The organism is Aliiglaciecola sp. 3_MG-2023, assembly GCF_030548205.1.
GTDB lineage: Bacteria > Pseudomonadota > Gammaproteobacteria > Enterobacterales > Alteromonadaceae > Aliiglaciecola.
Map to the genome: position 1 here is coordinate 57,672 of NZ_JAUORV010000005.1, position 57,671 is coordinate 115,342.

The 57,671-nt window shown below is 40.9% G+C and carries 47 protein-coding genes (2 of these 47 cut by a window edge); 31 read left to right on the forward strand and 16 right to left on the reverse strand.

What is annotated here, in order from left to right; translation table 11 throughout:
• Nucleotides 1–840, forward strand: partial view of a DNA helicase Rep gene (gene rep, locus Q4574_RS07005; protein ID WP_303472956.1) — the 3' portion only. The gene continues 1,179 nt to the left of window position 1, outside the view; the window shows 840 of its 2,019 coding nt (coding positions 1,180–2,019); its start codon lies beyond the left edge, outside the window; the stop codon is at nucleotides 838–840.
• Here the strand turns inward: rep and Q4574_RS07010 are convergent.
• Entirely contained in the window at nucleotides 823–3,444 is a 2,622-nt protein-coding gene (locus Q4574_RS07010) for an EAL domain-containing protein (RefSeq protein ID WP_303472958.1), read from the reverse strand. The two genes, rep and Q4574_RS07010, sit on opposite strands and share 18 nt — an antisense overlap.
• Nucleotides 3,445–3,505: 61 nt before the next feature.
• On the reverse strand, nucleotides 3,506–3,904 hold the full coding sequence (locus tag Q4574_RS07015) for a cytochrome c5 family protein (protein ID WP_303472961.1): 399 nt from the start codon (nucleotides 3,902–3,904) through the stop codon (nucleotides 3,506–3,508).
• 436 nt (nucleotides 3,905–4,340) lie between these two features.
• On the opposite strand from Q4574_RS07015, the gene htpX reads away from it, so the two are divergent.
• Nucleotides 4,341–5,213, forward strand: a complete 873-nt coding sequence (htpX, locus tag Q4574_RS07020; protein WP_303472963.1) for a protease HtpX — start codon at nucleotides 4,341–4,343, stop codon at nucleotides 5,211–5,213.
• A gap of 76 nt (nucleotides 5,214–5,289) precedes the next feature.
• Here the strand turns inward: htpX and Q4574_RS07025 are convergent, their stop codons facing one another.
• Both Q4574_RS07025 and Q4574_RS07030 read right to left on the reverse strand, forming a co-directional pair.
• Nucleotides 5,290–5,508 (reverse strand): hypothetical protein, encoded by a 219-nt coding sequence (locus tag Q4574_RS07025; RefSeq protein ID WP_303472964.1) that lies wholly within the window; start codon nucleotides 5,506–5,508, stop codon nucleotides 5,290–5,292.
• 99 nt (nucleotides 5,509–5,607) lie between these two features.
• Entirely contained in the window at nucleotides 5,608–5,859 is a 252-nt protein-coding gene (locus Q4574_RS07030; RefSeq protein ID WP_303472966.1) for a hypothetical protein, read from the reverse strand.
• Nucleotides 5,860–6,439: 580 nt separating this feature from the next.
• On the opposite strand from Q4574_RS07030, the gene Q4574_RS07035 reads away from it, so the two are divergent.
• The 7 genes from Q4574_RS07035 (at nucleotide 6,440) to Q4574_RS07065 (ending at nucleotide 17,224) form a co-directional block, all read left to right on the forward strand.
• Complete coding sequence (locus tag Q4574_RS07035; protein WP_303472967.1) at nucleotides 6,440–9,469, forward strand: TonB-dependent receptor; 3,030 nt, start codon at nucleotides 6,440–6,442, stop codon at nucleotides 9,467–9,469.
• Between the two features lie 197 nt (nucleotides 9,470–9,666).
• Nucleotides 9,667–10,395: a SapC family protein gene (locus tag Q4574_RS07040; protein WP_303472969.1), complete on the forward strand. Its 729-nt coding sequence runs from the start codon at nucleotides 9,667–9,669 to the stop codon at nucleotides 10,393–10,395.
• Nucleotides 10,396–10,436: 41 nt separating this feature from the next.
• Entirely contained in the window at nucleotides 10,437–11,471 is a 1,035-nt protein-coding gene (locus tag Q4574_RS07045; protein ID WP_303472971.1) for a cupin-like domain-containing protein, read from the forward strand.
• A 13-nt stretch (nucleotides 11,472–11,484) separates the two neighbouring features.
• On the forward strand, nucleotides 11,485–12,975 hold the full coding sequence (locus tag Q4574_RS07050; RefSeq protein WP_303472974.1) for a tryptophan halogenase family protein: 1,491 nt from the start codon (nucleotides 11,485–11,487) through the stop codon (nucleotides 12,973–12,975).
• A 222-nt stretch (nucleotides 12,976–13,197) separates the two neighbouring features.
• Nucleotides 13,198–14,532, forward strand: a complete 1,335-nt coding sequence (locus tag Q4574_RS07055; RefSeq protein ID WP_303472976.1) for a GH1 family beta-glucosidase — start codon at nucleotides 13,198–13,200, stop codon at nucleotides 14,530–14,532.
• A 3-nt stretch (nucleotides 14,533–14,535) separates the two neighbouring features.
• Nucleotides 14,536–16,074, forward strand: coding sequence for an MFS transporter (locus tag Q4574_RS07060; protein ID WP_303472977.1), 1,539 nt, complete (start codon nucleotides 14,536–14,538; stop codon nucleotides 16,072–16,074).
• A gap of 148 nt (nucleotides 16,075–16,222) precedes the next feature.
• On the forward strand, nucleotides 16,223–17,224 hold the full coding sequence (locus tag Q4574_RS07065; protein WP_303472980.1) for a LacI family DNA-binding transcriptional regulator: 1,002 nt from the start codon (nucleotides 16,223–16,225) through the stop codon (nucleotides 17,222–17,224).
• Between the two features lie 154 nt (nucleotides 17,225–17,378).
• Here the strand turns inward: Q4574_RS07065 and pckA are convergent, their stop codons facing one another.
• Nucleotides 17,379–18,989, reverse strand: a complete 1,611-nt coding sequence (gene pckA / locus Q4574_RS07070) for a phosphoenolpyruvate carboxykinase (ATP) (RefSeq protein WP_303472982.1) — start codon at nucleotides 18,987–18,989, stop codon at nucleotides 17,379–17,381.
• Nucleotides 18,990–19,265: 276 nt separating this feature from the next.
• On the opposite strand from pckA, the gene Q4574_RS07075 reads away from it, so the two are divergent.
• The 8 genes from Q4574_RS07075 (at nucleotide 19,266) to leuD (ending at nucleotide 27,351) form a co-directional block, all read left to right on the forward strand.
• Nucleotides 19,266–20,381 (forward strand): NAD(P)/FAD-dependent oxidoreductase, encoded by a 1,116-nt coding sequence (locus tag Q4574_RS07075; RefSeq protein ID WP_303472983.1) that lies wholly within the window; start codon nucleotides 19,266–19,268, stop codon nucleotides 20,379–20,381.
• A 356-nt stretch (nucleotides 20,382–20,737) separates the two neighbouring features.
• A complete protein-coding gene (locus tag Q4574_RS07080) occupies nucleotides 20,738–21,049 on the forward strand; it encodes a cytochrome c (RefSeq protein ID WP_303472985.1) in 312 nt (103 codons plus the stop codon).
• Nucleotides 21,050–21,256: 207 nt separating this feature from the next.
• Nucleotides 21,257–22,450 (forward strand): CaiB/BaiF CoA-transferase family protein, encoded by a 1,194-nt coding sequence (locus tag Q4574_RS07085; protein WP_303472987.1) that lies wholly within the window; start codon nucleotides 21,257–21,259, stop codon nucleotides 22,448–22,450.
• A 269-nt stretch (nucleotides 22,451–22,719) separates the two neighbouring features.
• Nucleotides 22,720–23,382: an isochorismatase family protein gene (locus tag Q4574_RS07090; RefSeq protein WP_303472989.1), complete on the forward strand. Its 663-nt coding sequence runs from the start codon at nucleotides 22,720–22,722 to the stop codon at nucleotides 23,380–23,382.
• 13 nt (nucleotides 23,383–23,395) lie between these two features.
• Nucleotides 23,396–24,337 carry a polysaccharide deacetylase family protein gene (locus tag Q4574_RS07095; protein WP_303472991.1) on the forward strand — a complete coding sequence of 314 codons (942 nt, stop codon included), beginning with the start codon at nucleotides 23,396–23,398 and terminating at the stop codon, nucleotides 24,335–24,337.
• A gap of 2 nt (nucleotides 24,338–24,339) precedes the next feature.
• Nucleotides 24,340–25,263 (forward strand): polysaccharide deacetylase family protein, encoded by a 924-nt coding sequence (locus Q4574_RS07100; protein WP_303472994.1) that lies wholly within the window; start codon nucleotides 24,340–24,342, stop codon nucleotides 25,261–25,263.
• A gap of 49 nt (nucleotides 25,264–25,312) precedes the next feature.
• Nucleotides 25,313–26,725: a 3-isopropylmalate dehydratase large subunit gene (leuC, locus tag Q4574_RS07105; RefSeq protein WP_303472996.1), complete on the forward strand. Its 1,413-nt coding sequence runs from the start codon at nucleotides 25,313–25,315 to the stop codon at nucleotides 26,723–26,725.
• Nucleotides 26,725–27,351, forward strand: a complete 627-nt coding sequence (leuD, locus tag Q4574_RS07110; protein WP_303472998.1) for a 3-isopropylmalate dehydratase small subunit — start codon at nucleotides 26,725–26,727, stop codon at nucleotides 27,349–27,351. Before leuC ends, leuD begins: the two co-directional genes overlap by 1 nt.
• Before the next feature lie 85 nt (nucleotides 27,352–27,436).
• Here leuD and Q4574_RS07115 read toward each other — a convergent pair whose 3' ends face one another.
• The 3 genes from Q4574_RS07115 to Q4574_RS07125 all read right to left on the reverse strand — a co-directional run bounded on the left by Q4574_RS07115 (nucleotide 27,437) and on the right by Q4574_RS07125 (nucleotide 30,180).
• The gene (locus Q4574_RS07115; RefSeq protein ID WP_303473000.1) at nucleotides 27,437–28,072 is read right to left on the reverse strand and encodes an isochorismatase family protein; all 636 of its coding nucleotides are present in this window, start codon (nucleotides 28,070–28,072) and stop codon (nucleotides 27,437–27,439) included.
• A 23-nt stretch (nucleotides 28,073–28,095) separates the two neighbouring features.
• Nucleotides 28,096–28,956 (reverse strand): oxaloacetate decarboxylase, encoded by an 861-nt coding sequence (locus Q4574_RS07120; RefSeq protein WP_303473002.1) that lies wholly within the window; start codon nucleotides 28,954–28,956, stop codon nucleotides 28,096–28,098.
• 69 nt (nucleotides 28,957–29,025) lie between these two features.
• Nucleotides 29,026–30,180 (reverse strand): iron-containing alcohol dehydrogenase, encoded by a 1,155-nt coding sequence (locus Q4574_RS07125; RefSeq protein WP_303473003.1) that lies wholly within the window; start codon nucleotides 30,178–30,180, stop codon nucleotides 29,026–29,028.
• A gap of 744 nt (nucleotides 30,181–30,924) precedes the next feature.
• Here Q4574_RS07125 and Q4574_RS07130 point away from each other — a divergent pair.
• From Q4574_RS07130 to Q4574_RS07160, 7 genes are all read left to right on the forward strand, one after another.
• On the forward strand, nucleotides 30,925–31,632 hold the full coding sequence (locus Q4574_RS07130) for a Crp/Fnr family transcriptional regulator (RefSeq protein WP_303473005.1): 708 nt from the start codon (nucleotides 30,925–30,927) through the stop codon (nucleotides 31,630–31,632).
• A gap of 207 nt (nucleotides 31,633–31,839) precedes the next feature.
• The gene (locus tag Q4574_RS07135) at nucleotides 31,840–33,267 is read left to right on the forward strand and encodes an NAD(P)/FAD-dependent oxidoreductase (RefSeq protein WP_303473008.1); all 1,428 of its coding nucleotides are present in this window, start codon (nucleotides 31,840–31,842) and stop codon (nucleotides 33,265–33,267) included.
• A 56-nt stretch (nucleotides 33,268–33,323) separates the two neighbouring features.
• On the forward strand, nucleotides 33,324–33,635 hold the full coding sequence (locus tag Q4574_RS07140; RefSeq protein WP_303473010.1) for a cytochrome c: 312 nt from the start codon (nucleotides 33,324–33,326) through the stop codon (nucleotides 33,633–33,635).
• An 88-nt stretch (nucleotides 33,636–33,723) separates the two neighbouring features.
• Entirely contained in the window at nucleotides 33,724–34,944 is a 1,221-nt protein-coding gene (locus Q4574_RS07145) for a class I SAM-dependent methyltransferase (protein WP_303473011.1), read from the forward strand.
• Nucleotides 34,945–34,991: 47 nt separating this feature from the next.
• Complete coding sequence (locus Q4574_RS07150) at nucleotides 34,992–35,342, forward strand: hypothetical protein (RefSeq protein ID WP_303473013.1); 351 nt, start codon at nucleotides 34,992–34,994, stop codon at nucleotides 35,340–35,342.
• A gap of 138 nt (nucleotides 35,343–35,480) precedes the next feature.
• Nucleotides 35,481–36,725, forward strand: coding sequence for a Xaa-Pro peptidase family protein (locus Q4574_RS07155; protein ID WP_303473016.1), 1,245 nt, complete (start codon nucleotides 35,481–35,483; stop codon nucleotides 36,723–36,725).
• A gap of 124 nt (nucleotides 36,726–36,849) precedes the next feature.
• Entirely contained in the window at nucleotides 36,850–37,887 is a 1,038-nt protein-coding gene (locus Q4574_RS07160) for a DUF1838 family protein (RefSeq protein ID WP_303473019.1), read from the forward strand.
• Between the two features lie 67 nt (nucleotides 37,888–37,954).
• On the opposite strand, the gene Q4574_RS07165 is transcribed toward Q4574_RS07160, so the two are convergent.
• Nucleotides 37,955–38,755, reverse strand: coding sequence for a GntR family transcriptional regulator (locus Q4574_RS07165; RefSeq protein ID WP_303473021.1), 801 nt, complete (start codon nucleotides 38,753–38,755; stop codon nucleotides 37,955–37,957).
• 556 nt (nucleotides 38,756–39,311) lie between these two features.
• Between Q4574_RS07165 and Q4574_RS07170 the strand changes: the two genes are divergently transcribed.
• Nucleotides 39,312–40,340 (forward strand): NADP-dependent oxidoreductase, encoded by a 1,029-nt coding sequence (locus Q4574_RS07170; protein ID WP_303473023.1) that lies wholly within the window; start codon nucleotides 39,312–39,314, stop codon nucleotides 40,338–40,340.
• A 150-nt stretch (nucleotides 40,341–40,490) separates the two neighbouring features.
• Nucleotides 40,491–41,384: a DUF4437 domain-containing protein gene (locus Q4574_RS07175; RefSeq protein WP_303473024.1), complete on the forward strand. Its 894-nt coding sequence runs from the start codon at nucleotides 40,491–40,493 to the stop codon at nucleotides 41,382–41,384.
• Between the two features lie 211 nt (nucleotides 41,385–41,595).
• On the opposite strand, the gene Q4574_RS07180 is transcribed toward Q4574_RS07175, so the two are convergent.
• Nucleotides 41,596–42,405, reverse strand: a complete 810-nt coding sequence (locus Q4574_RS07180) for an alpha/beta fold hydrolase (RefSeq protein WP_303473026.1) — start codon at nucleotides 42,403–42,405, stop codon at nucleotides 41,596–41,598.
• A gap of 10 nt (nucleotides 42,406–42,415) precedes the next feature.
• A complete protein-coding gene (locus Q4574_RS07185; protein WP_303473027.1) occupies nucleotides 42,416–43,411 on the reverse strand; it encodes an NADP-dependent oxidoreductase in 996 nt (331 codons plus the stop codon).
• A 289-nt stretch (nucleotides 43,412–43,700) separates the two neighbouring features.
• Here Q4574_RS07185 and Q4574_RS07190 point away from each other — a divergent pair, with 289 nt between their 5' ends.
• The gene (locus Q4574_RS07190) at nucleotides 43,701–44,381 is read left to right on the forward strand and encodes a hypothetical protein (RefSeq protein WP_303473030.1); all 681 of its coding nucleotides are present in this window, start codon (nucleotides 43,701–43,703) and stop codon (nucleotides 44,379–44,381) included.
• Nucleotides 44,382–44,452: 71 nt separating this feature from the next.
• On the opposite strand, the gene Q4574_RS07195 is transcribed toward Q4574_RS07190, so the two are convergent.
• The 5 genes from Q4574_RS07195 to Q4574_RS07215 form a co-directional block, all read right to left on the reverse strand.
• The gene (locus Q4574_RS07195; RefSeq protein ID WP_303473032.1) at nucleotides 44,453–45,205 is read right to left on the reverse strand and encodes a hypothetical protein; all 753 of its coding nucleotides are present in this window, start codon (nucleotides 45,203–45,205) and stop codon (nucleotides 44,453–44,455) included.
• Nucleotides 45,206–45,284: 79 nt separating this feature from the next.
• Nucleotides 45,285–47,753, reverse strand: a complete 2,469-nt coding sequence (locus tag Q4574_RS07200) for a TonB-dependent receptor (protein ID WP_303473033.1) — start codon at nucleotides 47,751–47,753, stop codon at nucleotides 45,285–45,287.
• 414 nt (nucleotides 47,754–48,167) lie between these two features.
• A complete protein-coding gene (locus Q4574_RS07205; protein ID WP_303473035.1) occupies nucleotides 48,168–49,388 on the reverse strand; it encodes an MFS transporter in 1,221 nt (406 codons plus the stop codon).
• 44 nt (nucleotides 49,389–49,432) lie between these two features.
• Nucleotides 49,433–50,251, reverse strand: a complete 819-nt coding sequence (locus Q4574_RS07210; RefSeq protein WP_303473038.1) for an aldo/keto reductase — start codon at nucleotides 50,249–50,251, stop codon at nucleotides 49,433–49,435.
• A gap of 56 nt (nucleotides 50,252–50,307) precedes the next feature.
• Nucleotides 50,308–51,888, reverse strand: coding sequence for an FAD-binding oxidoreductase (locus Q4574_RS07215; RefSeq protein ID WP_303473041.1), 1,581 nt, complete (start codon nucleotides 51,886–51,888; stop codon nucleotides 50,308–50,310).
• 308 nt (nucleotides 51,889–52,196) lie between these two features.
• Here Q4574_RS07215 and Q4574_RS07220 point away from each other — a divergent pair, with 308 nt between their 5' ends.
• From Q4574_RS07220 to Q4574_RS07235, 4 genes are all read left to right on the forward strand, one after another.
• Complete coding sequence (locus Q4574_RS07220) at nucleotides 52,197–53,141, forward strand: hydroxymethylglutaryl-CoA lyase (RefSeq protein ID WP_303473043.1); 945 nt, start codon at nucleotides 52,197–52,199, stop codon at nucleotides 53,139–53,141.
• Nucleotides 53,142–53,180: 39 nt separating this feature from the next.
• Entirely contained in the window at nucleotides 53,181–54,194 is a 1,014-nt protein-coding gene (locus Q4574_RS07225; RefSeq protein ID WP_303473045.1) for a 2Fe-2S iron-sulfur cluster-binding protein, read from the forward strand.
• Nucleotides 54,195–54,516: 322 nt separating this feature from the next.
• Nucleotides 54,517–56,670, forward strand: a complete 2,154-nt coding sequence (locus Q4574_RS07230) for a TonB-dependent receptor (RefSeq protein WP_303473046.1) — start codon at nucleotides 54,517–54,519, stop codon at nucleotides 56,668–56,670.
• 226 nt (nucleotides 56,671–56,896) lie between these two features.
• Nucleotides 56,897–57,671 carry the 5' portion of an NAD(P)/FAD-dependent oxidoreductase gene (locus tag Q4574_RS07235; RefSeq protein WP_303473048.1) on the forward strand. Its footprint extends 419 nt past the window's final position, so only the first 775 of its 1,194 coding nucleotides appear in the window; it begins with the start codon at nucleotides 56,897–56,899; the stop codon falls past the right edge of the window.

The window sequence follows — 57,671 nt, forward strand, 5'->3', positions numbered from 1 at the left end:
GTCAACCAGGATGATGACAACGCGCTACTACGGGTTATCAATACACCAACTCGTGGCATTGGACGTGTTAGCTTAGAAAAGTTGGGGAGTTTCGCGAATCAGTTGGGGTGCTCTATTTTTGAAGCGGCTTGCCACCCACAGTTGCACAGTGTTTTAAGTGGAAAAGCTCAGCAAAATATAGAGGCATTTAGTCGCTGGATTGTTGAGGCTTCAGACAATGCTATTCGTGGCGACGGTATTGCCGCGATTCGTGGCATGATCAAGGCCATGCAGTATGAAGAGTGGCTATATGAGTCGAGCACCAGTCCTAAAGCTGCTGAAATGGCAATGGCGAATATCAGTACTCTTTTTGGCTGGATAAGCGATATGCTCGAAGGAAACGAGTTAGATCCGCCAATGACTTTGTCTGAGGTTGTGAATCGACTAATATTGCGAGATATGATGGAGCGTAATGAAGATGCCGAAGAATCAGATCAAGTGCAACTGATGACATTACATGCATCCAAAGGGCTCGAGTTTCCTTATGTTTTCATGGTTGGTATGGAAGAGGGCTTATTGCCACATCAAAGTAGTATTGATGAAAATAATATCGAAGAGGAACGTCGGCTAACTTATGTCGGTATTACCCGAGCACAAAAGGAGCTATTTTTTACCTTGAGTAAAGAACGTCGGCAATTCGGAGAGGTGATTCAGCCTGAGCCAAGTCGTTTCCTATATGAGCTACCTCAAGATGATATTATTTGGGAACATAAAAAGGTCAAAGATAGTGCTGAAGTTCGCCAACAGAAAGGTCAGACTGGTATCGCGAATTTACGAAATATTTTAGCTAGCGGGAAGTGAATTTTGTTGTAAAACTGACGTCATGCTAACGGGAGACTCGATAAAGTGGCCCTGACCTAAAGTGCATCCTGCATCCACTAACGCGTTATATTGTTCTTCATTTTCAATCCCTTCAGCAATAAGCTTAAAGGATAACTGGCTGGATATGGCTAGTACTGAGCGAATTAAATTGTAATTCCGCTTTGAGCGAGTGATTGATTTGACGAATTTATGATCAATCTTAACGTAATCAAATGGATAGCTATATAAGTAGCTTAAAGAAGCAAGGCCGCTCCCGAAGTTATCTAACACCAGAGTAACACCTGAACGTTTCAGTTTTTTAATCGCTGGAAGCATAAAAGTTGAGCGAAGATTAAGTTCATTTTCATCAAACTCAAAAACTAAATTAGAAGGGTCAATATTAGTTGATTTTACTCTTTCAATTATTTGATTCACTAATCGAGTTTGGGATAAATGATTTATTGATAAATTAATGGCGATTTTGCGGTGTGTTTCGTTATCGCCGACTTTCTTCCAGTGCTGTAGAATCTTAACCGCTTGGTCTAACATAAAGTTATCGATCTCTACCGTTAATCCGCTACCTTGGGCAACTTTCCAGAACTTCTCGCGTTTAATTTTACCCATTGTTGGATGGATCCAGCGCACGAAAAATTCGTGATACAACACTGAATTCGTTTGAAAATTTACAATGGGTTGAATTTGAGAATCGAAGTTCTCTTCATTCAGGGTTTTCCTGAATTCGTTCTCTAACTCCAGTTCTTCCAGTAATTTTTGACGCATGCTCGTATCGAATATCACATAACGCCCTCTACCAAGTGCTTTAGCCTGGTACATAGCCGCGTCCGCATCCCGGAGCAATTCATCAGCGGTTTCATAACCCTTTTCAATATTTGCTATTCCAATACTGGCACCAGAGAACATTTCTTTATTATCAAAGGTGAAAGGAATAGACAGAGTTTGAATGATACGACTGGCGACTTCCTCAACATCACTAAAGTCGTCAAAACTATCTAACAGAATAACAAACTCATCACCGCCTAATCTCGCTAATAGGTCGTGAGCGCGGATGCATTTAGAGATACGTTTAGATACTTCAATTAAGAACTGATCGCCAGTATGGTGACCTAAGCTATCATTGATTTGTTTGAATCTATCTAAATCTATGAATAAAACCGCAAATTGATGTTCAGGATATCTGTTTTTATTCGCAACAGCTAACTCCAGTCGACTGTTAAACATGACTCTATTTGGGAGGCCAGTGAGTGCATCATGATGTGCATCATGAATAAGTTTTAATTCGATTTCTTTACGCTCTTCAATTTGCTTCTTTAGATACAAATTAGTTTGGTGTAATTCGTCTGTGCGTTCACGGACTTTGCGACTGAGTTGTACGTTGTACTTTTGAATGGCTTCTGCCGTTTGTTTACGCTCGATAGCAACAGCAATATGGTGAGAAACGAATTTTAATAACTCTAGATCTCTAAGGGTGTACTTCGAATCTTTACTGTAGGTTTGAACCGCGATAACCCCAGAGATAACCCCATCCACATAAAGAGGAGAGCCTATCCATGAGTTGTTATGTTTAATCATGTTATTGACTGTGGTGTGATCTAGTTGGTTTTCAACCGCTAAATCAGTGACTCGTTCGGCGTCTATTAATTCTGCTTTACCCGAACGCAAGACAAACTCAGTGAGGCCATTACTCATTGGTCTTGACTTGATAAAATCATTTAATTCATCGCTGTAATAGGGAAACTCTAAGGTGTTATTTTTTTCGTTAATTATCGCCACATAACAGTTCGGAGCGCTCAGTAGTCTGGCTAGAATATCGTGTAAACTAGCATAGAAATCAGACATTTCCCCCTCCACCGAAGCGGCGATTTCGGAAATTTCGAAAAGGGCTTGTTGCAAAGATTCAACTTTTTGTCGTTCTAAAATCTCATCTTGAAGTTCATCGTTAATTTCACGAAGTTGTTTAGTTCTTTCGCGAATTGTTTGCTCTGTTAATTCCCTGCTTTTGACTCTATCTAGAGCATTTACAATATGCTGCGATACAAATAACAGCAAATCTAGTTCGTCTTTTACATATCGAACCGCTTTGTCGTAACTTTGAACCACCATTGCGCCAATGACTTTATTGCCACGTTTTAGGGGGACACCAATCAGATCTACGGGGGTTTTCCCAATGGTTTTGAAGTTACGTTTTTTTGATTCTGCTTCGAAGTTTTCTTCGCTTAAAAATAAATGCTGGCCAGTTTTTAGGATATAACCTGCAATACCACCGAGTAAATCTTTAGCTGGAATTTGCTTAATGACACTTTCATCGAATTGGTCAACAAAGTATGGGAATTCTACAAATTCATCATCTTTTTCGTAGAGTGCAACAAAAAAGTTTTGGGCATTCATGAATTGACCGATGATTTCGTGAATAGCCGCATATAGGCTTGAAAGTTCGCTGATAGAACCCGCTAATTCAGATATGTCAAAAAGCGCTCTTTGAATGTGCTCAGAGCGCTTATATTTTTCTGTTAACTGCTGAAGTTGTGGGATTATTTCCCGCAGTTCCTCAACAGTTAATTGGTCTGTATCAAAGTCTTTAGACAATACATTTAATCCGATAAAAGATTAACTTCAAAGAACCCTGCACTAATACAACCAACTAAAGTTAGACACCTTCAATCATGTATTCAATTGCTGCTTTAATATCATCATCTGAGCAATCGCCACAGGTTCCTCTTGGAGGCATAGAACCGAGTCCGTTTAATGCGTTATGCAAAACTTCATCTAACCCTTTTTCTAAACGCGGTGACCAATCTGCAGCATCGTGAAGTTTGGGAGCGTTTAGCACGCCAGATGCATGACAAGCGAAACAAGCGGTATTATAAATGTCTTCACCGGAGCGAGGGCCTGAAGCAGCTGCTGAGTCGGCTTTCGCACCTGCAACATGAACTGAACCTACAGGTTCGATGCGGGATTTGATATCTTCCTCAGACATGTTTTGCGCTTGTACGGCAAACATCAACAAACTTCCTACTAACACGCTCAACAACGCTTTTAATTTCACAATAATCTCCAACGATCTAAATTTAAATTCTAACGCTCAATAAAGAATAACAAATTATAGCGAGTTATTGATACTGAACAACAATTTACTTTGTAATTGTTATTTATCTTCGCTGTAATCTGACTTATTTAGAGAGTTTAACTCTTTTTAGTCTGTTCTAACTAACAATAAGTGACAATTCTAGGTCAAATAATAACAAATTTCCCATATTTGTAGATACGCTAGTTTGTATGAATTGAAGCAAAACTAATATTTCGTCTAAGTTTACATGAATAAGCATCTAAAAATTTTAAAAAATAGTATTAATATATATTGCACAACTTAGTTAAAGACCCATATTAAGAGCAATCGGTGGATTTGTTTCTTAACTTTTCTAACCGTGACTACTGGTAACTAAATTCAGTTGGGAATTCCCTCTGTATTAAAGGAGTACTGAATGTTAAGAATATTTCTATTTCTAGGCACAAATATAGCCATTATTGCATTATTAAGTCTGACATTTAGCCTTTTTGGTTTCCAAGGCTTACTAGCAGAAAATGGGGTTGATTTAGATCTAACTGCGTTAATGATCTATTCAGGTGTTATCGGTTTTAGCGGCGCGTTCATTTCTTTGTTCTTATCTAAGTTTATGGCTAAGCGGTCTATGGGCGTTCATGTTATTGAACAGCCGTCCGATACTACCCAGCGTTGGCTAGTCGATACCGTGCGTAGACAAGCTGAAATGGCTGGAATAGGCATGCCTGAGGTTGGTCTTTTCAATAGCCCATCGCCTAATGCTTTTGCTACTGGCTGGAATCGAAATAATGCGTTAGTCGCAGTTAGTACCGGACTCCTTGCGCAGATGAGTAAAAATGAAGTGGAAGCGGTATTGGCTCACGAAGTTAGCCACGTAGCAAACGGTGATATGGTAACCATGACGTTAATTCAAGGGGTTGTGAACACCTTTGTGGTTTTCTTATCTCGGGTTATAGGACACATTGTTGATCGAGTCGTATTCAAAGTAGAGAGAGGTCATGGACCGGCTTTTTGGATTGTCTCTATTATTGCTGAAATTATTCTTGGCTTTTTAGCGATGACCCTAGTGATGTGGTTTTCTCGGTACAGAGAGTTCAGAGCCGATGAAGGTGGTGCAAAACTCGCAGGAAAGGCAAATATGATTGCTGCTTTAGGGAAGTTGAAGAGCTTCCAAGGAACCCCTGATATGCCTGATGAAATGGCCGCTTTTGCCATTAACGCGGGGAAAATACAAAAACTATTTGCAAGCCATCCACCGCTGGAAAAGCGTATTGAAAATCTAAGAGCTGGGTAATCCAGCTCTATTTAGCATTTATACTTTTTAAGTAATCTTATACACCAAGTCTACAAAGCCAACCTAAAAGCCCAATTTAAAAAGCGAAGCTAGTCTGCACTCTGCGCCCTGTATTGGTGTTTTTATTTTTTGATTTCGCCAACATTCGTAGATTATCTAAGCGATTGATAAAGCTCTCGAATTGTTTGTCGCGTGTCGCTTTATCTTGGTTTTTTTGACTGACTCTTTGTTGTTGTATTTGACAACGAGCGGACTCACATATTGAATCGTGCAGGTTAACTAATTCATTTGTCATAACATCCTCTCTATTTTAACTGTATACATATACAGTATATAATCGAATGAAAATTAGTCAATAGATAGACACATAAATTCTTTTAAAATGTCATTGTGTTTAACCTTTGCTATTCAAAATACGGTTTACCCCTTCTGATTCCCGTTTAACCAATATAAATGTAATGATCATTTTAGTCGGAAGTGACATAACCATCCCCACTGCAACGCAGGCTGCACTAATTATAATTCCTTGTATTCCCATTTCTTCAATGGTTTGACTAAAAAGGTGTAAATAAACCCCAAGCATAATTAACCCCAACCCCGTGAACATGACCATTTTAAGCAATGTCATTACCTTGGTGTTAGTCATGAAGGTTGCCTCTTATTGTTCAAAACCCTTTTGCGATATTTAATCAGGTATTGAAAAAGCCACATTGATCCAGGTCAGTTGAATAGTATATTTTGACTTTGTGAGTAAATTTTAATTCCTTCCCAGCTTGAATTTATAGCATTAGCTATCAAACATTGGCATACAAATAGTTAACAAACGAATCTATAAAAAAGAAATACTAAATATCAAAGAAACAGGGATTGATGTTAACTATTAGTTAAAATTATTGCTTTTTTCGATTTGGTAAATTTAATTTTTACAGACGGGCGAGTAAATAATAAATGCTTAATTACAATCTTTAGTTGATGTTTCTAATGGGTTTTTTGGTTTTCAAGCATTGTTGCTATATCGATTTAGTTGTAAACGGTTAGTTAATAATTTTTCAGAATTGGATGATTATGAGTTGACGGTCTCTTTTTCGTACTCTATCCTAATGAAAGCGCTTACATTTGCTTGTTATTACAATAATTTTACAACCTTTGGGTGGCAAGAGCAGGAAGTGCGCGGGTAAAAGTGTAGTAATGAGTACTATCAAGTTAGTTTTTTGGGAGAAAACAACATGACTAAAATAAGGTTTGCAAAAACCCATCTAGCAAAGAGTCTGTCGCTCGTTTTAGGAGCTTCAATGTGTGCACCACTTGTTGCGCAAGAAGCTGAAGACTTAGAGGTAATACAAGTAACGGGATTACGCGGTAGTTTACAAGAGGCTGCTGCAATAAAACGCTCATCAGCGGGGGTTGTTGACGCTATTTCTGCTGAAGATATCGGTAAATTCCCAGATACAAACCTAGCAGAATCGTTACAACGTATTACGGGGGTCTCCATCAGTCGCACCAATGGTGAAGGGTCTGAAGTGACGGTTCGTGGTTTTGGTGGCGGAAACAACATGATCACCTTGAATGGTCGAACTATGCCGGCGGCGATAACCTATGGAGCAGGCACAGGGGCTGACGGAACCACCAAAGGTGGAAACACTCGTTCATTTGATTTTGCAAACCTTGCCTCAGAGAGTATTAGGGCCGTTGAAGTATACAAAACGGGGAAAGCCAATATCGCTACTGGTGGAATAGGTGCAACCATTAATATCATCACCGCTAAACCTATGGACCAAGAAGGTTTTGTTGCCACTGTAGGTGCAAAAGCCGTGCATGATACAACTAATCGAACCGGCGATGATTTAACCCCGGAGCTTTCAGCCATTATGAGTTACGCCAATGACGACAAAACCTTTGGTGTTAGTTTGTCGGCTGTTCATCAAGAACGTGACTCAGGTTATACAGGGGCAACAGTAAATAATTGGAATATTGACTATTGGGATGACATTGCAGACCCAGATAGAATGTGGAACAACGCTGACGCCAATTATGTTAATGCTCCAGAACAAGGGCAGTTGTATGCTCGCCCTAATGATATCCGCTATGCTTTTTCAAATACTCAAAGAACTCGCGACAATATGCAACTCACTTTGCAGTTCGCCCCCACCGATGATTTTAAGGCATCAGTTGATTACACCTTTGCCGAAAATGAAATTGTCGAACAGCGCGGAGAAATTGGTAACTGGCTACAAATTGGAACCAATACGGGCACCGTTGAGTTCGATAACTCTGCCGTAAAAACGCCTATTTATATTTCCGAGAGTTATGCCGGAGGCGTTGATGAAGGCTATGAGCAGCAATGGCGTGAACAAACCAATACTCTTGATTCGGTTGGGGTCAATTTCGAATACAACGTGAATGATGATTTCAAAATAGTTTTTGATGCTCACGATTCAACCATGCACAGTCGCGGCACCGGACCTAGAGGATCTGGCGAGTTAGCCGTGGGTTTAGGCGCGCCAACCGTCGTCTCTAGAGAATGGTTTTGGGATGCTGATTTACCCACTTATAGCAATGTTTATGATGACAGTATTCGCGGCGCTAACAATAACGGTCAGGTGGATGCAGGAGACGTCGGATCGTCAATTGCCCGTATTAGAAACGCCAGCCAAAAGTCGAGTATTACTCAATATAAACTTGATGCTACTTACTTCCTCGACAGTGGTCATTTCGATTTCGGTTTAGAAGCTCGCGAGATGGAGTCTCGTTCATTCCAAACCGCAGGTAACAATATTGCCTTGGGGAATTGGGGGGTGGCGAATCCGGGTGAGTTCGGTGATTTGATCCAACCTTTTGATTTGCCTGGTGAGTTTGATGACTTTACCACTCGATCTGGTGGATACGGATTTATTGCCAATGCCGCTGATTTATATACGGCAGCTGAAGCCCTCTATCCAGGGATCCCAAGCGGTGTAGAAGATGCGTTGTCATTCGATGATACGATTCAAGAAGATACATTAGCTGCGTACGTGCAGGTATCCTTGGAAGGTGAAATTGGCAAAATGCCCTTTAGCATCCTTACCGGTATTCGTTATGAAACTACGGATGTTACTTCCACATCATTGATTAGTCGTAACTATTTCCAATGGGAAGACAATAATGACGTAGTTGCCTATGTTGATGGTTCGGAAACAAGTTATGTTTCAGCGGATAGCGATTATGACTTTTTATTACCTAGTTTAGATTTAAGATTGGAAATCCAGGATGACTTAATTGGTCGTTTCTCTTATAGCAAAACGATTGCTCGAGCAGGTTTTGGTAGTTTAGGGGTCTCTGCTTCAAACTTTGCTGGTGGTGGCGGTTCAACACTATTGGGCGCGCAACCTACGGCGGATGCGTCAAATCCTGCTTTATTACCACTGGAATCATCTAACGTCGATTTATCCTTAGAGTGGTACTACGATGAAACGAGTTATGTGTCAGCTGGATTGTTCCAAAAAGATGTGGTTAATTTCTTAGGTAGCCGCCAAGTTGACCAACCGTTATTGGGTATTCGTGATGTCACCGGTGGACCCCGTGCCGAAGCGGCAGCGCAAGCGTTAGCTGATCGTAATATCGCACTAGATGATACTTCTCTTTACGCGATGATGGTGTTACTCAGTCAACCGGAAGCGTTTCCTGGCGGTGCGGATGATTACACGGGTACACCAGAGCAAATTCAACAACTAGCTGAAACAGATGGTTGGGACTTGCTTGCCAATGAAGATGACCCAGAAGTCATTTTCCGCACCAACACCCCCGATAATAATCGCGCAGCAAAAATCTATGGGGCTGAATTCGCGGTACAACATTTCTTTGGTGATAGTGGATTTGGTGTGCAGGCAAATTATACGGTGGTACGTGGAGATGTGGGCTTTGATAATGAAGCTGATCCAAATCAATCGCAATTTGCTTTAGTGGGGTTAAGTGATACTGCTAACCTTGTGGCGATGTATGAAAAAGACGGCTTCCAAGCTCGCCTTGCCCTTAATTGGCGAGATAAATATTTGGCTGAGGTGAACAAAGGTAGTTCCAATAACCCTCGTTATGTAGAGTCTTATACGCAACTCGATGTCAACGTCAGCTATGATATTAACGATCAATTCACGGTATTTTTTGAAGGTTTAAATATTACTGAAGAAGACATACGTGAACACGCTCGTAACGAAACCCAGCTATGGTATGCAACAGATTTAGGTGCACGCTATCAATTGGGAGCTCGCTACAAGTTCTAACTATGCGCGAAATAGGCAACAACACATCAAGTGTTGTTGCCTTTGTCGAAGAGCGCAACCACGCGACTATATTTGAATAGAATTTGAAGATGTTGCACACTGGTTTTGCACACTTAGCTTTATTAAATATGAATAATTTCATTTTTAAATTGTTGGTTTGAGTTAACAAATGAGTAATTGTAGGTCGAGGGAAGACAATGGCGAAACACGTGCTTTTAAATAATGTGCATCATAAAAATGTGAGGGTGCTAGCCCATTACGCTAAAGAGTTTGCCGATGATGTAGCCAGTGTATTGGTTTTCCCACCCGAATTTGTGGAGTTGCAAAAAGAGTATCCGATATTCTTTCAATTAGACAAACAAACTATTAAATATCAATGTGTTGCAATACTGGGTTTGCAAAAAGACGAAAACCTTTTCTTAAACAATCTGAGCCCTTTAGGTTGGCATGCTGATTACATACCCGCGATGATGGAGCGTGGGCCTTTTCTTATTGGCTTTCAGCAACAGGATCCCCTTTCAGATCCCTCACCGGTTATTCATATTGATATGCAGCATCCCAAAGTGTCCAATGAAAAAGGACAGCCCTTGTTTCTCGAACATGGTGGCAACAGTCCCTATTTGAATCATGTGGCCACACGCCTACAGGCCATTCATGAAGGCATGGCAATCCAAGATAAGATGTTTGACTGCTTCCAAGCATGCGATTTGATAGAGCCGGTTAATATCGAATTTGATTTAATCAACGGAGAGAAGTGCAAATTAACTGGTAATTTCACTATTAATGAAGAGAAATTAAGAGCCTTGTCAGCCGAACAGCTTTTTGAACTCAATCAATTGGGTTACCTGCAGTTTGCATACGCAGCAATCGCTTCTGTTACTAATATTAGAAAGTTGGTAGAGCGCAAAAATGCCCTGCTAACTTAATCAGTGCATTATTCGTCTTACCAGTCGAGTTCAGAATAAACATGTTAAGTATAAAACAACAAACTGAAATCATAACCGATTGCCAACCAGGGAAAATACCTACGGATATCCATCAGTATTCCCATCCTGTTGTGCTTAAAGGTTTGGTTAAGCACTGGGAATTAGTTGAAATTGGCTTGGAATCCGCGCAAAAAAGCGTTGATTATTTAAAATCATTCTATAATGGAAAACCCGTATTCGCGTATTTTGGTGCGCCCGAAATAGAAGGCAAATACGCGTACAACGAAAATGCGACTAAGCTAAATTATGAGTCTAAAAAGGCAAAAGTTGATGAGGTTCTTGAACTCATAATCCAGCACCTTTATGAGCCGCAACCACCTAGTTATTACATCGCATCAAATGTTATCGATACAAACTTTCCTGGATTGACTCAGGAAAACAACTTACACATACCAGTGGCTAAAAAACAGGTTGCTACCGAACCACCAGTGGCGAGTATCTGGATAGGTAATAAGTCTATTGCCAGATGTCATTATGATGCCTCCGATAACATTGCGTGCGTAGTTTCAGGAAAGCGCCGTTTTATCACTTTTCCACCAGATCAAATTGCTAATTTATATCCTGGTCCGCTAGCGCCTACACCAGGAGGTCCAGTTATTACCATGGTGGACTTGCACAATCCTGATTTTGAAAAATATCCAAAAATCAAAGAAGCCTTAGCCCACGGACAAGTAGCGGAATTAGAACCTGGCGATGCTATTTATATTCCAAGTATGTGGTGGCACCAAGTTGAAGCATTAAGCCCATATAATATCTTAGTGAATTATTGGTGGAGTGATGCTGAAAAATACATGGGGGCCGCAATGAATGTACTGTATCACGCCATGTTAAGTCTTCGCGATAAACCGGCTCATGAGAAAGCCGGTTGGAAGCACGTATTTGATTACTATATTTTTGGTGAAGGTGAACAGCCTACTGAGCACTTACCCCCCGAAGCACAAGGGTTCCTAGGGCCAATGAATGAAATAATGTCTCGCCAGCTTCGCAGCATGTTAATTAACAAACTAAACAGATAAATGGACCTTAAACGTGAATAGAAAAATCAATAATGTCGTCATCGCGGGAGGTGGCACAGCTGGATGGATAGCGGCAGCTGCATTGGCTAAACAGATGTCCTCGGTGATAAATGTGACCTTGGTGGAGTCGGATGAAATTGGTACCGTCGGTGTCGGAGAAGCCACCATTCCACCCATGCGCGTGTTTAATAAACTCTTGGGCATAGATGAATCTCAGTTTATGCGGGAAACGTCAGCTACCTTTAAACTAGGTATACAGTTTGATAATTGGGGTAAGCAAGGCGATAGCTACATCCATTCCTTTGGAATGACAGGTAAAGAGAGTTTTATCGCGCCGTTTCATCACTTCTGGCTGTATGGGAAAGAGCAGGGGGTGGCTAAAGACTTTGGTAAGTATTGCTTTGAATTGGAAGCCGCCAGGGCTAACAAATTTGCGTTATCAGACAACTTATCAATCAATTATGCATACCATTTAGATTCAAGTAAATATGCGGCCTTTTTACGTAAGTTTAGTGAATCTCGAGGGGTTAAGCGGCTTGAAGGGAAAATTGCAGAAGTAAATAAAAACCCGAAAAACGGTTTTATTTCTAGTTTAAAGCTGGATTCTGGACAGCTAATTGAAGGTGATTTGTTCATTGACTGTACAGGTTTTCGAGGCCTACTAATTGAGCAAGCATTGCATACTGGATATGAAGATTGGTCTCATTGGTTGCCTTGTGACAGTGCTATTGCAGTACAAACTGAATCAATGGGGGAAATCTCTCCTATTACTCGATCAATTGCCCATCAAAGTGGCTGGCAATGGCGGATCCCCTTACAGCACAGGGTGGGGAATGGAATAGTTTATTGCAGTAAGTTTATGAGTGACGAACAGGCAAAAAATCATCTTTTGGCAAATATCCAAGGGGAAGCGATTACGCAACCAAGAGTGATCAAATATCGAACTGGTCGACGACGTAAACATTGGAACAAAAATTGTGTGGCTCTTGGTTTAGCGAGTGGTTTTGTTGAGCCCCTTGAATCAACAAGCATCCATTTAATAATGATGGGAATTATTCGCTTACTGAGGCTTTTCCCCTGTGGTGAAATATCCGACTCAGTAATCAATGAATATAATCAACAAGCCACTGATGAAATCGAAAAAATCCGCGACTTTATTGTGTTGCATTATCATGTTACCCAACGCCAAGACAGTGAGTTTTGGCGACATTGCAAAAACATGGAAGTACCTGATAGTTTAGCCCATAGAATCAGGCTGTTCGCTGATCACGCCCATGCATTTCAAGCCGATGGTGAATTATTTAGAGTGGATTCTTGGACCCAAGTTATGCTTGGCCAGGGAATTCAACCTAAACAATATCACCCTAGTGTTCAGGGAATGCCTGTGAACGAGTTAGAAAAGTTCCTATCTTCATTGGAACAATCAATAGCCAAAGGCGTATCCCATTTACCGACTCATCAAGACTTTATTCAAGAGTATTGTCGACAACCGAAACCATCATGACGACTAGGCAATAATACTAGCTAAATTAGAAGTTTAGGACTTTTTGAAGCAGGCATTTACATTTTTTTAACCTTAATCATTGCTTTTTGATACTGTTCCAACTAACCTCTAAATGAAAGCGCTTTCATTTTATGGGTTTTAATGATATTTTTCGCGATTTAGCAGTATCAAAACGCCAAAAAGAAACCGATTAACCATTAACCGAATTAGTAATTATCAATCATGAACAACCTATCTTTACCATCTTCATCAAAATTATTGAACCGAGACTTCGTGTTCGGTGTTGCTACATCTTCATTCCAAATTGAAGGGGATGCGGATAACCGATTAGCGTCTATTTGGGACACTTTTTGTGCCACACCAGGGAAAATTTCCGATGGTTCAAATGGGCTGGTGGCCTGTGAGCATGTTAAGTTTTGGCGAGAAGATGTAGAGTTGATTGACTCTTTAGGCGTGGATGCCTATCGATTTTCTATCTCTTGGCCACGGGTGATCAAGAAAGATGGGACATTAAACCAAAAAGGTATACAGTTTTACATTGACTTGGTAGACGAGTTGCTTAAGCGAAATATTAAACCCTTTGTCACTTTATATCATTGGGATTTACCCCAGCACCTAGAAGAACTCGGGGGCTGGTTAAATCGTGAAACCGCTTTCCATTTTGAAAATTATGTGAATTTAGTCTCAAAAGCTTTGGGTGATCGAGTTTATGCTTACGCTACCTTAAATGAACCGTTTTGCTCAGCTTATTTAGGTTACGAAAGCGGCGAGCATGCACCGGGTAAAACGGGCCAAGGCAACGGCCGAAAATCCGCACATCACCTGTTGTTAGCCCATGGTCTAGGAATACGTACTTTACGTAGAAATTGTCCTCAGGCTTTGGCCGGTATTGTACTTAATTTTACTCCTTGTTATCCCGAGACTCAGGCTGATAAGGATATAAAAGCCACTAAAATAGCCGATGACTATATTAACCAGTGGTACATGCGTCCTGTAATGGAAGGTTTATATCCAGATGTGGTTGAACTCATTGAACCACAAAATCGCCCCGATATTTTACCGGGTGATATGGACTTAATTAGTCAAAGGTTAGACTTTTTAGGAGTTAACTTTTATACCCGTTTAAAATACCGTTGTGATGGCAAAGGTTGGTTTCAAGAGTTGCAACCCAACAATGTTTTAACTACTGATATGGGATGGGAAATCTATCCCGAAGCACTATCTGATTTATTACTATCACTCCATCAGCGTTATACACTGCCACCTATTTACATCACTGAAAATGGAGCAGCTATGCAAGATGAAATTAAACAAGGCAAGGTGCATGATCAAGATAGAATCGATTATTTTCAGTCCCACCTTAATGCTGTTGATTATGCTGCCCAGCAAGGAGTTGATATTGCCGGCTATTTTGCCTGGAGTTTAATGGATAACTTCGAATGGGCGAAAGGTTACGAAAAGCGCTTCGGTATTGTTTATGTAGACTATCTCACTCAGAATCGCATTATTAAAGATAGTGGACGGGCATACAAGCAACTCATCACCAGTAGGTCGTAAATTATGCAAAGCCAAGTAAGCAGGTTGCCGATAATCGAGAAAGTTGGTTATGCCATGGGGGATGCGGCAGCCAATTTAGTATGGCGAGGAGCCCTTGCGTATTTGGCAGTATTTTATACCGATACATTTGGATTGACCGCTGCTGCGGCAGCTCTGTTGTTCCTAGTGGTAAGATTGTCCGATGGTGTAACCGATATCATCATGGGCATGATTGCTGATCGAACAGATACCCGATGGGGCAAGTTCAGACCATGGATTTTATTCTCTACGCCCTTACTGGGTCTGTTTATGGTGCTATGTTTCACCACTCCAGAATGGTCCGCGAGTAACAAATTAATTTATGCTTATGTGACCTATATCGGGTTAACTCTGTGCTATACCCTCAATAATGTACCTTACTCAGCGTTAATGGGGGTAATGACCGAATGCGATGTTGAACGCACCAGTTTATCTGCCTATCGATTCGCCGGGGCATTTCTAGGTGGTTTGTTAGTGATGGGCTTTCTACCCTATTTTGTTGACTTATTTGGTCAGGGTAATGATGTACAAGGCTACCAATCGACTATGTATCTGTTTGCCGGATTATTAGTTGCCCTTATGGTCTTTACTTTCTTATCGACTAAAGAACGTGTGAAACCGGTTATGAATACCCGTTCTGGATTGAAAGCTGAATTATCGGATCTAACCAAAAATCTGCCGTTTATTTTAGTACCCCTAATGAGTATGACGTTATTTTTCTATTATCGAAATTTAACCACAGGGATCATATTTATTGTTGTCATAGGAGGGACTTGGCTTTTAATCAACCGCTTCTTGGCTAAACCGAGATCGCAAATAAGCTCGACTCAACAGGATATGATCGATCTAATAACCAACAAACCCTGGCTAATTCTATTGGGCATGGGTTTCTTAACTATGATGTTCAACGGCATTAAATATGGCGTGATTGCCTATTACTTTAAGTATGTTATTGGTGATGAATTAATGACTGGCCAGTTTTTTGTGGCCTTGCTGGTGGTCTCTATTTTTGGTGCGCTAAGTACGTCTTACTTAACTCGGGTTTTTGGTCGCAGACTACTGTTTATTGGTTCCTTGTTGTTTGGTAGCGGTTTTACTGCCTGCTTTTATTGGATTCCAGAGGGGAATGTTACCTTAGTCTTTGTGTTGGGCTGCGCAGCGGAGTTTTTTGCGGCCATTTTTCCCACACTATTCTTTTCAATGTTAGGGGATTCCGCCGATTATTCTGAATGGAAAAATGGACGAAGAGCGACAGGTTTAGTCTATTCCGCTGGCACTTTTGTGCAAAAAACCGGGGGAGGTTTTGCTGGTGCATTAGTATTGGTTGTGTTGTCTAGCTATGGGTACGACGGTATGGATCCCAGCACTGTTGCAGATACCTTACCTGGCATTAAATTATTGATGAGTTGGATACCTGCTATTTTTGGCGTCGCTGCAGCAATTTTGATGTTGTTTTATCCTATTAGCGACAAACAACAGCAACAAATCACCTTAGAACTTAAGGGACAAAGAGCTGTGGCTTAGGGCGAGAGGTAAGGCGCTATCCCTTTTATATTTACCTTTGCAATACACATCGGATGTTTTGACATGCCAAGCAAATAACCATTACAAGGTGACGATTGTATAGTAGGCTAGCTATCCTCTAGTTTTTGGGCAAAAAATAGCAAAATTTATGGCAACGATTTACGAAGTGGCGAAACATGCAGGCGTGTCTCTGGCAACAGTTTCTAGAGTCATGAATGGTAATGTAAAAGTTCGGCAAAGCACGAGCGATAAAGTCATGAATGCAATGAAAGAGCTCGGTTATGTGCCCAATAACTTTGCACGTTCCCTCGCGACTAACAAAGCAAATAGCATTGGTCTTTTAGTGTCTAACCTGCATAGCTCTTTTTTTGGGCAAATGATGAGTGGTGTTGAAACTGAGTTGAGAGCGGCGGGCAAGCACGTCATCATTTCAGCTGGACATGACGAAGAAGCCGAAGAGAAAGACGGAATAGATTTTTTAATTAGTCGCCAATGTGACGCATTAATCGTTCACTCAGAAGCCATTTCTGATGAATATTTAATAGCGTTAAATAACAACAAACTTCCCATTCTGGTAATGAATCGCGTGGTCGATAGCATGCAACAGCAGTGTTTCATCGTGAATAACCAAGCGGGCGGTTATATGGCGGCTAAGACGTTATTGGAACATGGTCATAGAGACATCGCATATATAAGCGGGCCTACCTATAAAGATGATACTAATCAGCGCTTAATCGGTCATAAACGCGCGTTGCAAGAGTATGGTGTTGCCTTTAATGAAAAGCTTCATTATGTGGGTGACTATTTAGAAACTGGTGGTATCGCTGGCATGAATTATCTACTTAATTCAGGTGAAAATTTTAGCGCGTTAGCCTGCTCTAATGATGAAATGGCGTCGGGGGCGATGAGTTGTGCCAGAGAGCATGGCTTAACTTTACCGGAAGATTTGTCGGTAATTGGTTTTGACGATGTGTTATTTGCAAAGCATATGTTTCCCAAGTTAACTACCATTGATAACCCTGTATTAGAAATGGGCCGAATGGCGGCACAATGGGTACTCAAATACGTTTATAAAGAGTCTGATAACGATATTCAAAGAGTATTCGAGCCTAAGCTTATTGAGCGTCTGTCGGTGATTAATAAGCTATAAACTTCGCCTTTCATTATTCTGCGAGCGTCACCTAATCCAGTTAAAACAAAGCAGCAACTTGATCCACTCAAGTTACTGCTTTTGTTAGCAATGCTCGCTTTGTTCATTTCAGCATCGGCAGTTCAACTTAAACTGCCGGAGTAAAATTAATAGGCTATAACTTAGGTCCAGAGTTTGAAATTTCTTTGCCTTCGTCATTGTCAGTGAACTTCACGAAATTCTGAGTGAATAAAGTGGCTAGATTAGTGGCTTTTTCAGTCCATTGTTCGGCTTGTTCATATGTATCACGAGGATCTAATATGTTGTCTTCAACATCATGTAAATGTTTAGGTATCGACAAGTTGAAAATAGGCAATTGGTCCATTTCCGCCTGATTAATCGAACCGTCTAAGATGGCATCAATAATTGCACGTGTGGCTTTAATCGAAATACGTTTGCCTGTGCCATTCCAACCTGTATTTACCAAGTAAGCTTCTGCACCAACGGCATGCATGCGTTTACGCAGTACGGCTGCATACTTAGTTGGGTGTAAGCTTAGAAATGCAGCCCCGAAACAACTTGAAAACGTTGGCGTGGGTTCGGTAATTCCTCGCTCGGTGCCCGCCAATTTGGCCGTAAATCCAGATAAGAAATAATACTCAGCTTGCTGTGGTGTTAATTTAGCAACGGGAGGAAGCACACCGAATGCATCTGCAGTTAAGAAAATTACTTTGGTCGCATGTCCGGCTTTGGAGATGGGCTGAACAATGTTTTCTATATGATCGATTGGATAAGATACACGGGTGTTTTCGGTTTTTGAATTATCGTCAAAATCAATTTTGCCACTAGCGTCTACAGTCACATTTTCTAATAAAGCATTGCGACGAATTGCAGCATAGATCTCAGGCTCTTGTTCTTTGCTTAGGTTGATGGTTTTTGCGTAGCAACCACCTTCAAAGTTGAAGATACCGTTGTCATCCCAGCCATGCTCATCATCGCCAATGAGTTTTCTGTGTGGATCGGTAGAAAGCGTGGTTTTTCCCGTTCCAGATAAACCGAAGAAAATTGCCACATCGTCATCTTTACCGACATTGGCGCTGCAATGCATGGAAGCGATTCCTTTTAGGGGCAAAAAGTAGTTCATCATTGAGAACATCCCTTTTTTCATTTCGCCGCCGTACCAGGTACCACCGATGACTTGGATTTTTTCAGTAAGATTGAAGGCCACAAAATTTTCTGAATTTAAGCCGTGTTCCTGCCACTTTTTATTGACGGTTTTAGAACCGTTCAAAACAAGAAAGTCAGGCTCAAAATCTTCGAGTTCTTGTTCAGTTGGACGGATAAACATATTTTTCACAAAGTGTGCTTGCCAAGCTACTTCGGTGACAAACCGCACTTTCAAACGAGTATCTGCATTTGCACCGCAAAAAGTATCAACAACAAATAGACGTTTACTACTTAATTGTTGAGTAACTGTTTGTTTTAAATCGCTCCACACATCAGAACTAATAGGTTTGTTGTCGTTTGTACCTTGATCAGACCACCATACCGTGTCTTTGGTGGTGTCATCACGAACAATGTATTTATCCTTGGGCGAGCGACCGGTAAATATTCCCGTGTCTACTGACACTGCACCGAGTTCTGTTTCAATACCTTTTTCATAACCAACTAAATCGCTTTTCGTCTCTTCTTCAAACAGAAACTCATAGGATGGATTATGAATGATTTCCGTGGCATCAAGAATGCCGTTTTTGTCTAAATATTTGGTTAATTTTTCAGTATTCATGAACTTTTTTTCCGTAGGGTTTTATATTTTTATTATTATTTTTTGTTTTTAAGCTAACTTTGTTATTAAAGTTAGACTTACTAACACTAAAGGGTCTCAAGAGGAAAAACTAGATTTACTTGCTACTCATTTGAAAAAAAACGCGATAAGTTATAACGATTCATGCAGTTTAAGGTTTGAAAGCGTTTTCATCTGGTGTTTTAAGGCGGTAGCAGATGAAACGCTCTAAGATTTATACTCTATGCTGTCTTTTCTTAACGATATAGGAATAATTAATTGATTGAGTCTGTTGAGTGCATTGTTGTTGGCGCTGGCGTGGTTGGTTTAGCGGTTGCGCGCCAAATGGCTCAAAAAGGTGTAGAAACGATTGTCATAGAAAGCCAATCTCAGATTGGTACAGGCATTAGCTCCCGAAATAGTGAAGTGATTCACGGCGGTATTTATTATCCGCCTAATTCTCTTAAAGCTCGCCTTTGTGTGCAAGGTAATAAAATGCTCTATGCTTATTGTGATGAGCGTAATATTAACCATAAGCGATGCGGAAAACTGATTGTCGCTACTTCCGAATCCCAGCTGCAAAAGTTAACCGAAATTAAAAATAACGCAGTCGCCAATAGCGTATTAGATCTCGAATTTTACAGCAAACAAAAAGTCTTAACATTGGAACCAGAACTTGCTTGCTACGGTGCTTTGTTTTCGCCCTCTACGGGCATTATAGACAGTCATGGGTTAATGCTAAATTTACAAGGTGATTTGGAAAGTGCTGGCGGCGCAGTAGCGCTTGGTGCTGAATTGCGCTCAGTCGATTGTACTAAAAGTGCATTTCTACTGGATATCGGTGGCACCCAAAACATAAAAGTTAACACTAAGTATCTAATCAATTGCGCAGGATTACACGCCCAGCACATTGCTAAACGTTTTCACGGCCTGCCTCAAAACAGCGTACCTCAAATTCATTATGCAAAAGGTAACTATTACGCGCTGTCTGGTAAAGCGCCATTTAGCCATCTAATTTATCCTATTCCTGAAAGTGCCGGGTTGGGGGTGCATTCCACATTAGATTTAGGTAACTCAGTCCGTTTCGGTCCTGATGTTGAATGGGTCAATGAATTGGATTACTCAGTGGATCCTTCCCGAGCAGATGCGTTTTATCATCAGATTAGAAAATATTGGCCCAATCTTAAAGACGATTCGTTAGAACCTTCTTACGCAGGAATTCGTCCTAAGCTCCATGCAAAAGGAGAAGAAGCTAAAGATTTTATGATTCAAACTGAATCTGAACATGGTATTGCGGGTCTAATTAATCTCTACGGTATAGAGTCTCCTGGATTGACCGCTTCGATGGCGATTGGTGCAATGGTAGTAGAGAAATTACTAGCCAAAAAGCGATAAATCAGCGCTGCAAATGCAGCAATCTTGCGTGCACTTAGAATTTTCTGTCATGACAAAACCAAAATATCGCATTTTGTCAAAATCCATTCAAATTGCTGCATCATAAAAATTTTGTATGCTTCCCGCAGACAATACCCCAATCAATTCACGTGTCACTTTTCAGCAAATAAAGTGCCTTACTGAGTTTTGACTTTAGTCAATGTATCACCTCGTTATAAAACGTATATTTAAATCACGCTCTGAGGTTATTTTGTTGTTACATCCTTCACTTTACCTCATGAATAAATAGGGTTATCCATTGTTCAAACACGAATTGATAACGACTTCCTGATTTTTTGATATAGGTAAATGTGAAAATGGTCAAAATACGTAACGTTTTGATTGCGATATCCAGCATGGTTTTTGTCACGCAGACTTTAGCCGATGACAAGTTAATTTCGGTGGGTAAAACGAAATCTATGATATGCGCCAGTTGTCATGGCAGCGCTGGCATAAGTCTTAGCCCTATCTGGCCTAATTTGGCCGGACAAAAATCAGCTTATCTAGAAAAGCAGCTTAAAGCATTTCGCAATGGTGATCGTAAAGAACCGACGATGGCAGCAATGGCTAAGCCGTTGAGTGACAATGATATCAAAGCGCTTGCAGCTTATTACGCCTCTTTAAAATAACACAATAATTGGCTTCATAGTTTTCATATTGTTTTTACTTCAATAAGAAAATCACCTTTAAAATATTGAGATTTTTAACTCTTAACTCATTAGCACTCTTCATTATTTTTATGTAGAGGTTAGAAACGCTTGATATAAAAGGTATAAAGCTATAACATATGCTCAATAGCTCATTTTGTCTGCCCCTTTTTTATAGGATTAATATTTATGTCATCAGGAAGTTCATATCCACTTGCAGATCTCAAAGTTGTTGAGTTTACACATATGGTTATGGGGCCGACTACTGGTGTTGTTCTCGCTGATTTAGGTGCTGTGGTGACAAAAATAGAACCTTTAGAAGGTGATAAAACTCGTCGACTTAAAGGTTCTGGTGCCGGTTATTTTCCAATGTATAACCGCAATAAACGTAGCGTGTGTATCGATTTGAAATCAGCCGAAGGTAAAGAAGTTGCGTTGAACTTAATACGTGAAGCTGATGTGTTGATTGAAAATTTTAGGCCAGGAGCAATGGAAAAGCTTGGTTTCGGATATGAAGCTATGAGCCAGCTAAACCCAGGACTTATTTATTGTTCTTTAAAAGGGTTTTTAACCGGCCCTTATGAAAATCGTACTGCCTTAGATGAAGTGACGCAAATGATGGGAGGGTTAGCATACATGACCGGTCTTCCTGATCGTCCTATGCGTGCTGGCTCATCTGTTATTGATATTACTGGTGGAATGTTTGGCGTGATAGGTATTTTGTCTGCTTTACACGAACGTCAAATAACTGCAAAAGGTCGTCATGTTACAAGTTCATTATTTGAAACTACAGCCTATCTCGTTGGCCAGCATATGGCCCAAGAGGTTGTATTAGGTGAAGCACCTCCGCCAATGTCAGTGCGTCGAAGTGCATGGTCTGTTTATCAGATTTTTAATTGCAAAAATGATGAGCGTGTTTTTGTAGGAGTTGTTAGCGATACTTTATGGAAACACTTCTGCAAAGAGTTCGAGTTAAACGAATTTTTAGCTGATAGCAGCTTAGACAAAAATAATGATAGGGTCACTCAACGAGACAGAATCATCCCAGTCATAGAAGCCATTTTTAGTGAGTTAGACAAGCAAACTATGATGGACCGATTAGAGCGAGCGGGCATACCTTTTGCGCCAATAAACACTCCATCTGATTTGTTTGAAGATCCGCAGCTTAACAGTGGTGGTCTATTACCTGTTACGACGCCGCAGGGGATCGCCAATTTACCATCTTTACCCATCGAGTTAGATGGTAAACGAACTACTTTGCATCATGATTTACCAAAGGAAGGTGAAGATACTATACGTGTTCTGCAGGAAGCGGGTTATAACGATAAACAAATCGCTGAATTGATTAGTCTAAATATTGTGAAAGCAATTCCAGCTAACTAATTTAGACTGTATAAGTTTTCAACCTACTCCGAAATATGGTTGTTTTGAAGGGCGTTTTCGCCCTTTTTTTTCCTGTTTGATTTCTAAAAGAAATAACAGTCGACTAAATTAAAACCGCAAAAAACTTGTAAATTATATACTTAGCGGTGGATTAAAAGTATTGATGGTCATGTATAAAAGATATGCTAATATATCTTTTGAAGGGGTCTAAAAAGTAATGTAAGTAGCCCGATTGTAAATATTGTTTTGTGTTGCATATAGGAGTGACAATGGAATTATCTGATAAAACAGCCCGACAGATTTTCGCTGAAGTTCAGGCAAATCCTGCCCGTAAACGTTTTGGCTTCGGTAAAAAAGCTATTTTGGTCAATATTGATTTGCAAAAAGCATATACAAGAACTGACTTATTTAAAACTGCCTATGAAACTGACCCGCGACAGCTCGAGTATGTTAATACTCTAGCTGAAAAATTTAGAGCTCTAGATTGGCCAGTCGTCTGGACGAACGTGGCGTATATGGACTCTGGAGAAGATGCTGGAATCTGGGGAACGCGCACAGATACGCCTGATAGTTTACAAAATATCAAATTTGATAGTGAGCGTTCAGAGCTTGATGACCGTTTGCAACTAGACCGCAAAAAAGATGTGTTTTATTGCAAAAAAATGCCCTCTCCATTTTTTGAAACTCAATTACAGAGTTTATGTGTTTGGCATCAAGTCGACACCGTCATACTGACTGGTGGTTCGACTTCTGGCTGTATTAGGGCCGCTGCAGTTGATAGTTTGTCCCGTGGCTACCGCACTATTGTGCCGATTGAATGTGTTGCTGATAAACACGAAAGTTACCACTTTGCCAACCTGACCGATCTGTCATTGAAATATGCTGATGTGCTGGCCGTACAAGAAGTGTTTGATTGGTTAGGAAAAGAGTAAAAGGAGATTTTTAATGTTAACAGATCCTGGATACTATGATTATTGGCCATATGACAAACGCCCAAAAATAACTTGGCCCAACGGTGCTAAAGTCGCGTTTTGGGTCGCACCGAATATTGAGTTCTATGAGCTAGATGCCCCAGCTAATCCATCCCGGAAAGCTTGGCCACAACCTTACCCTGCCATTGCGGGCTATGGTATTCGCGATTACGGTAATCGCGTGGGCCATATGCGTCAAATGCAACTTCTCGACAAATACGGTATTCGTGGTTCAATTTCACTTTCTACCGCTTTGTGTGATCACCATCCAGAAATTATTAGTTTATGTAAGGAGCGTGATTGGGAGTTTTTCAGCCATGGTATTTATAACACTCGTTATACCTACGGAATGAGCGTTGATCAGGAAAGAGAAATGATCCGTGACTCCATTGAAACGATTTATAAGCATACCGGACAGAAATGCGCTGGATATTTAGCGCCTGCACTATCTCACAGTGATCACACTATTGATTTGTTCGCAGAAGTTGGCACCGAGCTATTTGGTGACGAGGCTGGTTTTTATACTTGTGACTTGTTCCACGATGATCAACCCACACCGATTCATACTCGTTCTGGTAAAAAGTTTGTTTCCATTCCCTATTCGTTAGAAATGAATGACACCATTGCTTATGTCACTAATAAAGTGACCCCTCGCCAATACGGTAAAATGTTAAAAGCGAATTTTGATCGTTTGTATCAAGAAGGCGAAGAGAGCGGGACTATCATGTGCATTCCAACTCATAATTATCAGGTGAGTTGTCCACACCGGTTAAAAGCCTACGAAGAAGCATTGGAATACATCACTGGACATAGTGATGTTTGGGTGGCGACTGGACGAGAAATAGCCAGCTACTACATGCAACATTGCTACGACGATAGTGTTGCCGACATAGCTGCCAAGCAAGGAGGAAAATAATCGTGAGTTTAGATGATTCTTATCTTCAATATCCCAAACGCCAATACGGAATGGACCATGATCTATATGACTGGTCAATGCTATCTGATCGCAACCCTATTGTTTGGCCAAATAATAAAAAGCTAGCGCTATGGGTAAATGTGAATGTGCAGTTTTTCCCTTTAAATCAGCGTACAAATCCTGTTCCTGTGCCCGGTGGCATGAAAATGCCTTACCCTGATTTGCGCCACTTTAGTTTGCGTGATTACGGCAATCGGGTTGGCATATTCAGACTTTTTAAAGCATTAGATAAATTCAATATTCAACCAACTATCGCGATTAATGGAGCCATGGTTGAACGTGCACCTTATTTAATGGATGTCATCAAAGACAGAGGTAACGAAGTGATTGCCCACGGTTGGCAAATGGACATGTTACATCATGGAGAAGTGTCCGCAGAGGATGAAGCAAGGTGGATTGCCAATAGTGTACAAATTTTGAGTGAACGTTTCGAGCAACCGATTAAAGGTTGGTTGAGTCCTGGCCGTCTGCAATCCGCAAATACCCCGAAGCTATTACAGCAACAAGGTATCGAATATATGTGCGATTGGGTTAATGATGATTTGCCTTATTCCTTTAAAACCGATTCCGGCCTTATCACCAGTATGCCTTTATCCAACGAACTGGATGATTTTTTTATTCTACAAAATAATTTGCACAGTGAAGATAGCTACGCAGAGCAAATTGAAGATGCTTGTGACCTCTTATTGAGTGAAGCGGAAACGCAAGGCGGTCGCATGTTAGCTTTGAACATTCATCCTTGGATGCTTGGTCAGCCCCATCGAATTGCCTGTTTCGAAAAAGTTCTTGAATACATAAGCAGTCAAGAAGGGGTTTGGAGTGCCAGCGCCTCCGAAATTTATCAAAGCTGGCAATCACAACAATAAATAGAAAGGGTCAAGCAGACCCTCCTTATCCTTGAAACAAGAGTTAAGCATGTCCAAGACACTTTTCCAGAAGATATGGGATGCGCATCAAGTAAAATCTTTACCCGATGGCACCTACTTAATTTATATAGATCGGGTTTTTTTACACGAGAGAACGGGCTCTATTGCTTTACAAAGTCTGGCAGAAGCTGGGCGTAAGGTTCGTCATCCTGAACAAGTATTTTGTACCATGGATCATATCGTCGATACCTTTCCTGGTCGTGGTGATGATACCGTAATGCCCTCAGGGAAAGACTTCATTCAAGCTACCCGCAAAGAAGCCAAAGCTGCAGGCATTACTCTGTTTGATATTGGTGACGAGCAACAAGGTATCGCCCATGTCATTAGTCCTGAACTTGGTATTGTGCAACCTGGACTAACGTTAGTTTGTCCTGATAGTCATACTTGTACACAAGGCGCTTTAGGCGCTGCTGCGTGGGGGATCGGGTCTTCTGAAGCCGAACATGCCATGGCTACTCAAACGTTACGTATTAATAAACCTAAATTGATGCGAGTGTGGTTTGAGGGAGAGCTAAATTCCTGCGTGACTGCTAAAGATATGATTTTGCACTTAATCAGTAAGTTTGGTGCTCACGGGGGCGCTGGACATGCTATCGAATTTGCTGGGCCGACAGTTGAAGCCTTGTCAATTGAAGCGCGTATGACCCTATGTAATATGGCGGTAGAGTTTGCTGCGTTTACAGGCTTAGTCGCGCCCGATCAAAAAACTATCGAATATCTTGAAGGTCGTCCTTACGTTCCCAAAGGTGAACAATGGCACCAAGCAGTTGAGTATTGGCACAGCTTAGTCACCGATGATGATGCTTTGTTTGACACTGAAATTAAGATTGATGTGGCTGAGATTGAACCCACTATCACTTGGGGAACTAGCCCTCAACACGCTTGTGGAATTAGCCAAACTGTTCCTGAATTGGAATCATTGGCTTCAGAAGATGCCCGCACTGCCGCCACACGGGCCTTAGCTTATCAAGCCTTGCAGCCAGGCGATAAACTACTTGATCTAAAGATAGACTGTGCATTTATCGGTTCCTGTACTAATTCTAGAATCGAAGATTTACGCAAAGCCGCAGCTATTCTTAAGGGGCGAAAAGTGGCTTCTCATGTAAAAGCAATTTGTGTCCCTGGTTCTCAACAAGTCAAAGCGGCGGCAGAGCGTGAAGGTTTGCATCAGGTTTTCTTGGATGCGGGTTTTGAATGGCGAGAAAGTGGATGTTCAATGTGTTTTTACGCTGGTGGAGAGCACTTTGGTAAGCAACAAAGAGTATTGTCCACAAGTAACCGTAATTTTGAATCTCGCCAAGGCCCAGAGACTCGTACTCATTTAGCCAGCCCAGAAACCGTAGCTGCCAGTGCTTTAAATGGTTGTATTACTGACCCCCGCACTATGATGAGGACTAATTAATGAAAGCTTTTACTACCCATTGTGGTATTGCAGCCCCGTTGTTGCGAATCAATATCGACACTGATGCGATTATTCCCAGCCGAGAAATGCGGCGTGTGTCTAAAAAAGGCCTAGGTGAAGGGTTATTCGCTTCTTCTCGTTATGTCATGTCTGACTCTCGTGAACTTAATCCTGATTTCATATTAAATAAAGCGGAATACGCCAATACTACTATTTTACTGACAGGAAACAATTTTGGCTGTGGCTCATCACGAGAGCATGCCGTTTGGGCATTGGCCGAATATGGTATTCGCGCCATAATAGCACCAAGTTTTGGTGCTATTTTTTATCAGAACTGTATGCGAAACGGCATTCTTCCGGTAGTACTTAGTAATGAAGCAGTGATGCAACTATCTGATGAAATAATGCAAGATCCTCAAAAGTTGAAAATTGAAATAGACCTACAGGAACAGAAAGTGAGCAGCAAGAAGGGGCTTCACTTTGAGTTTGATATAGAAACTGGTAGCAAAGAAATGTTGCTTAACGGTTTAGACAGTATTGGTTTAACACTGCAGTATGAAGCGGATATTAAGGCTTTTGAACAGCAAACACAGAAGCAACATAGTTGGTTATATTTACAAAATTAGATGGGATTATCGATCGCTGATATGACGCTCTAAATAGAAAAAGTCAATCAACTGTTGTTGATTGACTTTTTTATTGGCAATGGGTTTAGGCATTCAATGATTGCAAGTAAGTTATGACATCCGCTTCAGTAACAACGTCACCATATTTGGCATTCATGTCGAATAAGTTTGCTTTATGTGGAGCTTCATGACGATCGCCACAAGCTTCTTCTACAATAATTGGGATAAAACCATTAGAGCAGGCATCAACGCAACTTGCGCGAACACAACCACTGGTTGTCAAGCCGGTTAATATCACACTATCAACGCCATAGGCTGTTAACGTAGAGCTCAAAGATGTGCCAAAAAATGCACTTGGATATTGTTTAGATATCACTAATTCGTCTTCGCTGGGTTTTAATGTTCCAGCCCAAGCACCCATTGGCGAACCTTCCGTTAAATAGCGTAAAGGTTTCGCCTTCTTGAAGAATGTGCCACCGTTGACACCTGAAGGGTGATACACCACATTGGTATAAATCACTAGAATCCCCGCTTTTCTTGCAGCTTCCAGTACACGCTGAGCAGATGCTAGCGCATCTTCAACATCTGCATATAACTCACAGGATTTATCATAATAGGCTTCAACAAAGTCTATCAGTACTAACGCTGGTTTCTTGCCGTAGCCAACTTTATTGTTATAAACGTTTGCATAATTTTGATCGATATTTTCGCTAATAGTCATGTGATTACTCTTTCTTTAAATTATTATTTTGCCCACTTCTTTTCGAAAGCCCAAACATCTTCAAAGCCGATCAATGAACAGAACTCACCAAAGTCATTAATAGGTACGCCCTCTGGTTGCGGACTACCTTGCTGTTTCATTGCAATAAGTGCTTTTTCTGCAGCGTTAGCGGCCGCTAAACTCGTCAACGAAGGCGCAATTGCGATGGCATAACCTATTTCTTTCATTTCTTCCACGGTTAACATTGGAGTAGAGCCACCATTAGACATATTGGCAAACATTGGTCCTTTTACTTCTTTACACGCTTTACGCATTTCATCTTTAGATTCTAACGCTTCCACGAATAATATATCAGCACCCGCTTCATAATATGCTTGAGCTCTTGCAATTGCGGCATCCAATCCTTCCGCCTGACGAGAATCGGTGCGCGCTATTATTAACATATTTTTATCGGTACGCGCATCAACAGCGACTTTTATCTTTTCAATCATATCCTCAACTGGAATCACTTTCCGATTTGGCGTGTGACCACATTTCTTCGGAAATTCTTGGTCCTCGATTTGGATAGCAGTAATTCCCGCTTCTTCATACCCGCGCACGGTGTGATGCACATTGAGTAAACCACCATAGCCTGTGTCTGCATCGGCGATTACCGCTGAATTACTGGTTTGTACTAAGGTTCGCATGCGATCAACCATTTGTGTATATGTAACAATACCCGCATCGGGTATGCCATAAGCGGATGCTGTTAACCAATACCCAGTACCATATACAACATCAAATCCAACCTTGTTAGCAACCACTGCAGTGATCATATCTTGAATTCCGGGGGCAAATACGAATTCGCCTTTTTCTAATTTTTCTCTAAGTATTGGATTAGCCATTTGTTAACTCTTTACTATCACGTTTCAATAAAATCTCGTTGTGTATGAATGCTGTTTCAACTTTATCTGTTAGTAAGCGAGTTCATATATACCGAGGGCATGTTCGCGAGTTACTTCGCGAGGATTATTTATTAATAACCTTTGTTGTTGCATTGCTTCGTCTGCCAACTTACCTAAATCTTCTTGAGGAACATTTAACGTTCTCAGGTTTTTGGGTAATTCGACATCTGTAATTAAATTGTCGATAAAATCGATAAACTGGTTACAACCTTGGGATCCGGTTTCATGTTTGTGGCCGCCGCTGACACTTGGCAGTAGTTGTGCGTATAAATCGGTTGCATCGGGTGCGTTAAACCGCAAAACATGGGGTAACACTAAGGAGTTACTCAAACCGTGGGGAATATGGTAATTGCCACCTAACGGGTAGGCTAGTGCATGCACAGCTCCAACAGGCGAGTTGGCAAAGGCTTGCCCTGCCATTAAGGCCCCTAATAGCATGTCAGAACGAGCTTCCAAGTTGTTGCCATTTTTAACCACTTCTAATAAATTTTGCGACATCAGCCTTAGCGCTTCTTTGGCTAACATATCTGAGTAGGTATTTTTCTTAATTTTGCCAGTAAAAGCTTCTATGGCATGCACCATGGCATCAATACCAGTCGCTGCGGTAATCGCCGGTGGTAAACCCACGGTAAGCGTGGCGTCCAATATTGCGATATCTGGTAACAAAGTGGGAGACACAACGCCTGACTTAGTTGTTGCTCCCGTGGTGATAATTGAAATGGGGGTGACTTCAGATCCCGTTCCCGCGGTTGTTGGCAATAATATTAACGGAAGTCGCTTCCCAGTAATTTTATCAATGCCGTACATGTCGCTTAACGTTTGCTCGCTTTTCACCAACACTGCGATCAACTTAGCTACATCTAGGCTACTACCTCCGCCAAAACCGATAACGCCATCAACTTCTAATTGTTTTGCAAAATCTGCGGCTGATAAAACTAAAGATTCCGGTGGATCAGCTTGTATGTCACTATAAATGACCGCAGTGATACCCGCTTTATTTAAGGGAGTGGTTATGCTTTCAATTAGTCCCGCTTTAATTAATCCTGGATCCGTCACAATTAGCGGACGACTAATACCCAGTGAACGACAATGAGCAGAAATTTGTTCAACAGCGCCAATTTTACAAATGACTTTGTTTGCAGTGGTGAATTCAACGGTACTCATGAGCGACTCCTTTGTCACTTTAAATTTTTGCACCGCTTTTAATCACCCTTGTATCAAAGCTGCGCAATGTTAAGTTATCTTTTAGATTTCATTTGAGCAGAAGCAAATTGTTGGCTGCTGATCATCTTTCGAATTTAAATAGTGAGAATGTGGTGCAAACATCTGCTGCTACCTAACTAAAGTACTTATCTTGTTGTATAAGCTAATTTACCTTTTCATTTGTGTCTAAAAACGAGGTTGAAATGAAACATTCATAGTGTTGCTTGTTCTATCAAAATCGACAATGACAAATGTCAAACTATAGGGTTTGCATAACCAGAAAAATCACTTTGGTTGGTAAATTCACATCTGTGAACAATCAGAATGTAAAACCATTTATTAATGACCAGCAAATAAACTGATTGTCATCTGCTGATCAAAATGATCAATTTCTGGTTAAAATAATCCTCATCGCCCATTTATATTCACATTTCGTGGCGATCATTTAACCAAAATGGGCTTTCTAAATAGCAAAATCACTGCACCAGAATGAATCATTTTCACTTATTTTGATACTAATGTTATATCATTTGTACATTTTATGCGCTAAAAGCTATTAATAAGTGTTTGAAAAATATTGATAAATATCAAAAACAGAGATTTTGGTATGCTGTTTGCTTTGATTATATCGATGTTAAAATACACGCTAAGTACTTGCTACTAATAAAAATTTATGTAATTCTTTTGTTAAAAAGGAATAATGTTATGTCAACAATATTTATACCCAAACACATACATCCTACTTATTCGAATACGGTGTTTAACGATTGCTTGTTATTTCACGATATGACACCCCATGAGTTGGATCGTTTAGAGAACTATGCTGAGCAATCTAAGTGCGAAGAAGGCGAGTACTTGTTTCGCCAAGATACCCCTGCAGATTTTGTCTACAATGTCATTTCAGGCTCTGTAGCAATTGAGCGTATTTTCACTAACGGGAGACGCCAAATCATCGGGTTTTTATTCCCTGGCGATTTCATTGGCCTGACTCATTCACCTAATTACGATTGTGCGGTGCGCTGTTTAACTAAAGTTGAATTCTACAAATTCAGTCGTAAACGTTTAAACACGTTGAGCGAAGAGGTTGGTCACTTAAAGCAAAATATGGAGCAAATTAAATCGGCCATATTTTCACGAGTAATGGAGCAACTGTATGTTTTAGGCCAGAAAAAAGCCCTTGAACGCCTATGTTTCTTGTTTATGCAATTATTAGAACGATTACCCGGCGCACGTGCAGATCGCGTTGAGCTATACATGTCGCGCCAAGATATGGCGGACTATTTAGGGTTAACCATTGAAACCGTAAGTCGTTGCTTAGCTAAGCTAAAATCTGATGGATTAGTTGCATTTCCAAAGTTAAATCATTTACAAATTTTAAATTTGCCAGCGGTAAGTGAATTGGCTGAATGTTAACTATATCCAACTCTGAAATTGGGCAAGGACGCGCCCCAATTCAGGATAGAAAACTATCTTAAACCTGCTCAAAACTTCTATTAAGCCTTTTTCTTTTCGTATTGACATATGTCAATGATCAACCCCAATCCCTAGGATACTCTCGAGACAATAGTGTAGGAAAAAACACCTAATAAATACACGGCACGCATGTAAAGGAATTTTAATATGAAATTGAACCGCAGACGATTCCTCCAATCCGGCGCGACCTTAGTAGGAGCGGCAATGCTTCCGCCGTTAGCGTGGGGTAATGGAAAAACTGATGTATTAATTATTGGAGCTGGATTATCTGGCTTGAATGCTGCTGAATTACTAGAGCGTGCTGGCTTGTCTGTTACTGTATTAGAAGGGCGAGATAGAATCGGTGGGCGGTTATTCACTATGGATGACGTACAGGGTAAACCTGAAGCGGGTGGCCAAACAATAGGTTCAAACTATGGTCGCACTCTTTACACGGCTAAGCGTCTTGGCGTTAAAATGAATCAAGTTGATTTCATGTTAGGCGATGAGCCTATTCGTCAAACATTCTATACGCAAAACCAAAAAGTAATGCCTGCAGACTGGGCAACCTCAAAGTTAAATCCTTTTCCCAAAGAGTTTCGACATTTACCCCCTGAACATGCCTTGTTAAGTGTGTTAGGTAAACCACCATTGAGTTCCCCTGATGATTGGCTTCAAAAATCTAATTTTAACTTAGATATACCCGTTGCTGACCTTTTGAGCGAAAAAGGTTTCTCCGCGCAAGCAATCGATATGATGGGGGTAAGTAATAACTACGGGCGGACGCTACAAGATACATCTTTATTATTCCAGCATCGAACTAACGCTTTGTTGTATCAATCTATTCAAACGCCTGGTGGTGTATGGATGGTTGACCAGGGCAATCAACGTTTACCTGAGGCGATGGCAAAATCCATCAAAGCCCCAATACTAATGAATAAAGTGGTTACTTCAATTGTGCAAAGCAAAGATAAAGTCACAGTGACTTGTGCTGATGGTTCGAAGCACCAAGCAAGTTATGTGATTAGTGCAATGCCATTTTCCACATTACGCGATGTTTCCATTCAGCCTAGCTTGTCTGCACTGCAAACAGAAGCAATCAATAAGTTAGTTTATAGCCAAGTCTATCAAGCGTATTTTGAAGTTGAAAAACCATTTTGGGAAGGCTCAGGCGTGTTACCAAATGTGTGGTCTGATTCAATTATTGAAAGGATCATGGCAACTGATCCTAGCCAGACAGGGCGTATCACTAATTTGACTGTTTGGATAAACGGCAAAACAGTGGAAGCGCTAGATAAAATGTCTATTTCTGAGGCGAGTACACTTATTCAAAAAGAATTCTACAAAGCACTCCCTGAAGCAAAAGGCTCAGTGAGATTTGTAAAAGTAAATTCTTGGCAGCAGCAACCTATGTCAAAAGGCTCGTTTGCTGTTTGGCAACCTGGTCAAATCAGCCGCTATAGCGAAACCATGGCTAAACCCGCTGGTCGATTACATTTCGCTGGAGAGCATACCGCCCAATGGTCTTCAGGAATGGAAGGCGCGCTTGAATCTGGTGAACGTGCAGCGAATGAAATTGTGTCACGTATGGCATAAACATATTAACCACGTATTTTGACTAAATATTCAAACAGGCATTGTTGGAGTTAACTATGCGCAGAAAAGTAAGAATTATCTTAGTGCTACTACTCACATTCGTACCAGCATTAAGTGCTTTTGCCGGAGATGTTGAGGCAGGGAAAAAACTAGCGGTGGCCAAAGGTTGCGTTGGTTGTCATGGTAGTGCAGGAATTAGTTATGGACCCGTTTGGCCAAATCTAGCAAGTCAGCATGGACCCTATATGGAAGCTCAATTAAAACTCTTTCGGAGTAAAGAGCGTATTGATCCCATGATGAATTTGTATGCTTCATCGTTAACGGACCAAGAAATTGCTGATTTAGCGTCATATTTCGCTTCGCTTTAGCTAGCACAGAGGTTGAGCTTAATTGCCGTTCAACTGCACAGCAGAATAGTCACAGTAAATCATTAACAAGATATACGGAAAAATAATTATGACATCAAGCTTACTAAATACATTTCAACAAAACGAACATCCAATGTTGGTTGTTGGCGATGCAGATGATCGCGCCAGACAAGAGTTTGTGAAAAGCTTAAAAACTTACATTCAACAAGACATATTACCTTTAGTCCAAAATGCTTATCAAACCCGCGCTACGGCTAAATTTAACAAGACCCACGAACATGATCCGAAAGATTATCGAGAAGCCCGAGAAGCCTTTGCCGATGACCCTATATTTAAAGCGTATCTTAGTATTAATCGTTCAAGCCAGGAATTACAGTGGTTCTCGGTGATTGATGGAATTGAAGGCGAAATAGCAGAACTTGAGAAGAAAGCCGAAGCAGTGCCAAAGGCTGGCGGTACATTAAAAATTGATGAAGGATTCGTTGTCCCCAAATATATTTCTGAACTGGATATTCACTGTATGCCTGGCGGTTACTGTGGGCCTAGCGACGTGAGTAAATTATATACTGGCGCACTTTACGATAGAGGCGTTTATATTTATGCGTTGGGTTATATGGGACCAAACAACGACGACATGGGTCGTTCGGTTTGTAATTATATTAGTCGTAACTACCCAGACTTTAAGCCAACAAGTATTTTGGATATGGGCTGCACAGTTGGCCACTCCACTTTGCCTTATGCCGAGCTTTTCCCAGAGTCTGAAGTACACGCAATTGACGTTTCTGAAGCTTGTGTTACTTACGGACACTATCGTGCCGAAGGTTTGGGATTACCAGTACATTTCAAATTGGCAAACGCTGAGAAAACGGATTATCCAGATGAAAGTTTTGATCTTATTGTTTCTCACATTTTACTCCATGAAACATCTAAAAATGCGATGCCAAAAATCTTCAAAGAGTGCATGCGGTTACTTAAGCCTGGTGGAATTATGATCCACGCAGACTTGCCTCCGTTTGACGATATGGACCCGTACACACAACTTATTCTAGATAACGAAACTTGGTATAACAACGAACCATTCTGGACTGCTATGCGCAATACGGACCAAATAGAAACGGCTGTAGAAGCAGGCTTCAAGCGCGAAGATATTAAATTTGATACTGCTCCAATGGCGATTATGGAGTTGATAGGCCAGAGTGAATCTTATTCTGAAGATATGGCGCAGGAACTCACTGACCGAGAGTTTACCGCTGGAGAATATGCACCTGGTGGTGGATGGGAAGTGTTGATAGCTCAAAAAGCTGTTTAATGCTATTGGTAGCTCCATCCCAATAAAATTGTCTAATAGGTGAAAAAATGAATCAACATAAAGTTATTAAAGGTAAACGCCCAGCGTTTTACGAGGCTCCAGAATCTGATTATCTAATGCATATGGTAATGGTTCTGGCACAAGAATTATCAGCAACACGTGATCGACTGGATACTTTAGAAAAATTATCCGCTCAAAAGAATCAAGTGACGGCGGAAGAAATTGAAAGCTACACACCTGACCAAGCAACATTGGAAGAGCGCGAAGCTAGACGCCAAGTCTTCTTAGGAAATCTTTTCAGTGTGATGAATCAGGAGTCTGCAGAACTGAAAGCGCGCGATAGTAAAAGTCGTTTTAATCAAGTTATCGACGATATCGCCAGTGGTAAGATTGATTAATGACACATTTATATCAAGTTACTCAATGCTTCAATACTACAACTAGTTTTACTGCTGGATAGTGGGGCGATGAGTATGCTTGATGTGAAAAGCTTGGGAAACAACAACAGCGCTGCATCATTCGTTGGGAGCGCTCTGGTGAATAAGTCCCAGGCTTATAAAGTTTTAGACGAAGCAGGGTTAGATGGGCTGGTTGCTTTTAATCCGGTAAACATATTTTATCTTGGTAACTTCGTCGCTTTCAACGTGAAAATTCAAACACGTGAACCTAGTTTTGCGGTTTTTCCGCGAGATGAAAAAAAGCCAACAATCTTAGTCGTAGGGAGCACTGATCTATGGCAAATATCAAATGGATTACGTGAAACCGCACAGATTATTCCTTATTCTGCCGCGACTAATTGGCATGATTTTGTCGGTCAAGAATCTGTAGATACAGGACTAGAGGCCGCGCCTGGTTTGACATCCATTTTACAAATTAATGAGGCAGGCCTAACACCCAGAGAATTAGATTGGATAGGGATTGAGAAACGATTTGAAGGGCAATTTATGCCTACGCCACAACATGCTTTGGTAATGGCATTAAAAGAAGCGGGCTTAGATCACGCAAAAGTAGCTGTAGACGATTTAAGGCTCACGGAAATTTTAAAAAGTGCAGGTCATTACACGACTCAATGTGTTGATGGCGACAATATATTTCGAAAAATACGGGTTGTGAAATCGGATGTTGAAGTTCGACATATGCGGTGTATTGCTGCGGTAAATCAACAGGCTGCCATGAATATGATTCAGCAGTTAGATGTTGGTGCTAGCAATGCAGATATTGACCAGTTGTTTGCTATAGAGGCTGCTAAACTCGGGGCAAAAGCGACTTGGTTAGCTGCAGGTTCCGTTGGAGGTTTAACCAATGGCGAAATCATTAAAAACCAACCAATTTTAGTCGATGCAGTCAGTGAAATTAACTATTACCACGGTGACTTTGGTCGAACAGTGGTTGCAGGAGAGCCTTCAAAAGAACTGCTTGAGCGAACTAAATTATTACAAATTGGCTGGCAGGCCGCGCTAGAAATTATGCGACCCGGTGTCCGTTATTCCGAAATTGAAAAAGCCGCCCGTTTCGCCATGAAGAGCTCTGGATTAAAAATGCCGCCCTTAATTGTGGTACCTCACTCTGTAGGACTACAACATACCGATGAGCCATACAGGGATAACCTGCCGTTTCAGGTTAAAGATGATTTAATTCTAGAAGAAAATATGACCTTAACCGTCGACTTCCCCAGTTTAGAAATGGGATGGGGGAATTGTCATTTGGAAGATTTGGTAAGAATAACTAAGGACGGTGTTGAAGCGCTAGCAACTATAGACAGTCCTTTAGTGGTTATATAGTGCTGTTGTTGCTCAAGACTAATAACATTTGTAGTTAGTTAATGTCGAAACGACCGTAAAGAGTTTGATTGTTAAAAAGATAGTTTTTTAAGTAGTTAATATTTAATTAAGAACGAGGTAAGTAATGGACAAAGATAAGAAAAAAAATGACTTAGATGAGACCGGCTCTCGTCGTGAGTTTTTAAGTAAGACTGCCAAAGGTCTTATTGGTGCAGGCGTAGCTAGTGCAGGTCTTGGCATGGCCGTTGGCCGGGCTCACGCTATTACTATAGACCCAACGGTAAGTTCAAAATTACCTAAAGACTCCGGTACACTTAAATACAGTGACAACTATTGGAATCGTGATGCACTCGCTCGAATCATGGGCGACCTCGAATTTGGTAAGCAAAAGTTTGGCTGGTATCGCGGTACTGTTATCGGTGTGAAAAAAGGTGAGAAGAACCGAGAATTGTGCGGTTTTGAAGGGTTTTCTTTTGCCAGGCTTAAAGATGCTGGTAATGGCGTATATGAAAAACTACTACGGGAAGTTGGCTTTTACACTGACCTGAAAACCGGGGAAGTTCTTGAAGAATGGGAAAACCCTTATACCGATGAAACTGTTAAAGTCGTCCATATTGCTAACGACCCTTTTAACTTTAAAATTGGTCCATTTTATCCCAAACCACCTTCATACGGCGGTTTAAACAAAAAAGTTGATCTGCCTGACATTCCAATGATTCTACCTTGGACTGAAGTGGGCGATAATAAAGTCATGTTGCAAAGTAATACGCACTTATATTACAAAAATGCTTTGCAACCGGATAAGTGGCCCCGTGAATCATCAGGTGAGATGAATCGCGTTTCTGAAATGTTTACGTATGTTTTCGATAAAGAAGATCTTGCCGATCCTAAAGTGACTGGCTTAATGTTCTCTGGCAGCTGGAATCGTATTACTCCATGGTTACCCTGGATGTTAATGGGTGAAGCAGAAGGGCACGCATATTATAACTGTATCATGGGCTGTTACGATAATATGGATATGATGTCTCCGAAGGTATTAGCCTACGCGAAAAAACACTATCCTAAATATTTTGAAGCGCCAACTGAGTGGGTTGAGCCTAGCTGGTCTAGTTTGGAGCATTACGCTAACGAACAAACTCCTGCACCGGTTAAAAAATCGTAAACTAAATCGGCGCCAAATTAGTCTTTTCTAGATTAGTTTGGCGCAATTCGATATGTCTAATTAAGTTTTAGACAGTTTCTTTATAACCATCTAAATCCATTGTCATTTGATATTGGAAAATGGACGGATTATAACGGCAATACAATATATCAATGAGTTTATCATCGGAGTCGTAAGAGCGACGTTCAAGCACTAACAACGGACTTCCTTCTCGTATATTTAGTTCTCTCGCAACTTCTGTACTAGCCACTTCAGCACTAATAATCTGATCAATACGTGAAATATTGATACCTGTTTGTCTCAGTAGCTCAATCCGCGTGTGATTATTCAATGCGTCCGCATTAAATGTATCTGCAGAGGTTAAAGTCCAACTAATGTAATAAGCGTAGGGGATTTTTTCATCTTCAGTTAATCTAACCCGAAGTAGACGACAGGCGGTTTCTGTGTCTTTTAGACTCAGGGCTTCTCGAATATCCGCAGGTGGTACTGTTTGTGATATTTCGATGGTTCTGGACAGCGTGTGTCGGCCCATAGTTTCGATATTTTCGAGTAAACCTACTAACGGAGATTTGGCTGGCTTAGGCTTATATTTATAAGTGACAGATGTTCCGCGGCCACGACGACGTTCCACCAATTTTTCTGCTGCCAATTCATCCATAGCTCTCTTTACTGTGATTCTAGACAGCTTGAATGCCTCACCCAATTCTTGTTCTGTGGGTAATTGCGCTCCGTAACTGATGGTGCCATCGATGATTTGATCTTTTAACAGACTATATAATTTGTGATACAGCGGTGTAGGACCATTCCATTCCATTCCAATGTGCTGACCATATTGTTTAAGGGTTTTAATTATTGTTAACTTTGACAAATTTATTTCCTTTATGTCGTCGTGTGTTTTTAACGGATTGAACTCGTAAAAGAATTATGTTTACGTCATTATACCTTTTCATTCTATGCTTGCATATTAAACAATCAACAGATACTTACACTTTATATTCATTTGATCAATTTATCAGCGAAATTGCCCTCTGTTTAGCTGAAAATTTAATCATTTTACGTTGCCTTAGTTTCCTTATTTTTAGTAAAAATTAGTTGGTTTATTGACAATTATCATTCCAATACCCCTATTAGCGAACGTATTATTTAAGCATTGACCGAGATCCAGCATAGCTTAAATATTCTCTCTTGATATGTCTGCGATAAAAGTTTATCCAAACATTCACGGTCAATATTCGTAGTTGACGGTAGAACTAAAATTCTACAAATAGAATTTTAAAGCACCATATTCGGTTTGACCGTATGTTTGCAAAAAGACCCTATCAACATACAACAAATTAACAGAACGGTTATTTTATTAAAACCCGGTTTTTTACCATAAAATTAATGAAAAGACGGTTCTATCAAGCGTAATTAAGGTCGAATCAATGACACTAAATAGACAACTTTGTTTGAGTCGAAATATTCGTCAGGGTGAAGCAGTCACTTCTGAACTTTTCGATATGAAAGAAACAGCCATCCCTGAGCCAGGTGAAGGTGAGTTTTTAGTTAAAACCACTGCACTCGGGTTTTCACCCGCTCAGCGCGCCTATCTTATGGGCGAAGAAAGTCGATTTCATACCCCCATTGAAATTGGCGACATTATGCGTGGTCGCGGAGTTGGTGAGATTTTAAAATCAAATAATGATGACTACAAAGTGGGTGATATAGTCGCATGTTCTACTGGCTGGCAGGACTATTCAGTTCAAAGTGGTGACCAAGGGGATTTATTGGTTAAAACACTGCAAAAAGTAGATAACCCTCAAGAACCCCTGTATTTACATTTGGGTATTCTTGGCTCTTCGGCTTTCTCAGCCTATTTCGGTTTACTCGATATTGGTAAACCGCAAAAAGGTGAAACTGTAGTTGTATCTTCAGCGGCGGGCGGTGTTGGATCTATTGTTTGCCAAATCGCAAAAATTAAAGGCTGCAAAGTTATCGGTATCGCTGGTGGTGAAGATAAATGCAAGTGGCTAGAAGAGTTCGTTGGTGTCGATGAAACTATCGATTATAAAAATGACGATATAGAAGCAAAATTCAAAGAGTACTGTCCAAATGGTATTGATGTGTATTTTGATAACGTTGGCGGAGATATTCTTGACTTCGCTTTGAAAAATATAGCGTTAAAAGGTCGTGCTGTTATCTGTGGAATGATTGCAACTGAATACCAAGAACCACCGCTTCCTGGTCCGCGTTACTACTATAATGTCATATATAAACGTGCGCGTATCGAAGGTTTCTTTGTGTGGGATTATTTCAATCAATTCCCTGCAGCAGAGAAAGAGCTTATTGAATGGTACAAATCAGGTCAGCTTAAGTCGACTGAAGACGTGTTTAAAGGGTTAGAGTCTGCGCCTGATGCACTACAAGCCATGTTTGATGGCACAAGTTGCGGCATAAAAATTGTCGACTTTTAAATTACAAGCGAGTTGCTTGGTGAATTAAGCGTTGTTTAGCCTATTTTTAGAATGAATAAGTTAAGCAACCTTCGACAGAGCACAGTGGTATCGTCAGCTCTTTAGAAAACATAATTTTAACCATTCTTAATATAACTGATTGGAGAAATAATGAGACCTCATGTAGAAATGATCGACGAAAAGGACTTGATTTGGCATCCTTCGGAACTAGTCGGTGCAACTGAAGGTACAGCTAAACAACGTAACCTATCTTATGATGAAGAAGATGGTTCTGTATCTGCAAAAATATTATTCGAAACTACCTGGAAGAGACCTGCTGGTGTTCACGTAGCCCAAACTGAATGGTACTTACTCAGTGGCGAAGTAAAAATTGGCGACGAAGTGCTGACTGAAGGTGGCTATTGGTGCACACCTCCTGGCGTATTGTGCCCAGCTATTGAAGTGAAACCAGGTACAGAAATTCTTTATTTCCGTGAATTTGGCACTTGGGAATTTGAAGAAGCGAGTGCTGATAAAGAAGGTGTTCGTGAAGATCAGAAATTAGTTGTTAAGCACAGTAATTTAATGGAATGGGTGCCGGTAGAGTTAGGCAGCCCCATGGATTTCTCAGCTGGTGGTACACCGGTTCCTGGGTTGTTCATTAAACTATTGTTCCGTGATGAGAAAACTGATTTTTATACCCGCCTTATTAAAGCTAAGCCTGGTTGGGTAGAACATCCACTTGCTCATCACCCTGTGTATGAAGAAGCTTATACATTAGAAGGAACCTTCGAGTTTAACTTTGGTAAACAATGGCCAGGCGTGTATTTCTTCCGTCCGCCTTTGATTCGCCATGGTGATTTTGTGGCTGGACCTGAAGGTACTACTTGGCTACTGCGTTGCGACGGCCGATTAGTGGATTGGTATACGGATAATGCGAAGATGGAAATGCATGGCGATCCGGTGAATTGGGGACCAGATTATCCTGGAACAGAAGCTCCAGCACCATTACAACCTGTACGTTCTAAGTCCTTAGGACCAATGAAAGACCCGTATTACACCTAAAATATAGTATATCAGCGTCCTATTAATTGATTTAATACGACTTCTTAAAAACCTCAGATGCATTGTAACCATGCTCTGAGGTTTTTTTGTGTGTTTAACTGACACTTTTGAGGTATGTTGAGTAAATGATAAGCGTGAAAAAAGCCGTCTTAGATAACTAAGTTAGCCCGATAAGATACCGAGCTACAGGAGATTGCAAGTAGATTAATTTCTATTTAGTTAAAAATTCGTGGAATTTTCTGCTAATTTCTGAAGGGTTCTCAAAGGTGCATAAGGCGCCAGCATTGGAAATGGTGGTTACTTCGCATTGCTTTATACGCGTCAGCGCATTTTGCAGCTCTGAAAGAGAATAAAACAAGTCATTTTCTGCACCAAATACCAAAGTAGGGCATGTTATTTGACTTACCCAATCTTGTTTTTCCATCCATTCTAAAACGCAGTGATGAATATCATAGGGACGTAATCTACCTGCTTGTCCTATGATAAAAGGTTTATAACGCGTATCCAAAGAACTTGTTGGGGCAAGCATCTGATAGCGTTTCCATGCATCGGCAATAAACTGTCCTTCATCGTCGAAGGGAATTTCCCGAGATATTGGCTTGTTCTTAAAGGCTTCCATAATTTCGTGGATTTGCTTTTTAGAGGCTAACATTTCACAGGAAATAATTAATTTAGAGACTTTGTGGGGAGCTTGGGTCGCAATACAGGTTGCCAAAGCCGCGCCTGAATGATTACCAGCTAACATAACCTTCTCAAAGCCTAGTTTGTTAATTAACTGCAAGGTTACTTGAGCAAAATCCTCAACTTGCATGGCATAACTCGGATCATATGACTGACCATGGCCGGGCATATCTGGTGCGAATACCATAAAGTCTTTTGCCAATACTGGAATGATCTCATCCCACTCGGCAATACTCATAGGCGATTGATGCAGCAGAAAAACAGGTTGGCCTTGGCCCGCAACAACAAAATGAATTTGACCTTCAGGAAGGTCAATATAGTGTTTTTTCATTCGTGTCATGCTCTGTTACTTAATCAGAAACTTTGACCAATACTTTACCGATGTTTTTGCCTTCCATTAATCGACAGAAAGCGTCGGCAGCATTTTCAATACCTTCAGTGACGTCTTCAAATGGCACTAAACGGTTTTCATCAATGTAGCCCTGACACTCTTTAATAAAGTCAGCTCGTTGACCTTCAAAGTCATAAACCACAAAGCCAAATACTGTTGCTCGACTCTTGATCCACATAGCTGGCATTGGGCCACCAGAACGCTCAGTTTTATTGACTTCAGACATGATCCCGCAGAGGATAACGCGCGCGCCTATGGCTAATTGACTGGACACGATATTTAGGGTTTCTCCGCCCACTAAATCTAGATATATATCGACGCCATCTGGACACAACTCTTTTAATTTTTCAGCAACATTTTCTGTTTTACGGTCAATGCAGGCATCATATCCCAGCTTTTCAACAGCCACTCGACATTTTTCTTCACCGCCGGCAATACCAATCACTTTGCAACCATATATTTTCGCCAATTGTGCAGCCGTTGAACCCACACCGCCTGTAGCAGCAGGAATCACAACAGTGTCACCTTGCTTAGGTGCGCCTTTAAGTATTAATGCAGCATAAGCGGTTAATCCCGTTGAACCCAAAGCAGACAAATAGGCAGAATAATTAGTCGCATCGGCTGGTAATTTAGTTAATGCTTTTGCAGGTAAAATTGCATATTGTTGCCATCCGCCGAAGCCTCGAACCATTTCACCGGCTTGGAAGTCATCTGAACGACTTTCTAGCACCCGCGCTATGGTTTCACCGTTCATCATAGTGCCAGGTAACACTGATCCCGAAATATGCAGTCCAGAAATTTGACTTCGCATATAAGGGTCTAGAGACAAATACATGATTTGGCAAAGCACTTCACCCTCTTGCAATGCATCAACTTCAGCGCTAGCTAATTGAAAGTCACTAGGTTCGGGTACACCTTCTGGGGTTTGTTTTAATTGCACAATAGTATTAAGCATTTTTTTCTCTATTATTTTCTAAGCAAATTTGACTTTAGTGTAAAGGCTTTGGGCGCAATGCACTTTGATAATTGTCATAATTGAGAGTGTTCCTGATAGCAAGTTAACCTAAGCATACGAAACGACATAGACCTAGCACACCAACTCTAAACTATAGCTGCTTGGCCGCCTACTTAGAATTAACTATTAAGCCGAGCTTTAAACTAGTTAACGATTTTTTGATATTTGTTAAGGACGGTAAATTTTCAGACTGTATTGTAAACTCAGCTTACATGAAGGAGTTTACAAAATGGGTATAGTAGAACTTTCCGTTCTCAAATGGGCACATATTATTGCCATGGTCTACTGGTTAGGTGGTGAATGGGGTGTTTTCCAGATCGCATTTAACGTCGTAAATAGAAAATTATCTATGGATGAGCGAAAGCGACATCTAGAAACCGCCTATCGCATTGATATCTTAGCGCGAACAGGAATTTTATTGTTGTTTCCACTTGGTTTCCATATGGGCAATATTTGGGGCATTCAACCTTATGGTGGTTGGGTGTTAGCGACAGTTTGGGGCATATTTGCAGCTTGGTTAGTACTTTGCTGGTCCGCATTTTATTTCCGCGAAACTGATCGCGGTGTGATGCTGACTAAAATAGACGAAAAATTACGTTATATCTTGATCCCAGTGATTGCTATTTGCGCTGTATCGTCACTATTAGGACATGGTCCTTTTATTGCGGTTGAAGGAATGCGTTGGTTCTCAACCAAGATTCTGTTGTTCTCAGTATTATTATGTATTGGTTTGTATTTGCGCTACGTAATGCGTCAGTGGACGACTATTTTTAGACAGTTAGCAGAAAAACAAGATGATGCCTTAGAAGCTGAATTGGAAAATTCAATTCGAATCTCTCGCTATCTGGCCTATGTATATTGGATTATTATTGCCGGCGTTGGGTTCTTAGGAGCAACTAAACCTTTCTAGGACTTTCAATATATTATTTTATAAAGGCCTTAACATGTAGGTGTTAAGGCCTTTTTGATTTTAGTAGGTGGTTACTGTTTAGTTAGCCAAGTGGCTTTGAATTTACCATCTTCATCTGTTGTTACCACAACCCCAGTGTTATAGCGCTCACGCAGTAGTTTTTGTTCTTTATCAACATCACTTAACTCAATACGAACGGCTGAAAATACCGAAACCCCACGCAAAGGGCCCAATTCATATATCTTATCCTGTTGATTAAGACCTAAATTGACCACAATCCGAGTATTTGGACTGGGAAGGGTGATAAGCATCTGATAAGTGAGTTGGTTACTAGATGTATTCGTAGAGGTAAAAAGTGCGGCACTGTCAGTAACTGGTTGAATTCTATCTTCGGAATTTGCCGTGTACGCATTTAGTGGCGCAAACAATACACTTCCAGGCGCATCTTCACTGCCGATAGTTTTCGCCTTTGTAATTTGAATTAATTGAACCCCCATAGTCTCAGGTATTTCTAAACCTACCGCAGAACCAGGAAAGTGACCAGGTGGATAAAATTTTCTCTCAACTACTGTTGCTTCTTCAGCGTCGACATTGATAGAAAAGATAGTCCCGTAGTGCGCAATTTTGCGGTTGTATTTACCATCCATATAAGTATTTTCGCTGAGCCAGTGTCCTTGTTGCGCCTGCCAAAACGGTACAGTTTGTAAATCTTCGGCATTGCCTATAAATGACATTCCTGCGAATGTTAAAAAGATAAGAATGATTCTAAACCTAACGATTAGTTTTTTATGTAAATCGGTGTTTTGTAGTTGTGTTGTGTTCATGGTTTGGCCATTAAAGTTATATTTATAAACAGCAATAAAAAAGGCGCCTAAAGTAGGCGCCTTCTAAAAGTATTACTAATTAAAACGCATAAGCGACTTTTACGCCAACTTCTCTTGGCATTATAGGGTCAACTACAGCGCCCTGTGACGAGAAGAAGTTTGGTATTGCACTAAAGTCAGTGTTTCGACGTCCAGTTGCCCAGCCATCTTCGTCAGTACAATTTTTACAGTACAACTCAACATCGATACCACTCTCATGTTGGAAACCTAAACTTAGACTCATTAATGAGTATGAATCAATTGTGGTCAAATTGAGCTCGTCAGTATAGGTTTTACCTCTGTAGGTTAAATCTGCACGTGCAGAATAATCCCACTCGCTATTTAACGTATCTTTCCAGCTAACACCTATTGCACCACTGTGTTTTGGTGAACGAGGGAGCGTGTTGCCAGCAGTTTCGAGGAAAGTACCGTATGGCAAGCCTAATACACTACGGAACGAGTTACTGTAGTAACTATCGTATTCAGATTCTGTATAACCATAAGCAAATTGAACATTTAGGTTTTGGCTAACCTGCCAACGACCTTCAGCTTCGATACCTTGCTGTGTACTTGAACCTTCCATTGTTGGGTTTAAGAAATAAGGGGTTCCCGTACTTGCACCAAAAAATGTATATAAACCAGAAGACTTCATTCCTTCCCATTCTTGATAAAATGCGACTAATGAGTACCACACGCTGCCATCTAATACAGCCTGTTTTAAGCCTAGCTCATAACTGGCTAAACTTTCTTCACCTGTGGTCTTTTGTACATTCGGGTTTTCTGCTAGGAATGCTGCCGCGTCGTCTTGGTCTATAGAGTCAAGTTGCGCATTATACGAACCAGGCAATAGCGCTTCTGAATAAGTAAGGAATACATTGGTATCAGCATTTGGTTTGTATTGAAGGCTCACTCGAGGTAAAAAAGCGTCGTAGTCTTGTTCAACTGCATCAGTTAACGTTGCTTCGCTTACACCACCACGGGTAATTGAGGTGTCTTCTTGATAGCGACCTTCAAATACTGCTGTAAATTCGTCAGTAAAATCATATTCAATGGCACCAAAAACGCCCGTAGAAGCAATGTTGGTAGCATCAAGTGAGCTTGAACCATAACCAAATTCTAGACCACCAAACAAACCGTTAAATACATTCCAACCGCCGTCAACGTCGCCCATTTGGTCAATTTCTGATTTACTTACACCTACCATCCAACGCAACTTGCCTGCATTATCGAATGTGAAACGCGCTTCGGTTGACCAAGACTCTAATTCTAACCAAGTTGCCGTTATCCAAGCTTCACTGTCTGTTTGGTCGCTATCACGAATTTGCGTGGTATCTCTTTTATTGTAGCCAGCTAATATTGACAAGGTATAGTCATCTGAGATTAGGTATTCAGCATCTAATGAAAAGACCACTAACTCAGCAGCTAGGCCAATTTTATTAAGGCTTGGAGTATCGCCTGAGTCGGGGCGTTGGTTTAGTAAATCTAAGGTATTGTAAGTGCCGTCGGCAAGTATTTGGTCAAACATTGGTTGCCCTGCAACTACAAGGTCGTAAAACGTTGCGTTGTTGCTCACATCTATTGTTGGTAGGGAACCAGTAAGCCAAGGCTGGGTAAAGGTAACATCCTGAATGCCGTTGTTGGTTGGAATAGTAATTCCATCACCAGCTGAAATATTATTATAAATAGAGAAAGGCACAAATGTACCACTTGTCGCGCCATCATCATCTTCGGAATAGGCAAAGCGTGTTTTTATACTTAAGTCATCAGTTGGTGTAAATGACACTATTAACGAAACACCTGTGGTTTTTTCTTCTCCAAGTTCACCGCCATCATTGGCTGTAAAAGGGGCCCCTTGTTTACGAGAAAATGCAGTTAGGCGAGCATTTAAATTTTCAATAACTTCACCTTCCACATAACCTTCTAGCTCTTGGCTACCAAATGTAGGACTGTAGTTAACCGAAACGCCACCATTAAAATCACTAGTTGGGGTGACTGTAGTGTAATTAATTGCACCACCAAAAGTACCACGGCCAAAATAGACTGGTTGTGGCCCACGGATTACCTCTACCTGTGCGATATCACTAAATGAAACTGAACTTGCACCGCCGAGCATGGCAACACCGTCTACCAAGAAACCACCTGTTTGTGTGGTCGGTGTGGTAATAGCGATATCCATTCCTCTAAAGCGAATACCTGGATTATATCTACCTGGTTGGGAGTTACCCACGTTTTGGAAATCCAAATTAGGGGCAAAATTAGCTAAGGTCTCTAAGTCTGCAATTCCTTTCTCTTTTAAATCTGCACTAGTAAATGCTTGGATTGAAAGAGGTACTTCTATAATGGATTCATCTGTTTTACGCGCACTAACCGTAATTCTTTCCAGTGAATTACTGTTAACCTCAGTTTCTGCTCCAGCATCTTGAGCGTGTACCAGCGTTGTAGCAATTGGAGATAACGCGAATGCGGTTCCCGCAATATACACGTATTTGCGTAATTTAGAGTTGATCATAACCATTCCTTTTTTAGTGTTTATCTAGGCAGCGATTAACTTTTACGAAAAATGAAACGTTCTTTTGTGATTTTTGTGTTTTTTAAATAACCTGTAACATTTAAAAGTTAACCGACACTCGCAACCTTTGTGCTTATGTGCTACCAGCATAAGCAGCTTAAATTTTCGCCGCCTTAACAAATGTCAAAAACCAAGTGATTTTTGTGTTTTAATTTATCTAAACCTGTTGGACTGCGGTAAATACTTAATATTATTAGCATTTTCCAAGATGTTTGCAGGAAGGTGCTAGTTTAAAAGTAGCAAAATTGTATTAAGAGAAACCAAGTGGGATGAAAAAGATGTAATCAATCAGAGAAGGGGGAGGGCGCCAAGACCCTAACAAAATACGTTAAGGCCTTAGCTCAATATCGTTGGCTAAGCAGCCGTTTTACTTAATTTAGTATAGGCAGTTTCTTTTACTTGGGTAATACACGGAATGGCTATCAAAATAAGTCCAAAGAATACCCAAAAAGCTAAATCGTAGCTTGAGTTCATTCCATAAAATACCCCGGTAAGCCAAATACCTAAACCGCCCCCTAGGCAATCTAAAACCGTGATGGTTCCAAGTATTTTTCCTGCCGACTTTAAGCCAAAACAGTTAACCGCTGACAACTGAATTGTAGTGTAAACGCCACCCCAACCAAGACCGAACAAAATAATTGCTTCCCATAAAATGGATTTGTTCATCAAAGCTAACAATAAAGAACCACTCAACATCACTAAAATATTGCCAATAAACACTTTTTTGAAGTGAATGTGGTCGGCTAAAAATCCGAATACAAACTTCCCAATAAGTGCACAAGTGAAAAATAAGCTAATGCCGTTAGCAGCAGTGCTTGCTTCAAATCCTAGATCGCGCATGTAAAGGAATAAGTGCGCTTGAACCCCTAATACCGTATAAAATGTTGTCATCGCCACTAAGGTTAACGCCCAAAAAGTACGAGTGCGAATAGCGTCTAAATAATCCATTCCGGTGGGAGGTAAGGCTGGTTCTGCTTCATCACTGGATTGAGTGTTTTGTTTTCTTTTAGATGGATTGTCTTGCACAAAAAATAACACGATAACCAACATGGCAATTGGGAATAGCGCAGCCCATTGCATTGCTGAACGCCATCCGTATAGCTCGTTCATATATAAACCATACTGGGGAAATAATACGCCCCCTAGACTAGTTCCCACTAACGCTATTCCTATGGCGGCTCCACGTTTTTTAGTAAACCAATTGGATACCAAAATAACCGCTGGGTTTAGACCACAGAATATTAGCACTAAGCCTAGCATCGCGTGGACCACGTACAATCCTTGCAGTGATTCAATTTGACTATACAAAGTATAAGCAATGGCAAGTAATGACCAACCAAACAATAGTGAACGCTTAACGCCGATTTTATCGAGTATGATACCGCCAAAAGGCGCGAGTAATGCGCTGGTGGCAAAGGTGATCATATCTCTAAATTTGAGAGAGCCCCGCGACCAACCAAATTCGTTAAGCAGTGATTCATCAAAAACGGATAAACCGGAAATACTCATGCCATTACTGACAAGCAATGCGATACACGCGATAAAGGCGATGAGCCATGGATAATGTTTGTTCATATTATTCCCAATGTTAGTCATTGTGTTTTAGGTATCTATTTTTCTCAAACAAATTCGAGAGGGTCGGGTCCAAGTCGTTGATGCTTGTCTAACCCATCAATTAACGTCATTTCTTCAGGTGTTAAGGTAAAATCAAAAACTTGAATATTTTCTACAATACGAGATTGTGTCACTGATTTTGGTATCACTAAGGTGTTGTGTTGCAAGTGCCAGCGCAAAATGACTTGTGCTGGAGATTTTGCATATTTAGCGGCAATAGTGGTTACTTCTGGTTGCTCAAAAATACCTTTTCCACCTTGTGCTAACGGACTCCACGCTTGAACAAGAATACCTCTCTGTGTGCACCATTCAGACAGAGATTGTTGGCTAAACAGGGGGTGTTTTTCGATTTGATTAATAACAGGTGTCACACCGGTTTGTTGAATCAATGTATCGATATGTTCGGGTAAAAAGTTGCTCACGCCAATGGACTTAATCAAGCCACTTTGTTGCGCTTTGATCAATCCTTTCCAGGCGTTGGTGTATTGCCCTAAAGAAGGTGCAGGCCAATGAATTAAATAACAATCCAAATAATCAAGTTGCAAACGAGTCAAACTATCCTCTAGCGCTTGTTCAACGTTGCTTTGATCCGGATTCCAAAGTTTACTGGTGATGAACATTTCTTCTCTGGGTAAAGTACTCATCTTAAGCGCTTCACCCACACCCGTTTCATTCTCATAAACAGATGCTGTATCAATTAACCGATAACCAGCTTCGAAAGCCGTGGTAATTGCTTCGATAACTTGTTCATTCGTCGCTTGCCAAACACCTAAACCAAGTTTTGGTATTGACCTACCATCCAACATTTTAACACTATTTGTCATTCACGCTGCCCTTTTCAATGATTATGCCTTTACAACATACTGATGCATTTAGTCGTTTATAAACCTAAAGATCCAGGGTTAACAAGTCTGTTGGGATCAACAAGCTCTTTGATGCGTTTAATAAGATCTAAAGCGGTGGGCTTTATACCTTCTTTATATGCATAAGCTTTTCCAATCTGGAAATGTACGCCTCCCAATTCACTGAACTTAGCGGCAATTTCATTTTTAATGCGGGTTACTGTATCTCGTGCTTCGATGTTTTCGTCAAACTTTTTCAATTTATTATAATGCCCAGACTCTACGCTCTTTTCATGTAGTTCATTGAGACAGTCTTGCCAGAAGAATACCGGCTCCACTACGAATGCATTGGTAGAGATAACGGCAAATAAATAACCAACACCAATATTTAATCGTTCCATTTCTTTTTTGTGGCTATTAAAAATTGACTCAGCAGCGTTAAATGCAGGAATCACCTTTGAATGAGGGAATTGACCGTGAACCGGCACCCAACGCTCGCCTTGTGGGCCAACCATATTATTGACTGGGCCAAAAGGATTGGCCCGCAAAATCTTAGGTATTGTATTTTCTATTTCTTTACCATTGTTCTTTTTCACAATGGCTCGAATTTCTTCCAAGCATTGTTTAGCCCCGTGAGTTGAGCGTTCTTCAATAAATGCATGAATTGAAAAATCAACATCATCCATAAATCCACGACCAGCGAAGGCAATTTTTGAACCTTGTTTAATAGCTTGACCGATGGATCCTGCTGATTTCATGAAGCCAACTAAGGCTTTTGCATCTGAGGCTAAGCTTTCACGTTGCTTGCGCTGAGCTTGCAAGAAAGGATCGAATCCGAAACACTCCATGGCCAAGCCACGGCGAGAAATTTCACTCATGGTGCTCAATGCATCATCGGAAGTTTTGAAGTCCATAGAAATATATTCTCTGGCGGTCAATTCTGGCATTAGGCGAAATGTCGCTTGCGCTTTAAAGCCGAGTGCACCTGTGTCACCTACGAATAAACCTGTTAAATCAGGTCCAAAATGGCGGAAGAAGGGGGTTCCATTGACTTGCGCTGCTGCACCGGTTTCTAATATGGAACCATCGGCGAGGACGACTTCCATACTCACTACTGAGTCGGCTATGGCACCAAACTGACCTGAACCCCAAAACATACCATTTTGTGATAAACCGCCACCCACAGTAGCGTATATACCCGACAAGGTTCCCCAGCAAGGAGTACGTAAGCCGGTATTCTTTAACGCTTCATAAAGTGCTTTCCAAGTGCAACCACATTGGACAGTGACGTACATGTCTTCTTTATTGATCTCGACCACTTTTGACATTCGGCTCATATCAATGATGATTGAGTTTTCATGTTGCGGTACATATCCACTCGTGTAAGACATACCTCCACCACGGGGAATGGTTATATAGTTGTGGGCGGTTGCATTTTTCACGACTTCAGATAACTCAAGGGTCGAACTTGGCTGAACAACGGCAAGGGCCGGTATATCTTTAGTAAAGACGTCTTGTGCATATAAGCTACATGAGTCGGCATCAGTTAAAACGTAGTCTTGACCAACTATGCCAGCCAACTTATCTAAAACAATCGATGCTTTACTTTTGGTATTCACACGCTCTCCATAAATATAATTGGTTACACTTCTATAGCAGTGTTTAGTGATGAGTTCGGTTCAATAATATACATAATTTTTAACCAACCGAATTACACAATATTTAATAATGTACTATTATTATAACATTGATGCAATAAGTCGTCAGGTGATTCCCTAAGATATGGGTGAATTTAGCTTCAATTTTCGATTAGATACGATTACAGACTCCAATTCAATTTGGCATTGCTATTGATTCTAGCGTGTTACAGTTGAAGTAAAAGATAGAATGATATATGGTTATATCTTTATTTGGTTGGTGGTAGTGAATGAAGTCAGAAATTGATGTTGAAATTAGTGAGGTTGGCCCACGAGATGGTCTGCAAAGTATTAAACCGATTATGTCAACGGCTGATAAAAAGCGTTGGATCAGTGCTTTGGCCGCTGCTGGACTTCCTGAAATTGAAGTGGGTTCCTTCGTTCCCGCCAGCGTTCTTCCGCAATTAGCTGATACCGCCGAAATAGTCGAATTTGCCCGTTCAATTCCTAATTTAAATGTCGCTGTACTTGTTCCTAATTTTAGAGGTGCTCAGAATGCTGTGAAAGCTGGCGCCCATAAAATTACCATTCCGCTTTCCGTTTCAGAGACCCATAGTTTAAAAAATGTGCGTCGCACACACGCTCAGGTAATTGAAGAAGTGGTTAAAATACGTGAGCTTATTGATCAGTCTGATAATCCCCATAGCATTACTTTAGAAGGGGGACTGTCTACCGCTTTTGGCTGCACCCTGGAAGGTAACGTACCTGAATCTAAAGTCTTCGAGATGGCGGATAAACTGGTTGCAGCTGGCTGTGATGAAGTGGGCCTTTCTGACACCACAGGATTTGGCACGCCTACCCAAGTTAAACGGTTAACCCTAGGTATATGGGATTTAGTGGGTAAAGATAAACTTACCGGAATACATCTTCATAACACCCGTGGTCAGGGCCTGGCAAATGTAATGGCTGCATTGGAAGTCGGCCTCAAAACAATTGATTCGTCGATGGCTGGCATTGGTGGCTGTCCATTTGCACCTGGTGCATCAGGCAATATCATCACCGAAGATTTGGTGTTTTTACTAGAAGGTATGGGCCTAAAAACTGGGGTTAATTATCAACGTTTATTATTGGCTAGACAGATCCTGCGTGACAGCTTACCCGCTGAGGTAGAATTGTTTGGATTCACTCCAGATGCCGGTTTGCCGAAAGGTTTTCAAATGGCAACTGAGCAATGATAGCGGTTGCATAATGTGGTTTCTGAGCAAGTTTCATTCATGAAAATTAGCACTCAAAATGGTGTGGTCTTTCAGCAAAAAGACGGGCAGACCATTCTTGATGCCAGTATTGAAGCCGGCTATCCAATCAACCATAGCTGTCGTGCTGGTCGCTGTGGTTTTTGTAAAGTGAAGTTGCTAACAGGTCAATCTGAGAGTTATCGTTGCCAACAACTTTCACAACAAGAAATCGATGAGAATTGGATTTTAACTTGTTGCCACACTGCACTGACCGATGTGCACATTGATGCTGGCCAACTGCAACAAGTCTCCGTTCCTAAAGTCTGCTCCATACCATGTGCTATTGATTCTCTAGAGTGGTTAACTCCAGATGTTTTAGAAGTGACTTTGCAGTTACCGCTGATAGTCAAATTCTCCTACCTTGCCGGTCAGTATGTAGACTTATCTCAGGCGGGTGGGGTTTCAAGTCGATATTGTGTTACTGAACTAAATGGCAACACCCAACCACAAAAAATTGCATTGCATGTATTAGCAAATAATCAAGATCCTATGGACCTCTATTGGTTTAAACAGGCGAAAGTTGCAGATCTACTTAGTCTGGAAGGACCTAAAGGCGCGTTTTTCTTACGAAATGTCAGCCAGCGTGATGTGTTTTTTGTCATTTATGGCCGTAATGTTTCTCCCGTATTGTCAATGTTAGCAACCCTAGAGGCTTTGCCAAAAGCAATGCAAGCCGCCAGTGTTACTGTCATTTGGCAAGGTCAAGCTGCTGAAGATTTCTACCTGGATTTAACTAGCACCTATGGTGGATTTGAAGTGATTCAAACCTTGCCACCTGGCTGTGCAAATTTGTCGGAAAAAGTTACAGAAACACTCGATATTATTTTGAATATGCGCCCGGAACTTAGCAATGTGGTGGTGTACGCAACGGGTCCTGCGCTTTTGTTAGAACGATTACAATTAACACTATTACAGAACAAGCTCAATCCTCAAGATTACTATTCCCAAGGAAGTTTTGACACCTCTGGTATGGGAGTTAACCGTGCTTGCTGAATCCGTTGCAGTTAAAAAATTACATGGCGCAATTTTGTTACCGATGTATGTAGAGACCCCATTAAAAAGTCACGAATTTAGTGAGTAGACATTGATAAATGTCATAGTGAAGTGAGCTGGATAAGGATAGATTTAACTGGCGGACGACGCATAAATATAGCTTTGAACGTTTAAAAAGCCACGTTAAATCATGTAGTTAGAGGGATTTTGTTAATTTGAATTTTGCTTAAAGTTTAAACATTAGAATGACATGATTTTCAACCAACCAAGTAAAAACTAGCACTATAAAAAAAATTATAACAAATAGGTCGGAGAAAAAAGTATGAAAAAAGCTGAAATAAAACTTTATGCAAGTTTAGCGGCAGGTTCCTTGCTTGCTACATCAGGTACAACCTTAGCTCAACAGACATCTGCAGATGATTTGGCTATTGAGAAAATAACGGTTACTGCCCAGCGCAAAGCTGAAAATATTCAAAACTCACCGGTTTCTATTTCTGCTCTTGGTCCAGAAGACATTGAGAGAATGCAGATTGATAATACCAAGGACCTAAGCCAAGTTATGCCAAATGTCATGATTAAAGGTGTAACAGGGGGAAGTGCTGGAATTACTCCATTTATTCGTGGTGGAGGGGTGACTGATGGGGCGCTTATTACCTCAGAACCCGAAGTTGGAATTTACGTTGATGATGTCTATCAACCTCGTTTAGCTGCTTCATTTATTGAATCCTTAGACCTCGAGCGAATAGAAGTATTACGCGGTCCTCAAGGTACCCTGTATGGCCGAAATAGTTCTGCTGGTGCCCTGAAAATTATTTCCCGCGTACCCGATGAGTTGTTTCGATTTAAAAATGAATTTGGAATAGGTAGTTGGAACGAAATATACGATAAATTTACCGTGAGCGGCCCACTAAATGACGACGAAAGCTTGCGAGGCGGCATCACCGGGATGATCCGTACACGTGATGGTGGCCGTCAATATAATGCTTCTTTAGACAAAGAAGTTGGCGCAGAAGACTATTCAGGTTTTCAAAGCGATTTGTTTTATGAGGGTGATACTTTCACGGCGCGCTGGAAGTTGTTTTACACCGATTATGAAAGTGATGGGCTTTATGCATCGGCACTTGATCCTCTGCAATTAGATAACGAATACGATGAAATACCCTTTACTTCAGGTGAATTTGATACAGTCTTATCTCCTTTTGAATCTTTCACTGACGATAAGCAATACGGCTCAAGTTTACACCTGACTAAAGAGATAAATGAGTCCATGAGGCTGTTGTCTATTACTTCTTGGTCAAAATTAAAAAATGACTGGTCAACGGGCTTTAGTGGTGGTGTGGATTACGCTTTGCTAGGGGTTCCCGTTGATGGTTACGCAGAACTCTTTACCCGCATCTCAACAAGTGACCAAAAAAGCTTTAGTCAAGAGGTGCAATTGCAGGGTGAAGCCTATGACAACAAAGTTAGCTATATAGCAGGCTTGTATTATTTCACTGAATCTGGCGAGCAAATAGTCAATTCTGAAGTATTTTTTGCACCTTCCTATGGTGCTTTTGATATTGATACTAAGAGTTATGCTGCCTTTGGTCAGGTCAATATCGGCCTTACGGATAAGTTGGGACTCACCCTTGGGGCTCGCTATACTCGGGATGATAAAGAACTCGATGCCACTTTAGAAACGGCTCCTGTAGCACGCCAAGACACCTTTAAAAAATTCACACCAAAAATTGCCTTTAATTACCAGGCGAATGATGACTTGCTTTTATACACTAGCTTTACCGAAGGCTTTAAAGCGGGTGGTTATAATAGTTTGGCATCCAATGCTGAAGGCTTAAATACACCGTTTGATATGCAGGTGATGGACGCCTATGAAGCGGGTATGAAAAGTGAGTGGTTAAATAACCGTTTACGAATCAATGTTGCGGGATTCTTCAATGAATACTCAAGTTTACAACAGCAATCTGTGGACGAAGTAGGTTCTTTCGTTACTGAAAACTATGATGCTGAGCACACTGGTCTGGAAGTTGAACTCTATGTGCGTTTAACCTCCAATTTAAATTTCTGGGCTAACGGTGTTTCTCAGGATAGCGAATATACGTCGGTAAACGTTAATGGTGTTGCTACAAACGGTGGTTTAGTCGGAAATAAAATGACCAACGTATTTGAGTTCCAATATGCCGTGGGTCTGGATTATACAAAAGACATTGGTGATGGCACCTTGATGATGGGGACCAACCTTAACCATCGCGATGACTACTATTCAACTGCAGACAATTCTGAAATCGGCCATATCGAGCCAGTCACATTAATTGATGCCTATTTGGCCTATGCCTACGACGGTTGGAAAGTCACTTTATCAGGTAAAAATCTAGGTAATGAAAAATACGCCTTTACTGGTTTTGGATTTAGTTTATTGCAACCGCGTTTTATGGCTGACCCAATGACTTGGCGACTTAGTGTGTCTTACGAATTGTAAACCCAGTTCAGCGAAGGATAATTTTGCTAGTTAAAAGACTGCAAGATACGTGACACGCAAAATGGGAACTAAGAGTGGTAACACTCAAGTTCCCATTCATCAATATTGGTCTGATTTGAGCTGCAAATAAAGAGCAATTTTGCTTTGAGTTAACCTATGAATGTTAGCTATAAAAGCGATTAATAGAAAAAGTGAACACTCACTTATTATACGAGGTTAAGTAACTATGAAATCAACACAAATCATTGTGGCAGGTGCAGGACCAGTGGGAACCGTTACTGCTTATCGACTTGCAAGTATGGGGTTTGATGTAATGTTATGTGAAGCGGGTCCAAATTGCGCAGTTGATTTGCGTGCTTCAACATTTCATCCACCAACATTAGAAATGCTCGATGAATTAGGGATGGCGGATGAATTAATTGAACGTGGTTTAAAAGCGCCAATTTATCATTTTCGCGAACGTGCTACTGGCGAAGTTGTCGAGTTCGATTTATCTGAATTAGAGGGTAAAGAGAAGTTTCCTTATCGCTTACAATGCGAGCAGCATGTGTTAGCCAGCATGGTTGCTGAAAAATTAGATAAACATCCAAAAGCAGAGGTGAAATTTAGTCACCGAGTAGTCCATTTTGAGCAAACCGAAGATGGCGTTGAAGTCGCTTTAGAGGGGCCTTTTGCCATCGAAAAAGTGAAAGCTAAATATTTGGTTGCAGCAGACGGTGGTAATTCCATTATTCGTAAATGGTTAGGGGTTGAATTTGAAGGCTTCACTTATCCTGAGAAGTTCCTAACGTTATCTACTAAAGTTGAGCTAAAAGACTACATCGACAACCTTGCATACGTGAGTTATGTCTCTGATCCCAAAGAATGGATGGTGCTTCTTCGTGTGCCAAGTGTATGGCGAATTTTGGTACCTGCGAGTGAAGATCAACCAGACGATTACTTACTTTCAGACGAAAAGAAAAACCAAGTTTTCCGTGATCTTATTGGCCGTGAAGATGTGG

What these genes read in the sequence shown, in the direction of transcription:
- htpX (WP_303472963.1), top strand. Translation starts at nt 4,341, where the DNA reads ATGTTAAGAATATTTCTATTTCTAGGCACAAATATAGCCATTATTGCA.
- Q4574_RS07025 (WP_303472964.1), bottom strand. Translation starts at nt 5,508, where the DNA reads ATGACAAATGAATTAGTTAACCTGCACGATTCAATATGTGAGTCCGCT.
- Q4574_RS07030 (WP_303472966.1), bottom strand. Translation starts at nt 5,859, where the DNA reads ATGACTAACACCAAGGTAATGACATTGCTTAAAATGGTCATGTTCACG.
- Q4574_RS07035 (WP_303472967.1), top strand. Translation starts at nt 6,440, where the DNA reads ATGACTAAAATAAGGTTTGCAAAAACCCATCTAGCAAAGAGTCTGTCG.
- Q4574_RS07040 (WP_303472969.1), top strand. Translation starts at nt 9,667, where the DNA reads ATGGCGAAACACGTGCTTTTAAATAATGTGCATCATAAAAATGTGAGG.
- Q4574_RS07045 (WP_303472971.1), top strand. Translation starts at nt 10,437, where the DNA reads ATGTTAAGTATAAAACAACAAACTGAAATCATAACCGATTGCCAACCA.
- Q4574_RS07055 (WP_303472976.1), top strand. Translation starts at nt 13,198, where the DNA reads ATGAACAACCTATCTTTACCATCTTCATCAAAATTATTGAACCGAGAC.
- Q4574_RS07060 (WP_303472977.1), top strand. Translation starts at nt 14,536, where the DNA reads ATGCAAAGCCAAGTAAGCAGGTTGCCGATAATCGAGAAAGTTGGTTAT.
- Q4574_RS07065 (WP_303472980.1), top strand. Translation starts at nt 16,223, where the DNA reads ATGGCAACGATTTACGAAGTGGCGAAACATGCAGGCGTGTCTCTGGCA.
- pckA (WP_303472982.1), bottom strand. Translation starts at nt 18,989, where the DNA reads ATGAATACTGAAAAATTAACCAAATATTTAGACAAAAACGGCATTCTT.
- Q4574_RS07080 (WP_303472985.1), top strand. Translation starts at nt 20,738, where the DNA reads ATGGTCAAAATACGTAACGTTTTGATTGCGATATCCAGCATGGTTTTT.
- Q4574_RS07085 (WP_303472987.1), top strand. Translation starts at nt 21,257, where the DNA reads ATGTCATCAGGAAGTTCATATCCACTTGCAGATCTCAAAGTTGTTGAG.
- Q4574_RS07090 (WP_303472989.1), top strand. Translation starts at nt 22,720, where the DNA reads ATGGAATTATCTGATAAAACAGCCCGACAGATTTTCGCTGAAGTTCAG.
- Q4574_RS07095 (WP_303472991.1), top strand. Translation starts at nt 23,396, where the DNA reads ATGTTAACAGATCCTGGATACTATGATTATTGGCCATATGACAAACGC.
- leuC (WP_303472996.1), top strand. Translation starts at nt 25,313, where the DNA reads ATGTCCAAGACACTTTTCCAGAAGATATGGGATGCGCATCAAGTAAAA.
- leuD (WP_303472998.1), top strand. Translation starts at nt 26,725, where the DNA reads ATGAAAGCTTTTACTACCCATTGTGGTATTGCAGCCCCGTTGTTGCGA.
- Q4574_RS07115 (WP_303473000.1), bottom strand. Translation starts at nt 28,072, where the DNA reads ATGACTATTAGCGAAAATATCGATCAAAATTATGCAAACGTTTATAAC.
- Q4574_RS07120 (WP_303473002.1), bottom strand. Translation starts at nt 28,956, where the DNA reads ATGGCTAATCCAATACTTAGAGAAAAATTAGAAAAAGGCGAATTCGTA.
- Q4574_RS07125 (WP_303473003.1), bottom strand. Translation starts at nt 30,180, where the DNA reads ATGAGTACCGTTGAATTCACCACTGCAAACAAAGTCATTTGTAAAATT.
- Q4574_RS07130 (WP_303473005.1), top strand. Translation starts at nt 30,925, where the DNA reads ATGTCAACAATATTTATACCCAAACACATACATCCTACTTATTCGAAT.
- Q4574_RS07135 (WP_303473008.1), top strand. Translation starts at nt 31,840, where the DNA reads ATGAAATTGAACCGCAGACGATTCCTCCAATCCGGCGCGACCTTAGTA.
- Q4574_RS07140 (WP_303473010.1), top strand. Translation starts at nt 33,324, where the DNA reads ATGCGCAGAAAAGTAAGAATTATCTTAGTGCTACTACTCACATTCGTA.
- Q4574_RS07145 (WP_303473011.1), top strand. Translation starts at nt 33,724, where the DNA reads ATGACATCAAGCTTACTAAATACATTTCAACAAAACGAACATCCAATG.
- Q4574_RS07150 (WP_303473013.1), top strand. Translation starts at nt 34,992, where the DNA reads ATGAATCAACATAAAGTTATTAAAGGTAAACGCCCAGCGTTTTACGAG.
- Q4574_RS07160 (WP_303473019.1), top strand. Translation starts at nt 36,850, where the DNA reads ATGGACAAAGATAAGAAAAAAAATGACTTAGATGAGACCGGCTCTCGT.
- Q4574_RS07170 (WP_303473023.1), top strand. Translation starts at nt 39,312, where the DNA reads ATGACACTAAATAGACAACTTTGTTTGAGTCGAAATATTCGTCAGGGT.
- Q4574_RS07175 (WP_303473024.1), top strand. Translation starts at nt 40,491, where the DNA reads ATGAGACCTCATGTAGAAATGATCGACGAAAAGGACTTGATTTGGCAT.
- Q4574_RS07180 (WP_303473026.1), bottom strand. Translation starts at nt 42,405, where the DNA reads ATGACACGAATGAAAAAACACTATATTGACCTTCCTGAAGGTCAAATT.
- Q4574_RS07185 (WP_303473027.1), bottom strand. Translation starts at nt 43,411, where the DNA reads ATGCTTAATACTATTGTGCAATTAAAACAAACCCCAGAAGGTGTACCC.
- Q4574_RS07190 (WP_303473030.1), top strand. Translation starts at nt 43,701, where the DNA reads ATGGGTATAGTAGAACTTTCCGTTCTCAAATGGGCACATATTATTGCC.
- Q4574_RS07195 (WP_303473032.1), bottom strand. Translation starts at nt 45,205, where the DNA reads ATGAACACAACACAACTACAAAACACCGATTTACATAAAAAACTAATC.
- Q4574_RS07200 (WP_303473033.1), bottom strand. Translation starts at nt 47,753, where the DNA reads ATGATCAACTCTAAATTACGCAAATACGTGTATATTGCGGGAACCGCA.
- Q4574_RS07205 (WP_303473035.1), bottom strand. Translation starts at nt 49,388, where the DNA reads ATGAACAAACATTATCCATGGCTCATCGCCTTTATCGCGTGTATCGCA.
- Q4574_RS07210 (WP_303473038.1), bottom strand. Translation starts at nt 50,251, where the DNA reads ATGACAAATAGTGTTAAAATGTTGGATGGTAGGTCAATACCAAAACTT.
- Q4574_RS07220 (WP_303473043.1), top strand. Translation starts at nt 52,197, where the DNA reads ATGAAGTCAGAAATTGATGTTGAAATTAGTGAGGTTGGCCCACGAGAT.
- Q4574_RS07225 (WP_303473045.1), top strand. Translation starts at nt 53,181, where the DNA reads ATGAAAATTAGCACTCAAAATGGTGTGGTCTTTCAGCAAAAAGACGGG.
- Q4574_RS07230 (WP_303473046.1), top strand. Translation starts at nt 54,517, where the DNA reads ATGAAAAAAGCTGAAATAAAACTTTATGCAAGTTTAGCGGCAGGTTCC.